This window comes from Kocuria rhizosphaericola (assembly GCF_044462205.1).
Lineage (GTDB): Bacteria > Actinomycetota > Actinomycetes > Actinomycetales > Micrococcaceae > Kocuria > Kocuria rhizosphaericola.
Window position 1 is genome coordinate 1 of sequence record NZ_JBISWK010000185.1, and the last position, 52,482, is coordinate 52,482.

At 68.3% G+C, this 52,482-nt stretch carries 66 protein-coding genes and 1 pseudogene (1 of these 67 only partly in view); 26 read left to right on the forward strand and 41 right to left on the reverse strand.

Annotation, left to right across the window (positions count from 1 at the left end; all coding sequences use genetic code 11):
- Window positions 1–47: 47 nt before the first annotated feature.
- The 3 genes from ACH9D2_RS18655 to ACH9D2_RS18665 all read left to right on the forward strand — a co-directional run bounded on the left by ACH9D2_RS18655 (window position 48) and on the right by ACH9D2_RS18665 (window position 4,467).
- Window positions 48–1,007 carry a helix-turn-helix domain-containing protein gene (locus tag ACH9D2_RS18655; protein ID WP_396361176.1) on the forward strand — a complete coding sequence of 320 codons (960 nt, stop codon included), beginning with the start codon at window positions 48–50 and terminating at the stop codon, window positions 1,005–1,007.
- A gap of 274 nt (window positions 1,008–1,281) precedes the next feature.
- Window positions 1,282–2,229, forward strand: a complete 948-nt coding sequence (locus ACH9D2_RS18660) for a helix-turn-helix domain-containing protein (RefSeq protein WP_396361177.1) — start codon at window positions 1,282–1,284, stop codon at window positions 2,227–2,229.
- An 843-nt stretch (window positions 2,230–3,072) separates the two neighbouring features.
- A complete protein-coding gene (locus ACH9D2_RS18665) occupies window positions 3,073–4,467 on the forward strand; it encodes an FAD-binding protein (RefSeq protein ID WP_396364324.1) in 1,395 nt (464 codons plus the stop codon).
- A 284-nt stretch (window positions 4,468–4,751) separates the two neighbouring features.
- On the opposite strand, the gene ACH9D2_RS18670 is transcribed toward ACH9D2_RS18665, so the two are convergent.
- The 4 genes from ACH9D2_RS18670 to ACH9D2_RS18685 form a co-directional block, all read right to left on the reverse strand.
- Window positions 4,752–6,308 (reverse strand): hypothetical protein, encoded by a 1,557-nt coding sequence (locus ACH9D2_RS18670; protein WP_396364325.1) that lies wholly within the window; start codon window positions 6,306–6,308, stop codon window positions 4,752–4,754.
- A complete protein-coding gene (locus ACH9D2_RS18675) occupies window positions 6,301–6,645 on the reverse strand; it encodes a helix-turn-helix domain-containing protein (RefSeq protein WP_396364326.1) in 345 nt (114 codons plus the stop codon). Before ACH9D2_RS18675 ends, ACH9D2_RS18670 begins: the two co-directional genes overlap by 8 nt.
- A complete protein-coding gene (locus ACH9D2_RS18680; RefSeq protein ID WP_396364327.1) occupies window positions 6,642–7,754 on the reverse strand; it encodes a tyrosine-type recombinase/integrase in 1,113 nt (370 codons plus the stop codon). Before ACH9D2_RS18680 ends, ACH9D2_RS18675 begins: the two co-directional genes overlap by 4 nt.
- Window positions 7,755–8,063: 309 nt before the next feature.
- Window positions 8,064–8,978: a LysR substrate-binding domain-containing protein gene (locus ACH9D2_RS18685; RefSeq protein WP_396364328.1), complete on the reverse strand. Its 915-nt coding sequence runs from the start codon at window positions 8,976–8,978 to the stop codon at window positions 8,064–8,066.
- 96 nt (window positions 8,979–9,074) lie between these two features.
- Between ACH9D2_RS18685 and ACH9D2_RS18690 the strand changes: the two genes are divergently transcribed.
- From ACH9D2_RS18690 to ACH9D2_RS18705, 4 genes are all read left to right on the forward strand, one after another.
- Window positions 9,075–10,091 carry a putative sulfate exporter family transporter gene (locus ACH9D2_RS18690; RefSeq protein ID WP_396364329.1) on the forward strand — a complete coding sequence of 339 codons (1,017 nt, stop codon included), beginning with the start codon at window positions 9,075–9,077 and terminating at the stop codon, window positions 10,089–10,091.
- A gap of 126 nt (window positions 10,092–10,217) precedes the next feature.
- Complete coding sequence (locus ACH9D2_RS18695) at window positions 10,218–10,397, forward strand: hypothetical protein (RefSeq protein WP_396364330.1); 180 nt, start codon at window positions 10,218–10,220, stop codon at window positions 10,395–10,397.
- A gap of 927 nt (window positions 10,398–11,324) precedes the next feature.
- The gene (locus ACH9D2_RS18700) at window positions 11,325–11,699 is read left to right on the forward strand and encodes a metalloregulator ArsR/SmtB family transcription factor (RefSeq protein WP_396364331.1); all 375 of its coding nucleotides are present in this window, start codon (window positions 11,325–11,327) and stop codon (window positions 11,697–11,699) included.
- Complete coding sequence (locus tag ACH9D2_RS18705; protein ID WP_396364332.1) at window positions 11,696–12,232, forward strand: SRPBCC domain-containing protein; 537 nt, start codon at window positions 11,696–11,698, stop codon at window positions 12,230–12,232. The genes ACH9D2_RS18700 and ACH9D2_RS18705 overlap by 4 nt, the downstream gene beginning before the upstream one ends.
- A 293-nt stretch (window positions 12,233–12,525) precedes the next feature.
- Here ACH9D2_RS18705 and ACH9D2_RS18710 read toward each other — a convergent pair whose 3' ends face one another.
- Window positions 12,526–13,482, reverse strand: a complete 957-nt coding sequence (locus ACH9D2_RS18710; protein ID WP_396364333.1) for an AraC family transcriptional regulator — start codon at window positions 13,480–13,482, stop codon at window positions 12,526–12,528.
- Window positions 13,483–14,784: 1,302 nt separating this feature from the next.
- On the reverse strand, window positions 14,785–15,033 hold the full coding sequence (locus tag ACH9D2_RS18715; protein ID WP_396364334.1) for a hypothetical protein: 249 nt from the start codon (window positions 15,031–15,033) through the stop codon (window positions 14,785–14,787).
- A gap of 1,932 nt (window positions 15,034–16,965) precedes the next feature.
- On the opposite strand from ACH9D2_RS18715, the gene ACH9D2_RS18720 reads away from it, so the two are divergent.
- The 3 genes from ACH9D2_RS18720 (at window position 16,966) to ACH9D2_RS18730 (ending at window position 18,309) form a co-directional block, all read left to right on the forward strand.
- On the forward strand, window positions 16,966–17,472 hold the full coding sequence (locus ACH9D2_RS18720) for a hypothetical protein (protein WP_396364335.1): 507 nt from the start codon (window positions 16,966–16,968) through the stop codon (window positions 17,470–17,472).
- A gap of 39 nt (window positions 17,473–17,511) precedes the next feature.
- Window positions 17,512–18,081, forward strand: coding sequence for a dihydrofolate reductase family protein (locus ACH9D2_RS18725; RefSeq protein ID WP_396364336.1), 570 nt, complete (start codon window positions 17,512–17,514; stop codon window positions 18,079–18,081).
- Window positions 18,082–18,162: 81 nt separating this feature from the next.
- Window positions 18,163–18,309 carry a hypothetical protein gene (locus ACH9D2_RS18730; protein WP_396364337.1) on the forward strand — a complete coding sequence of 49 codons (147 nt, stop codon included), beginning with the start codon at window positions 18,163–18,165 and terminating at the stop codon, window positions 18,307–18,309.
- Window positions 18,310–18,393: 84 nt separating this feature from the next.
- Here ACH9D2_RS18730 and ACH9D2_RS18735 read toward each other — a convergent pair whose 3' ends face one another.
- The 3 genes from ACH9D2_RS18735 to ACH9D2_RS18745 all read right to left on the reverse strand — a co-directional run bounded on the left by ACH9D2_RS18735 (window position 18,394) and on the right by ACH9D2_RS18745 (window position 20,014).
- Window positions 18,394–18,624: a hypothetical protein gene (locus ACH9D2_RS18735; protein ID WP_396364338.1), complete on the reverse strand. Its 231-nt coding sequence runs from the start codon at window positions 18,622–18,624 to the stop codon at window positions 18,394–18,396.
- A gap of 93 nt (window positions 18,625–18,717) precedes the next feature.
- Window positions 18,718–19,287 (reverse strand): dihydrofolate reductase family protein, encoded by a 570-nt coding sequence (locus tag ACH9D2_RS18740; protein WP_396364339.1) that lies wholly within the window; start codon window positions 19,285–19,287, stop codon window positions 18,718–18,720.
- A gap of 193 nt (window positions 19,288–19,480) precedes the next feature.
- Window positions 19,481–20,014 (reverse strand): hypothetical protein, encoded by a 534-nt coding sequence (locus ACH9D2_RS18745; protein ID WP_396364340.1) that lies wholly within the window; start codon window positions 20,012–20,014, stop codon window positions 19,481–19,483.
- Between the two features lie 113 nt (window positions 20,015–20,127).
- On the opposite strand from ACH9D2_RS18745, the gene ACH9D2_RS18750 reads away from it, so the two are divergent.
- Window positions 20,128–20,301, forward strand: a complete 174-nt coding sequence (locus ACH9D2_RS18750) for a hypothetical protein (protein ID WP_396364341.1) — start codon at window positions 20,128–20,130, stop codon at window positions 20,299–20,301.
- Window positions 20,302–20,375: 74 nt separating this feature from the next.
- The gene (locus tag ACH9D2_RS18755) at window positions 20,376–20,528 is read left to right on the forward strand and encodes a hypothetical protein (protein ID WP_396364342.1); all 153 of its coding nucleotides are present in this window, start codon (window positions 20,376–20,378) and stop codon (window positions 20,526–20,528) included.
- 364 nt (window positions 20,529–20,892) lie between these two features.
- On the opposite strand, the gene ACH9D2_RS18760 is transcribed toward ACH9D2_RS18755, so the two are convergent.
- Window positions 20,893–21,726: a hypothetical protein gene (locus tag ACH9D2_RS18760; RefSeq protein WP_396364343.1), complete on the reverse strand. Its 834-nt coding sequence runs from the start codon at window positions 21,724–21,726 to the stop codon at window positions 20,893–20,895.
- Between the two features lie 83 nt (window positions 21,727–21,809).
- Between ACH9D2_RS18760 and ACH9D2_RS18765 the strand changes: the two genes are divergently transcribed.
- Window positions 21,810–22,100, forward strand: coding sequence for a hypothetical protein (locus ACH9D2_RS18765; RefSeq protein WP_396364344.1), 291 nt, complete (start codon window positions 21,810–21,812; stop codon window positions 22,098–22,100).
- Between the two features lie 4 nt (window positions 22,101–22,104).
- Here the strand turns inward: ACH9D2_RS18765 and ACH9D2_RS18770 are convergent, their stop codons facing one another.
- From ACH9D2_RS18770 to ACH9D2_RS18785, 4 genes are all read right to left on the reverse strand, one after another.
- Window positions 22,105–22,521: an MmcQ/YjbR family DNA-binding protein gene (locus tag ACH9D2_RS18770; protein ID WP_396364345.1), complete on the reverse strand. Its 417-nt coding sequence runs from the start codon at window positions 22,519–22,521 to the stop codon at window positions 22,105–22,107.
- Window positions 22,522–22,606: 85 nt separating this feature from the next.
- Window positions 22,607–22,897: a hypothetical protein gene (locus ACH9D2_RS18775; protein WP_396364346.1), complete on the reverse strand. Its 291-nt coding sequence runs from the start codon at window positions 22,895–22,897 to the stop codon at window positions 22,607–22,609.
- A 15-nt stretch (window positions 22,898–22,912) separates the two neighbouring features.
- A complete protein-coding gene (locus ACH9D2_RS18780; RefSeq protein WP_396364347.1) occupies window positions 22,913–23,101 on the reverse strand; it encodes a hypothetical protein in 189 nt (62 codons plus the stop codon).
- A gap of 206 nt (window positions 23,102–23,307) precedes the next feature.
- Complete coding sequence (locus ACH9D2_RS18785; protein ID WP_396364348.1) at window positions 23,308–23,538, reverse strand: hypothetical protein; 231 nt, start codon at window positions 23,536–23,538, stop codon at window positions 23,308–23,310.
- 188 nt (window positions 23,539–23,726) lie between these two features.
- Here ACH9D2_RS18785 and ACH9D2_RS18790 point away from each other — a divergent pair, with 188 nt between their 5' ends.
- Window positions 23,727–24,203 (forward strand): hypothetical protein, encoded by a 477-nt coding sequence (locus tag ACH9D2_RS18790; protein WP_396364349.1) that lies wholly within the window; start codon window positions 23,727–23,729, stop codon window positions 24,201–24,203.
- 63 nt (window positions 24,204–24,266) lie between these two features.
- Here the strand turns inward: ACH9D2_RS18790 and ACH9D2_RS18795 are convergent, their stop codons facing one another.
- From ACH9D2_RS18795 to ACH9D2_RS18850, 12 genes are all read right to left on the reverse strand, one after another.
- Window positions 24,267–24,455 carry a hypothetical protein gene (locus ACH9D2_RS18795; RefSeq protein ID WP_396364350.1) on the reverse strand — a complete coding sequence of 63 codons (189 nt, stop codon included), beginning with the start codon at window positions 24,453–24,455 and terminating at the stop codon, window positions 24,267–24,269.
- Window positions 24,456–24,666: 211 nt separating this feature from the next.
- Window positions 24,667–25,185, reverse strand: coding sequence for a dihydrofolate reductase (locus ACH9D2_RS18800; RefSeq protein WP_396364351.1), 519 nt, complete (start codon window positions 25,183–25,185; stop codon window positions 24,667–24,669).
- Window positions 25,182–26,147: a GIY-YIG nuclease family protein gene (locus ACH9D2_RS18805; RefSeq protein WP_396364352.1), complete on the reverse strand. Its 966-nt coding sequence runs from the start codon at window positions 26,145–26,147 to the stop codon at window positions 25,182–25,184. Before ACH9D2_RS18805 ends, ACH9D2_RS18800 begins: the two co-directional genes overlap by 4 nt.
- A complete protein-coding gene (locus ACH9D2_RS18810; protein WP_396364353.1) occupies window positions 26,147–26,968 on the reverse strand; it encodes a thymidylate synthase in 822 nt (273 codons plus the stop codon). The genes ACH9D2_RS18805 and ACH9D2_RS18810 overlap by 1 nt, the downstream gene beginning before the upstream one ends.
- A gap of 105 nt (window positions 26,969–27,073) precedes the next feature.
- Complete coding sequence (locus ACH9D2_RS18815) at window positions 27,074–27,361, reverse strand: hypothetical protein (RefSeq protein WP_396364354.1); 288 nt, start codon at window positions 27,359–27,361, stop codon at window positions 27,074–27,076.
- A gap of 56 nt (window positions 27,362–27,417) precedes the next feature.
- Entirely contained in the window at window positions 27,418–27,738 is a 321-nt protein-coding gene (locus tag ACH9D2_RS18820) for a hypothetical protein (RefSeq protein WP_396364355.1), read from the reverse strand.
- A gap of 84 nt (window positions 27,739–27,822) precedes the next feature.
- Window positions 27,823–28,098: a hypothetical protein gene (locus tag ACH9D2_RS18825; RefSeq protein ID WP_396364356.1), complete on the reverse strand. Its 276-nt coding sequence runs from the start codon at window positions 28,096–28,098 to the stop codon at window positions 27,823–27,825.
- Window positions 28,099–28,156: 58 nt separating this feature from the next.
- Entirely contained in the window at window positions 28,157–28,513 is a 357-nt protein-coding gene (locus tag ACH9D2_RS18830) for a hypothetical protein (RefSeq protein ID WP_396364357.1), read from the reverse strand.
- A 312-nt stretch (window positions 28,514–28,825) separates the two neighbouring features.
- A complete protein-coding gene (locus ACH9D2_RS18835) occupies window positions 28,826–29,365 on the reverse strand; it encodes a hypothetical protein (protein WP_396364358.1) in 540 nt (179 codons plus the stop codon).
- Between the two features lie 504 nt (window positions 29,366–29,869).
- Window positions 29,870–30,004: a hypothetical protein gene (locus ACH9D2_RS18840; RefSeq protein ID WP_396364359.1), complete on the reverse strand. Its 135-nt coding sequence runs from the start codon at window positions 30,002–30,004 to the stop codon at window positions 29,870–29,872.
- Window positions 30,005–30,580: 576 nt separating this feature from the next.
- Window positions 30,581–30,790 carry a hypothetical protein gene (locus ACH9D2_RS18845; RefSeq protein ID WP_396364360.1) on the reverse strand — a complete coding sequence of 70 codons (210 nt, stop codon included), beginning with the start codon at window positions 30,788–30,790 and terminating at the stop codon, window positions 30,581–30,583.
- A 38-nt stretch (window positions 30,791–30,828) separates the two neighbouring features.
- On the reverse strand, window positions 30,829–31,425 hold the full coding sequence (locus ACH9D2_RS18850; protein WP_396364361.1) for a hypothetical protein: 597 nt from the start codon (window positions 31,423–31,425) through the stop codon (window positions 30,829–30,831).
- Between the two features lie 241 nt (window positions 31,426–31,666).
- Between ACH9D2_RS18850 and ACH9D2_RS18855 the strand changes: the two genes are divergently transcribed.
- On the forward strand, window positions 31,667–32,170 hold the full coding sequence (locus ACH9D2_RS18855; RefSeq protein ID WP_396364362.1) for a hypothetical protein: 504 nt from the start codon (window positions 31,667–31,669) through the stop codon (window positions 32,168–32,170).
- A gap of 105 nt (window positions 32,171–32,275) precedes the next feature.
- Here ACH9D2_RS18855 and ACH9D2_RS18860 read toward each other — a convergent pair whose 3' ends face one another.
- Entirely contained in the window at window positions 32,276–32,665 is a 390-nt protein-coding gene (locus ACH9D2_RS18860) for a hypothetical protein (RefSeq protein WP_396364363.1), read from the reverse strand.
- Between the two features lie 231 nt (window positions 32,666–32,896).
- Here ACH9D2_RS18860 and ACH9D2_RS18865 point away from each other — a divergent pair, with 231 nt between their 5' ends.
- Window positions 32,897–33,271 carry a hypothetical protein gene (locus ACH9D2_RS18865; RefSeq protein WP_396364364.1) on the forward strand — a complete coding sequence of 125 codons (375 nt, stop codon included), beginning with the start codon at window positions 32,897–32,899 and terminating at the stop codon, window positions 33,269–33,271.
- Window positions 33,272–33,339: 68 nt separating this feature from the next.
- Here ACH9D2_RS18865 and ACH9D2_RS18870 read toward each other — a convergent pair whose 3' ends face one another.
- From ACH9D2_RS18870 to ACH9D2_RS18895, 6 genes are all read right to left on the reverse strand, one after another.
- Window positions 33,340–33,747, reverse strand: coding sequence for a hypothetical protein (locus tag ACH9D2_RS18870; protein ID WP_396364365.1), 408 nt, complete (start codon window positions 33,745–33,747; stop codon window positions 33,340–33,342).
- Between the two features lie 5 nt (window positions 33,748–33,752).
- Window positions 33,753–34,277: a hypothetical protein gene (locus ACH9D2_RS18875; protein ID WP_396364366.1), complete on the reverse strand. Its 525-nt coding sequence runs from the start codon at window positions 34,275–34,277 to the stop codon at window positions 33,753–33,755.
- Between the two features lie 415 nt (window positions 34,278–34,692).
- The gene (locus ACH9D2_RS18880; RefSeq protein WP_396364367.1) at window positions 34,693–35,241 is read right to left on the reverse strand and encodes a hypothetical protein; all 549 of its coding nucleotides are present in this window, start codon (window positions 35,239–35,241) and stop codon (window positions 34,693–34,695) included.
- A 561-nt stretch (window positions 35,242–35,802) separates the two neighbouring features.
- Window positions 35,803–36,006 (reverse strand): hypothetical protein, encoded by a 204-nt coding sequence (locus ACH9D2_RS18885; RefSeq protein WP_396364368.1) that lies wholly within the window; start codon window positions 36,004–36,006, stop codon window positions 35,803–35,805.
- Between the two features lie 188 nt (window positions 36,007–36,194).
- Complete coding sequence (locus tag ACH9D2_RS18890; protein ID WP_396364369.1) at window positions 36,195–36,542, reverse strand: hypothetical protein; 348 nt, start codon at window positions 36,540–36,542, stop codon at window positions 36,195–36,197.
- 853 nt (window positions 36,543–37,395) lie between these two features.
- Window positions 37,396–37,803 (reverse strand): hypothetical protein, encoded by a 408-nt coding sequence (locus tag ACH9D2_RS18895; protein WP_396364370.1) that lies wholly within the window; start codon window positions 37,801–37,803, stop codon window positions 37,396–37,398.
- A gap of 511 nt (window positions 37,804–38,314) precedes the next feature.
- Here ACH9D2_RS18895 and ACH9D2_RS18900 point away from each other — a divergent pair.
- The 4 genes from ACH9D2_RS18900 to ACH9D2_RS18915 all read left to right on the forward strand — a co-directional run bounded on the left by ACH9D2_RS18900 (window position 38,315) and on the right by ACH9D2_RS18915 (window position 39,663).
- The gene (locus ACH9D2_RS18900; RefSeq protein WP_396364371.1) at window positions 38,315–38,698 is read left to right on the forward strand and encodes a hypothetical protein; all 384 of its coding nucleotides are present in this window, start codon (window positions 38,315–38,317) and stop codon (window positions 38,696–38,698) included.
- Window positions 38,695–38,934: a hypothetical protein gene (locus ACH9D2_RS18905; RefSeq protein WP_396364372.1), complete on the forward strand. Its 240-nt coding sequence runs from the start codon at window positions 38,695–38,697 to the stop codon at window positions 38,932–38,934. The genes ACH9D2_RS18900 and ACH9D2_RS18905 overlap by 4 nt, the downstream gene beginning before the upstream one ends.
- A 55-nt stretch (window positions 38,935–38,989) precedes the next feature.
- A complete protein-coding gene (locus ACH9D2_RS18910; protein ID WP_396364373.1) occupies window positions 38,990–39,400 on the forward strand; it encodes a hypothetical protein in 411 nt (136 codons plus the stop codon).
- A gap of 68 nt (window positions 39,401–39,468) precedes the next feature.
- Window positions 39,469–39,663 (forward strand): hypothetical protein, encoded by a 195-nt coding sequence (locus ACH9D2_RS18915; RefSeq protein ID WP_396364374.1) that lies wholly within the window; start codon window positions 39,469–39,471, stop codon window positions 39,661–39,663.
- A gap of 235 nt (window positions 39,664–39,898) precedes the next feature.
- Here the strand turns inward: ACH9D2_RS18915 and ACH9D2_RS18920 are convergent, their stop codons facing one another.
- The 3 genes from ACH9D2_RS18920 to ACH9D2_RS18930 all read right to left on the reverse strand — a co-directional run bounded on the left by ACH9D2_RS18920 (window position 39,899) and on the right by ACH9D2_RS18930 (window position 41,269).
- Window positions 39,899–40,351 carry a helix-turn-helix domain-containing protein gene (locus ACH9D2_RS18920; RefSeq protein ID WP_396364376.1) on the reverse strand — a complete coding sequence of 151 codons (453 nt, stop codon included), beginning with the start codon at window positions 40,349–40,351 and terminating at the stop codon, window positions 39,899–39,901.
- Window positions 40,348–40,917, reverse strand: coding sequence for a hypothetical protein (locus tag ACH9D2_RS18925; protein ID WP_396364377.1), 570 nt, complete (start codon window positions 40,915–40,917; stop codon window positions 40,348–40,350). The genes ACH9D2_RS18920 and ACH9D2_RS18925 overlap by 4 nt, the downstream gene beginning before the upstream one ends.
- Before the next feature lie 133 nt (window positions 40,918–41,050).
- Complete coding sequence (locus ACH9D2_RS18930) at window positions 41,051–41,269, reverse strand: DUF4113 domain-containing protein (protein ID WP_396364379.1); 219 nt, start codon at window positions 41,267–41,269, stop codon at window positions 41,051–41,053.
- A gap of 145 nt (window positions 41,270–41,414) precedes the next feature.
- Between ACH9D2_RS18930 and ACH9D2_RS18935 the strand changes: the two genes are divergently transcribed.
- The 4 genes from ACH9D2_RS18935 to ACH9D2_RS18950 all read left to right on the forward strand — a co-directional run bounded on the left by ACH9D2_RS18935 (window position 41,415) and on the right by ACH9D2_RS18950 (window position 42,843).
- On the forward strand, window positions 41,415–41,609 hold the full coding sequence (locus ACH9D2_RS18935) for an antitoxin Xre/MbcA/ParS toxin-binding domain-containing protein (protein WP_396364380.1): 195 nt from the start codon (window positions 41,415–41,417) through the stop codon (window positions 41,607–41,609).
- The gene (locus ACH9D2_RS18940) at window positions 41,602–42,009 is read left to right on the forward strand and encodes a hypothetical protein (protein WP_396364381.1); all 408 of its coding nucleotides are present in this window, start codon (window positions 41,602–41,604) and stop codon (window positions 42,007–42,009) included. Before ACH9D2_RS18935 ends, ACH9D2_RS18940 begins: the two co-directional genes overlap by 8 nt.
- Window positions 42,006–42,134 carry a hypothetical protein gene (locus tag ACH9D2_RS18945; protein ID WP_396364382.1) on the forward strand — a complete coding sequence of 43 codons (129 nt, stop codon included), beginning with the start codon at window positions 42,006–42,008 and terminating at the stop codon, window positions 42,132–42,134. The genes ACH9D2_RS18940 and ACH9D2_RS18945 overlap by 4 nt, the downstream gene beginning before the upstream one ends.
- Window positions 42,135–42,471: 337 nt before the next feature.
- Window positions 42,472–42,843, forward strand: a complete 372-nt coding sequence (locus tag ACH9D2_RS18950) for a hypothetical protein (RefSeq protein WP_396364383.1) — start codon at window positions 42,472–42,474, stop codon at window positions 42,841–42,843.
- Window positions 42,844–42,859: 16 nt separating this feature from the next.
- On the opposite strand, the gene ACH9D2_RS18955 is transcribed toward ACH9D2_RS18950, so the two are convergent.
- The 4 genes and pseudogenes from ACH9D2_RS18955 to ACH9D2_RS18970 form a co-directional block, all read right to left on the reverse strand.
- Entirely contained in the window at window positions 42,860–43,381 is a 522-nt protein-coding gene (locus ACH9D2_RS18955; protein WP_396364384.1) for a dihydrofolate reductase, read from the reverse strand.
- Entirely contained in the window at window positions 43,378–44,052 is a 675-nt protein-coding gene (locus tag ACH9D2_RS18960; protein WP_396364385.1) for a hypothetical protein, read from the reverse strand. Before ACH9D2_RS18960 ends, ACH9D2_RS18955 begins: the two co-directional genes overlap by 4 nt.
- A pseudogene (gene thyA, locus ACH9D2_RS18965) lies at window positions 44,052–44,369 on the reverse strand (thymidylate synthase); the annotation flags it as partial. The pseudogene thyA and the gene ACH9D2_RS18960, both read right to left, overlap by 1 nt.
- Window positions 44,370–44,591: 222 nt before the next feature.
- Window positions 44,592–44,855, reverse strand: coding sequence for a hypothetical protein (locus tag ACH9D2_RS18970; protein ID WP_396364386.1), 264 nt, complete (start codon window positions 44,853–44,855; stop codon window positions 44,592–44,594).
- A 362-nt stretch (window positions 44,856–45,217) separates the two neighbouring features.
- Between ACH9D2_RS18970 and ACH9D2_RS18975 the strand changes: the two genes are divergently transcribed.
- Window positions 45,218–46,396: a heparan-alpha-glucosaminide N-acetyltransferase domain-containing protein gene (locus ACH9D2_RS18975; RefSeq protein ID WP_396364387.1), complete on the forward strand. Its 1,179-nt coding sequence runs from the start codon at window positions 45,218–45,220 to the stop codon at window positions 46,394–46,396.
- Window positions 46,397–46,422: 26 nt separating this feature from the next.
- On the opposite strand, the gene ectB is transcribed toward ACH9D2_RS18975, so the two are convergent.
- A complete protein-coding gene (ectB, locus tag ACH9D2_RS18980) occupies window positions 46,423–47,742 on the reverse strand; it encodes a diaminobutyrate--2-oxoglutarate transaminase (RefSeq protein WP_396364388.1) in 1,320 nt (439 codons plus the stop codon).
- 601 nt (window positions 47,743–48,343) lie between these two features.
- On the opposite strand from ectB, the gene ACH9D2_RS18985 reads away from it, so the two are divergent.
- Window positions 48,344–52,482, forward strand: partial view of a Pls/PosA family non-ribosomal peptide synthetase gene (locus ACH9D2_RS18985; protein WP_396364389.1) — the 5' portion only. Its footprint extends 40 nt past the window's final position; the window shows 4,139 of its 4,179 coding nt (coding positions 1–4,139); it begins with the start codon at window positions 48,344–48,346; the stop codon falls past the right edge of the window.

Sequence of the window (52,482 nt, forward strand, 5' to 3'; positions counted from 1 at the left end):
GGGGCAGGGCGTCGACGGAACCGCTGGTGGGACGTAGCGTCTTGGGCATGGTGGAAAAGGTGCAGCGGTCGGCGTTTGACACCCGCGACCGGGCTGAGGGCCTGGCTGTGCTGGAGCAGGTCTATGCCGTCCAGGGGGCGCGCCGGGGATCGGACGAGGATTTCGCCATGCGCGTGTCCACGGCCGGGGTCGGGCCGGTGAGCCTGGAACGGGTGTGCTGGCAAGGGGCTCCGGCGGGCGGGGTCGGGGAGCATCCCGGGGTGCTGCGGGTCGGGCAGGTGCTGGGAGGGTCGGTCAACGTTTCCAGTGGCCGGGACGTCCTGGCGTGCCAGGGCCCGTTCTTGTTGCCCCGGGGTCCGTATCTGAGCTGGTGGGAGGGTCTGGACATCCTGTCGCTGTCCCTGGACGCTGCGGTGGTCCAGGACCAGGCCCGGGCCCTGTCGGGGTCCGAGACGTTGCGCCTGGAGTTCACCGGAGCCGGCCCGGTGAGTCCGGCCCTGGGCCGGTACTGGTCGGTCGGCGTCACCCATCTGTCCCGGAGCTTGCAGTCTGGTGACGAGGTCATGATCAACCCGTTGCTGCAAGCAGAGATGACCCGGTCTCTGGTCACCGCCCTGCTGCACACCTTCCCGAACTCGTTCGTGGAGCGCCACCGGGCCCCCGTCCCAGAGCCCCGGCCCGGTTCCCGGGGGGTGCGGCGGGCGGTGGCGTTCATCGAGGCCCACCTGGGCGAGCCGATCGGGATCGCTGAGATCGCCGCAGCCGCCCGGATGAGCCCCCGGGGGCTGCCAGCGGCCTTCCGGCGTGAGCAGGGGACCACGCCGCTGGGGTATCTGCGGATGAGGCGGCTGGAGGCCGCCCACGCCGATCTGGTGGCCGCCGATCCCACTGCGGGGGTGAGCGTGGCGGTGATCGCCGCCCGCTGGGGATTCGCCCATCCGGGGCGGTTCGCCGCCGCCTACCGCGACCGCTACGGGCAGGCGCCCTCGGCCACCCTGCACACCTGAACGCGCCTCCGCACCTGCCCCCGCCCTGAAGGGGGGCCCGGTTGGGCCTTGTCAGCGGGGCATCGGTGACGCTCCGCTGACTGCTGAGGCCCCTGCTGGGGGCTGGTGCGCGCCTAGACTGGCACGAACATATCCACCGGCGTGCTCCCGGAGGGGGTTCCCGGCGCAGTGGCCGTCACCGCTGCCGGTGATCACGGCCCGGGGGCGGGAGAGCACGCGCTGCCCGCGGGAAGACCGACAACACTGCGGGACGGGCCGAGGAGGGGGCAAGCCGATGAGCCGGCCGATCCACCACGAGGCCACCGCCAGCGAGCCGGAGGCCGTGACGGAGCTGTTCGCCCAGCTGGGGGTGCGGTTCTCCTTCGACCCGGCCGGGCCCGGTTTCTCCTACCGGGAGACCCGGGACGGGAACGAGCACGTGAGCGTGGCCCGGCTGTCCATGGGTGGTGAATTCTCCACCTGGGGCGACACCGAGGTCTTCGGGGTGGCCCAGGTGCGCGGGGCCCGCTACGACTGGTCGACCTCCGACGACCAGGGCTCCGGGCTGGGGCACCCGGTCCTGTTCCGTCCCGGACACCCGGCCCTGGTCGTGGCCAGGGCCTTGGAGGCCACCAACATCTACCTCACCGCGGCCGTACTGCAGGAGGTAGCCGACACGGTCTACGGCCTCGAGCACACCCCGGTGGCCTTCGTCTCCTCCCGCCCGGCCAGCCCGGCCCTGGGACACTACTGGTCCGGGCTGGTCGGCTGGGCCGCCGAGGCCGCGGCCGCCGCACTCCTGGAGGAACCGTTGGTGCGTACGGACCTCACCCGTCGTCTGGCGGTGGGCATGCTGGAGTGCTTCCCGCTGACCGGGGACCGTGAAACCCGGTCACTGTCGATGGCCGCCCAGGCCCGCCGCTACCGGATCGCCGTGGCGTTCCTCGACGACAACGCCCAACGGCCCATCACCGTCGAGGACGCCGCCCTCGCCGCGAACACCACCACGACCGCCCTGGTGCGGGCCTTCCGGGCCAACCACCCCCTGGGCCTCACCCCGGCCCAGTACCTCCGGCGGGTGCGGCTGGCCGGCGCCCACGAAGACCTCCTCCATGGTGATCCCACGACCGGGGACACGGTCAGAGCGATCGCGATCAGATGGGGCTTCCCCCACCCGGGCCGCTTCGCCGGCGCCTACCGCGAGGCCTACGGGGTTCCCCCGCGCTGGACCCTCGAGCGCTGAACCCCCGCCCGCCTCCACGGCTGCTGAAGGTCCTGCGCCGATACGGGACGAGGCCGTGGAGACACCTAGGATTCCTGTCGCACTGCCCCGAAAAGGAACGAATCACCAGGTGTCGACGACGGGCAAATACTGAGCAGATGCGACGTCGTTGACACCAGGGGACACGGCGGGACAGGCCGCGTCGACAAATGCGCCCCCGGATCTCCGGGGCGATGGTCGAGCGTGGCGGGACGGGCCCCGACCGGGAGGCAGAGGGAAAGACAAGCAAACCTAGCGATGCGTTACATATGGCCAGCTACCGGCCATCAAGTCACGGGGGCTGACGCACCAGCACGCCATGAGTGGCCTGGGCCGTGCCACACAGAACGAGGCATCCCTCTGACGGGAGTCACTTGGTGCCGGCTGCAATCAGGTTTCGGGCCGGCCGAGACATGCAACGTGTGGTACTCGGCGCCTCGATCTGTGGAAGGGGCCCAGTCAGCGCGCACTTTCATGGTCGGGCGCCGACCGAAAATGGTTTCAGCAGTTCTAATCAGGATCTGTGGCTCATGTCGACATTTCTGCCGTGGGAGCGGTGGCTCGTCACAGGTTGAGATCCGAGCACAGATGGGCCGCCCGCAAGTCGTTGCTCGTAGCCTGGACGGTGAGGGCGCCAAGACCATGCCATGGATCACCGGCTGAGCTGTTGTGTGACGCGCATCCCGGTCGACCTCTCAGGGCACTGGTTTCATCTCAGTGCGCACCGGCGCAGCAACGTGTCCCGGCGCTTCGGTCGTGTTGGGCCAGGGGATCGACCCGATCCGCTGCGCGAATTGCACACCACACGCATAAGGAGATGTCGTCATGACTGACGATTCCACTGCTGCCGGCACGCTCGCGCCCGAGGTTCTGGAGCGCTTGCGGAGCCAGGTGCGCGGACAGATGTATCAGTCCGGTGATCCCGGCTACGACGAGGCCCGCGCGGTGTACAACGCGATGATCGACAAACGACCGGCGCTGGTCCTCCAGTGCCACGACGTCGCCGACGTGATCGCCGGGGTCAACACCGCCCGGGACGCGGGGATGGATCTGGCCATCCGCGGCGGCGGGCACAACGGGCCCGGTCTGGGTACCGTCGAGGGCGGAATCGTGCTGGACCTCGCCCCCATGAACGGGGTGCGCGTTGACCCGGCCGCCGCCTACGCCGTGGTCGAGGGAGGGGCACGGTGGGGCGATGTCGACCACGCTGCGCACGCCTTCGGCCTGGCCTGCCCCTCCGGGATCATCTCCACGACCGGCGTCGGCGGACTGACCCTCGGTGGCGGCCTCGGCCACCTCAGTCGAAAGTTCGGCCTGACCATCGACAACCTGTTGGCGGCCGATGTGGTCCTCGCTGACGGCAGCTTCGTCACAGCGGACCCCGAAAACCACCCGGACCTGCTGTGGGCGTTGCGCGGCGGCGGCGGCAACTTCGGGGTGGTCACGTCGTTCACGTTCCGGCTGCACCCGCTTGACATGGTCGTAGCCGGCCCCATGCTCTGGCCGCTCGACCGGGCCGCCGAGCTGCTGCGCTGGTACCGCGACTTCCTGCCCTCGGCCCCGGAGGACCTCAATGGCTTCTTCGCCTTCCTCACGGTCCCGCCCGTCCCCCCGTTCCCCGAAGAGCTACACCTGCAGAAGATGTGCGGAGTGGTGTGGTGCTGGACCGGGCCGGCGGAGGACGCCGAGGCCGCGCTTTCCCCGGCCCGGGCGCTGCAACCGGCTCTGGACGGGGTGCAACCGATGCCTTACCCGGTGCTGCAGTCGGCCTTCGACGGTCTCTATCCACCGGGTGACCAGTGGTACTGGCGGGCCGACTTCATCCGCGAGATACCCGACGACGCGGTGGAACTGCACGCCCAGTACGGATCGTCGCTGCCGACGGCGCAGTCGACGATGCACCTGTATCCGATCGACGGTGCCGCTCACCGGCCCGACCGTACCGACACCGCGTTCAGCTACCGCGAGGCCACGTGGGGAATGGTGATCGCCGGGGTCGACTCCGACCCCGCCAAGGCCGCGGAGTTGCGCGAGTGGGCCGTCGACTACTGGGACGCCATCCACCCGCACTCACTCGGGGGCGCCTACGTGAACATGATGATGGAAGAAGGACAAGACCGGGTACGCGCCAGCTACCGCGAGAACTACGACCGGCTTCTGACGGTGAAACGCCGCTACGACCCCGACAACCTCTTCCGCATCAACCAGAACATCCACTGAGCCCGTCCATCACTTCCAGGGGGGACAGTCAGGGGCTCCGCGGGTAAGTAGGTCGTGGTCGGCAGGCCGGTCGGGTCCCCAGCGGTGGCTGATCCAGGCCGGTGTACTGACCCGCAGCGTCGTTGATGGGGTTGATCGTGCGGAAGTCCCGCCGCCGGAACAGATCCGTGACGTGACCCCATAGGCCGGATTTTTTGATATGTCATTCGCACCACTCCGGCGCATGACCAGAATGGGGTCGGTTGATGGGGAAGTGCGTTATCCGGTTCTTCGGTAATCGCAGGTCATTGGGGCTGTTGGCGCTTCAGGTCGATGTAGTCGGACATCGGTGTGGCGGCTCGAGCGGCGTGCTGGGCGATGACGCCGGGGCCGTAGCCGAGGAGGTCGATCAGGGTTCGTGCGTCGACTTCTTGGGTCAGGTCCCGCAGCGTGGCGTTGCGGGCCCGTTGGGCGTCGATGCCGAGGACTTTGAGCCTGCCGGAGAGAGTGTTCGGGTGCAGGTGCCGGCCTGCTCGGATGCCGGGGAACAGCCATTGCGTGCCGGTATTGACGGTGTTCTGGTTCTCGGGATTGTGCAGGTGCTGCCAGAACACCTCGGTGAGCGCTTCGGGAATGGCTGCCGGGGTGGTCCCCAGGGTGAGGAGCATGCCGTGCGGGGTGACCGTGAGGTGCTCCCGGCGGAGCAGGACGATCTTGTTCAGGGGGTGGGCCCACAGCAGCAGGATCAGCCCGGCCAGGCGGGTGGACCTGGTGACCTGGCGGTGTTCGAGGCAGTTCCGGAGGAGCTCGAGGCGCTGTGATTGGGTGATCATGGGCGTGGAGTGGGCGTTGCGGAAAGGCACCTGAAGTGCGCCGGTGCGGCGATCTTGGTCGTGGTCGAGCCAGCGGATGAAGGCGCGGATGTGCTTGCGGGTGCTGGGCCCGTCGCTGAGGTAGTCGTCGATGTGGAGTTGCCGCAGTTCTTGGGCGGTGGCGTGGTGGTGTGCGCGCAACCAGATGAGGAGCTTCCCGGCTTCGGTGATCTCCTGTTTGGCCGCGCCGGTGGCGGCCTCGAGATCGGTGTCGGGCTCGGCTGCCTTCGCGCGGATGCGCTGGAGGTGGTGCCAGGTGGCGAAGCGTTCGATGAGGTGGGCCGTGCCGTCCTCGGGCAGGGCGGCGATCCTGGCGGCGAGCCAGTGTTCGAACCGTGCGAGGGTCTCGTCGCCGCGGGTGGGCATCATGTGGTGGTGGACGAGCAGTGCCCGGAGGTGTTCGGCGGCGTTCGAGCGGGGGAGACGGTCGAAGGCTTCGTGGGTGAGCGCCAGTTCGCGGGCGCCAATGGCATCCAGCAGGGTCCTGGCCGGGGTGCCTGGGCGCATGTAGGTGTAGACGCTCTCGGGCCGTTGGGTTCCGGTGAGCACTTTGATGAGCCGGTGCAGACGGAGGTCGTCGCCGGGGGCGAGCACGGTGGTGAGATCGTCGGTGAGAGCGCAGCGGATGCAGAGCCCGGTGCGGAATCTCTCGGCTTCGCGGTGGCAGCGGGTGCAGGTCAGGGCGGTGGTGATGCCGGCGCAGTCACGGCAGATGGGCTCTCGGCCGGGGGAGCGGCCTGGGAGCATGCGGTGTTCCCGGCAGTGCGGGCAGGTGCCGTAGGTGTGGGTGGCGTCGGTGAAGCAGGCCCCGCAGATGGCTCCGTCGGGCCAGTGGAGGCGGATCTTGGCGACCTGCTGGTGGCAGCGGTCGCAGGCGTGGGGGCCGGTCGAGCGGGGTCGGCCGCGTTTGTTCGGGGTGGGGAGGCCGGTGAGCGTGGGTGGCCGGGCGGATCCGTTGCCGTCGGTGGCCGGGCGCCAGGGGTCAGTCATTGTCGTCGTCGATGATCCGGGCGCGCACGGGGCGGTAGTGGCGAAGGTCGGGGAGGTCTTCACCGGCGGCCGCATGGTGTTGCCGGATGGTCTTGGCGTCGGTGGCCGTGTAGGTGATCAGGTCGTTGGGCGTGACCTCGAGGGCGTCGCAGAGGGCGACGAGGACCTTGAAGGAGATCCGCTCGGGCTGCTGGGTCACGATGCGCCATACCGCGTTGGCGGTGAGGGTGATGCCGCGTTCGTGCAGTAGCTCGGTGAGGTCTTTGGCGGTGTGCACGCCGCGGCGTGCCATGATCTCGCGGACTCGCCAGGTGTAGGTGATCTCGCGTGTGCTCATGGGGTTCTCCTGGGTGCGGGCAGCCCGAGGGCTGCCTGGATGGTGCGGTCGTGGGCCCGTTCCAGGGCCAGGCGCTGGTAGTCGGGGGAGGGCAGGGAGTAGATCGAGGTCGTCGCGGCGTGTTCGTGGCCCAGCTGGAGTTGGACGAAGGTGACGTCGAAGCCGGCCCCGGTGATCAGCTGCGTCGCGTAGGAGCGGCGGAAGGAGTGCAGGTCGAGCCCGGGCGGGAAACCGAGTTCATCGATGAAGCCTCGCAGCCTCCCGAGCAGATGCGATTCGCCCACGATCGCCCCGGTGCTGGTGGGGAAGAAGTCGCTCACCGGCTGCCCGTAGCGGGGCAGCCCGTTGCGGATCCAGTCCTGGATCATCTCCGCGGACCAGGGCCACACGGTCAACACGGAGCGGACCTTCTTCGCCGAGCCACGGTGGGACTTTCCCCAGCGCACGCGCAGCACGCCGTGGCCGCCGAGATAGGGCGCCCGGTTGTTGGAGGAGAAGTCCACGACCTGCAGGTGCCGCAGTTCGTTGGAGCGCAGTCCCCAGCTGTAGGCCGTTTTGAACGCGATCGCGTCCCGCCAGGCGGCCAGCGCACCCTTGCGCCCGGAGGCCAGGATCCGCTCGACCTCCAGATCGGCCAGATCGAACAGCTCCTGCAGCTCGGCCTGGGTGAAGGGGCGTTTGGCCGGGCGCGCCTCGGTGGGCTGGGCGTGGGTGAGGCGGTTGAGCTCGGTCACGACCTGGGCGAAGACCTGCCCGAAGGACCTGGCGGATTGCTGGCACCAGTCGTAGTGCGGATCGCAGGCGTAGTCGCAGAACAGCTTGATCGCTCCCTGGTAGGAGCGCACGGTGCCGTGGGAGAGGTTGCGCACCGCCCGGGCGTGGGAGAAGAACTCGTCCGCATCTGCCAGCGTCCATTCCCACGGGTAGCGCCCGGAGAAGTCCACCAGACTCATCACGACACGGCGTCGGGTGCCGATCGTCGCCGGCGCGAAGTCCTTCGCCCGCTGCTGAGCGCCCCATCCATCCAGGACAGTGCTCAGGAAGGCGTCCGGATCGGGGGCTTGCCCGCCGAAAGGAACGAACCGCACGTTCTCGCCATCGTGGCCCATGGGTCATCCTCGGAGCTCAGAAGAGGATTGCGATCCTCGCACACAGATTGCGTGCAACGCAATCAGCACCGACAGAAACCCAGGTCGGAAGCCGAATCAGCCCAGTCGAACCCGGCAGCAACCACACCAGACACGCTACGTCGCCGTGCGGTACTTGAGCAGGGTCATCCCACGTCAGAGGGCAATCGGGGGAGCACCAAGGTCATCACCCGAAACCTCACGATATGCGCAGGACGCAGATAAAGTCTTTACTGCTTTACATATGGCCGGTTATTAGCCGCTCTACGAGAACGACATTGCAGTTGGGGTTCATGCCTGGGCCGTTGAAGTGGTCAGGGGGGAAGCGGGCACGGCGATAGCCACGAGATCTGCCGCCGGGCCGGAGGGTAGGGGTGGGCGCCACACCGCCTGCAGCCTGCGTTCGAGTTGACGGTCGTGTACGGGGACGGTGCGCAGCCGTCCGGATTCGACCTCTGCGCGCACCACCAGCTCGCTGAGCACCGCCGGACCCGCTCCGGCCCGGGCTGCCCCCAGTACTGCGGCGTTGCTGCTGAGTTCCATGGCCGGGGCCACCAGGGCGTGCCCGGCCAATGCTTGGTCGAGGGTGGAACGGGTTCCGGAGCCGCTCTCGCGCACTACGAGCGGTTCCGCGGCCAGCTCCGCGGCCTCGATCCCTCCGGGGCGGTCCGCCCAGGGGTGGTCGGCGGTGACCACGAGCAGCAGCCGGTCCACGGCCACGGTGGTCCCACCCAGTCCCGGTGGCAGCTGGGGTGTTTCCACGAATCCGACGTCGACCTCTCCGGCGGTAGTCCGGCGCAGCACCTCGGCCGAGTTGCACACCTGCAGCCGCAGTTCGACCTCGGGGTGGGTGAGGCGGAACTGCGCCAACCAGGCCGGGGCCAGGTACTCGGCCACCGTGATCGAGGCGGCTGCGGTCACGTGCCCGGCCGCGGCACCGCGCACCCGTTCCACTTCCTGCTGCAGTTGGCGGCAGCGGGCCAGCACGCGCTCGGCCGAGTTCGCCAGCTGCCGGCCGTCCGGGGTGAGGGTCGATCCCCGGGACGAGCGTTCCAGCAGGCGCACCCCCCAGCGCCGCTCCAGTCGTGCCACCGTCCGGCTGGCATTGGGTTGGGCGGTGCCGGTGCGGCGGGCAGCGGCGCTGAGACTGTCCAGCTCACCCACGGCGACGAGCAATTCCAAGGCGTGCAGATCCGGCCAGTCCATATCACTAATGATATGCCCCCAGGGCGAACTGGTGGCTGGTGGCCGTGCTGTACGCCGGGGAGGATGGAACCCATGGATTACCCAGCCCCGGCCAGCATGGTTTCCCCCGTCTCCATCACCGGCAGAGGGGCCCGTGGGCACTGGGTTCCCGGTCTGCTCTTCTGCGCTGTGGGCATGGGGGTTGCCACGGTGGTGGCCTCTGTCCTGCCGGGGCTCAGTGCGTTGCTGGTGGCGATCGTGTTAGGCGCGGTGGTGGCGAACACCATGGCGGTGCCGGCGGTGCTGGCCCCGGGTGTCGGGCTGGCCGCCAAACCGGTGCTGCGGGCGGGGATCGTGCTGCTGGGGTTGCAGGTCGGTCTGCAGGAGGTCCTCGGGCTGGGCGCGCCCATGGTGCTCACCGTGGTGGCGACGGTGGGGATCGGCATCCTGGCCACGCTCTGGGTCGGGAAGCGGTTGGGGGTGCCCCCGGCTCAGCGGCTGCTCATCGCCTGCGGTTTCTCCATCTGCGGGGCCGCGGCGGTGGCCGCCGTCGAGGGGGTGACCGACGCGGAGGAGGAGGACGTGGCCGTGGCGGTGGGCCTCGTTGTTCTCTTCGGCACCCTCATGATCCCTGCGGTCCCGCTGCTGGCGGGGCTGCTGAGCCTGGGGGAGAACCAGGCGGGACTGTGGGCGGGCGCGGCCACCCATGAGGTGGCCCAAGTGGTGGCCATCGGCAGCACTCTGGGTCCTGGGGCTCTGGCAGCAGCGGTGGTCGTCAAGCTCGCACGCGTGCTGATGCTCGCCCCCGTGATGGCCGTGCTGGCCTGGCAGGTTCGCCGCGCCGCCGGTGCCGCGGAGAAGCCCGCCGGCACCCTTCCCCCGCTGGTGCCGCTGTTCGTCGTGGGCTTCGTGGCGATGATGATGCTGGCCTCCACGGGACTGGTGCCCGTTGCGGTGTTGGAGGGCGCGCAGACCCTCGAGAGCATGTGCCTCGCCACGGCGATGTTCGCCCTGGGTCTGGGCGTGCGGGTGAGCTCACTCCGGAAGGTCGGCCCCCGCCCGGTGGTCCTGGGAGCGGCCTCCACCGCCATCGTGGCAGCTACGGCACTGACCGGGGTAATCCTGGCCTCCTGACCCCCAGGGACTTTCGGTTCCCGTCGCGGGGGGCGGGATCAGTCAACGTTGCCGATGGCCGGCCCGATCTCACCAACACCGTGGTGGTGCGTGTGGGGGTGTTGTTGCGGTAGGCAGCCTGGCGGCATGGACTTCCTGGTGCTCCCCACGCTTACCGGCTCTCTGGCCACGCTCGAGCCGCTGGTGCCGAAGCATGCCGGGGAACTGGCCGAAGCGGTCGCCGGGGGGGGGCTCTATCAGGTCTGGTACACCCGTCTGCCCTCTCCTGCTGGCATGGGCGCGGAGATCGAGCACCGCTTGGCGTGAAATACCCTCCCGTCAGGCGGACGCCCTGGTGTGCCCCCGGCAACGGCGGTGTGTCGTGAGCGATGACCATGATGCGGTGGAAGCTCCCGCAGGAGGCTCTGGTACTGCACCGGCGGACCGTCGAAGGCGCCGCTGAGCCGGCGCTTCAGGTGGGCTCGTGGCTGGTGAGCTCGTGTCCCTCATGGCCGGTGAACCCGTGTCCCTCGTGGAGCTGGTGGCTGTAGGGAGCCTGCAAGGGCGGGGTGCACGTGATGAGGGTGTTAGCGGCCTTCGCCAGCAGATCCCGTTACGCCCGGGGCAATCGCAAGCACCGGTGCAGATAGGCGTCGATCTCCAGACGGTGGGCGGTTCCCCCAGATGTAGGTAGTACAGCCACATCGACTCCACGGTGATCCCGGCCCGGACCAGTGCCTGACCCAGCCGGTGTCCTTGTTCTTCTCCCCACGGATCGTCCACCGTTTCCTCCTCCTTCCGCCGGTGCCGGCCGCGCTGTCCCGCTGCCGATCCTGCCCACCTGCGGTGATGTTCTCCCAACAGAGTCGCAAAACCCGCGCTCACCATGGGCCCTCCCACCACAAGGGTGCTCAATCGCACGGAATTTTCGATCGAGGCCCCGCAGGAGGACCACAGCCACTGCTTCGGAGGACACCGGGCGGAGAACGGGGGGTGCTTCCGTCTGCCGATGCACTTCCGGTTGGCTTGTGAAACACGCCTGCCGTCCGGTGTGCCAGGCGCACGAGTACAGCGTGTTGTCGACTCGGGCCGGAGCCGTGACGCCGTGCCGCAGGAGCCAGGGGGATCTCCGTCCCCGATCACCTACAAGGGCCCCGCCGCGGTCCCCGGTGCTGATACCGCCGTGAAGCATGCCCCGCGGCAGCCTTGCGCGACATCTGGCGGATTGGTAACTGGCTGGTTACCATAAGAGTCGTGGACGTGTTCATGGCTCTGGGGGACCCGGTGCGGCGGGCCCTGCTGCGGCGCCTGGCCGAGGGGCCCGCTCGGGTGGTCGACCTCGCGGCCGATCACGACATCAGCCGTCCCGCGGTCAGCAGACACCTGAAGGTGCTCGGCGACGCGGGCCTCGTCGCCGGGCTCACGCAGGGTCGGGAACGCCACTACAGGCTGCTGCCCGCCGCCCTGGAACCGGTCGCTGCCCTGCTCGGCGAGCTCAACGCCCGGACACCACGGGTCCCGGAGCACGTCCTGGACGGACTCGACCTCGAGGTCCGCCGCACCACCCGCGACCGGACCGCCGAGCGGCAGGCCCGGTCGGCCCGCACCGAGAGGAAGGACGCAGGATGACGACACCACAGGCCACCGGCCGGCCCGAGACCCGCCAGGACGGTGACTGGATCGTGCTCACCCGCCACTTCAAGGCCCCCATCGAGGACGTGTGGGCCGCCGTCACAGACCCTGAACGCCTCGGGCGCTGGATCGGCACCTGGAGCGGGGACCCGGCCTCCGGCAGCGTCACCTTCCGGATGACCGCCGAGGACGGCATGCCCGAGGAAGAACACCACATCGAGGCCTGCGAGCCCCCGCGGCTGCTGCGCACCCGCGCCCGCAGCGAGGGCCTGGACGGGCAGGACCACGACTGGAGGGTGGAGATCCGGCTCACCGAGGACGGTTCCGGCACGACACTGCACTTCGGCCAGATTCTGCCGAAACCGGAGTGGGCGCACAACATCGGGCCCGGCTGGGACTACTACCTGGACCGACTGGTGGCGGCCGAGACGGGCGGGGACGTCGCCGCGATCGACTTCGAGCGCGACTACTACCCCGCCCTGCTCCCGGCCTACCAGCAACGCTTCCCGGTCACCCCCGAGCAACTGTGACCAGCCAAGCTCGGCCACTGGTCCAGCAGCACGCCAAGGACTGCCCGAACAGCTGCTGATCTGTTCGTGACAATGGATACAGGAGCGGCTCGGCCCCTCCGCTCTACAAATGGCGGACTACCGGCCACTTTCCACCGGAATGACGTTGCACTAGGGGTTCGCCCACGGGAGTCTCTTGCCGGGGGTTGTGGCACGGCCGTCTCTCGATCGCGCCTTATGCGATGCGTTCAAGTGTTGTCCGCCTCCCCGGCGTGGCTCCAATGAATGGTGATCAATGGCGATCGGGGAGATCTCTAGGAGTGCAAAGTCTCGGTGGGGGTGCGTCCGTACTGTGTGCGGTAATCGGTGGCGAACCGGGCCAGGTTGGTGAAGCCGCACCGGTAGGCGATCGCTCCCACGGTGTCCCCGCGGGTCAGGTCCGCCTCGAGAAGGTCGTGGTGGGCGGCGTCCAGGCGGGCCGTGCGCAGATAACCTCCCGGAGTGGTGCCCAGGTGCTGGCGGAAGGCGATGACCAGCTGGTGGGTCGGGATGCGGGCGGCCGCGGCGAGGTGGGCCAGCTCGATTGGTTCGCCCAGGTGCTCGTCGATGTAGGTCACTGCTCGACGGACGGGGCCGGGCAGGCGGGTGCTGGTCTCGTTGGGCAGGGCGTGGTCGGTAAAGGTGCTGGGGAAGCAGCAGAGCAGCGCGGTGGCCACCCGGCGTTGAGCTTCAGCGACGATGAGGGGCACCTTGACCGCTTCGGCATCGTTGAGCACCTCGCGCAGGTAGCCCACAGCGTCGGCCCAGTAGGCGGCGGCGGCCTGGTGATGAGGGCTGGTGCCGGTGAGGCGAAGCCGGAAGTCCTCCAGTTGCAGCAGCTCGCCGGCGTAGTCCTGGACCCAGGCGTGGTCCACGGCCACGATGCTCAGATCGGTGGCCTCCATGGTGGAGGTGAACCGGTCCTGGGGCATCCGATACGGGCCGGGGCCGAGACGGTGGTGGTCGCCGCCGGCGCGCACCGTCATGGCCCCGTCGCTCACCTGGGCGATGTTGATCGTCTGCGGGGACTCCACGCCCATCCGCACCGTTGAGCCCCGCCCCACCTGAGCCCGCCTGCACATCACCGGACCGGCCACGGCCCAGGACAGGGCCAACTCGAAGCTGTCGTTGGCAGGTGCTTGGACCTGGGCGCGGCCGATGAGCCGACTCAAGGTCTCGGCAGCTTCTCCGGCGTCGGCGGTGGTGAAGCCACCACGGTGGGTATCGGTCATGACCTTGAAACCTTACGGCTCACACGGGTCGGAAGAAGAGCGATGCGTTCACAATGTCCCCGCAACAAGGGACAGCATGAACCATCATGTTCGCATCAGTGAATGGCGGGCGCGGCAGTGAGACCGCGAAGGTGGCGGCTCTGCACACCATGCTCGACACCGCGCCCTGCGGTGCTCCGGCCGAGTCAGACCAGGTCAGGAGCCGCTCGGGGGAGCGTTGGCACCGTTACCCGGATCCATACGATGTGCGCAGAGCGCAGATAAAGTCTTTATGACTTTACATAATAACAGTCATCGGCGCTTCAGGACGAGTAGAAACAGATGCGAGAACTCGTCCCACCTTGCCTACGGGCGTCTGCCCAGGCTGCGACAGGGTGCACGGCTCATCGACTCAGTCGTTGAGCTCGCGGCGTCGGCGTCGTCCGTGCAGACCAGCAAGGCGATCTCTCGTTTAGTGAGAGATTCGCGTGTACAGCTGGGCTATGGAACGGCTCCTGGGGTCTCCGTCGCCGAGGGCATCGCATGGTTGCGGGCTGAGACTCGGCCGCCTGGGGCGAACGGGCGGCCACCCCAGCGACGGGCCTGCCGGCGCAGCAGGAAACTACTCGTCCTCCCTCAACACGTCTCGCTACCGGTTGCCCCATGGGAGTTCTCGCATCTCGTGGAACACCATCCTGACGAAGAGTCCAAAATCCACATCCTGGATAAGGCGGTAGAACGGCATCGTGCGCAGATGCAGATCGGTTAAAAAGAAAGATCGAAGTTCCTTTGCTTCATCCAATGCGGTCACGGGACCCCAGTTGAACAAGCAAAGAACACAATTTTATTATCCTCCAAATCTACACTTACGAGTCCAACTTGACAGCAACAACGAAAACGAGCCCATTAAAGACTGGACTAACGCTTCCAAAAAAAGGGCCGGAATAGAATACGGTGCCGGTAAATCCAATACAAGAGGGTGGTCGGACGGAATGGAGGACCAATTCTCGGAAAGAATACCCCATAAGTACTTTCCACCACCGCCGGGGATAAGTCCCTTTGCTACTTGACGCCACATAGGCGCCAAAACTGGGTCCAGCACCGCCCATTTTCTAAGTTGATCCCCTGACAACCTACCTTCAATAACCCATTGAATAGAGGTGGCATGATTAAGGATTTGCGCCATATATTTTGACGCTTCGAATGTTTCTCCCAGTTCGGTCAAGGCGCATGCGCGTTGGTATCGTACCCGCCAAGGCAGGCATTCAAGTGTTTCGGTGGCCTTCTTGGCAGCAGAACCACCTAAGGAATTGCATGTGGAAGCTAAAAGTCGTGGACGGCAATCTCCACGGTTGGCTGGCGGCGCTTGTTCGCGTGCTTACGGATGACCGCGTGGTCCATGTCCAGGCCGGTGATCTCATCGCGGATCGTGCCGTCCTTCTTCGTCACCAGCAGGGTGAACGAAGTTTTATAGGAGGCGGTGGAGGTGAACAGAATGGACGTATTGCCGAACTGTGCGTCGTGCGTCTCGGCCGCGTCAACGCGGGGCAGCAGGAATGTCTCGTGTCTCATACCAACCAACATGCGTCGAACGCGGGTCCAGAAAACACCGGTTGCCTTTTAGCAGGCGTCGAAAGTTCAAATGGGCGGTGATGTCCGAATCTGTGTACGCGCCCCCTGCCAGCCCCACCCCCCAAAAACACTACGAGGTCTCCCGACCCCTACACTTGTGCGCGTCAGAACACATGTGTGCCAGCCTGATCCTGGTCCGCTACATCATTTCGGCTCGCTGACGGAAGACTCTTGGTTCTGGCCAGAACCTCTCCACGTCGGAGGCCGCTCCGAGTCGCAAACCTCAACAACTCCCGAGCCGCATCGACGCAAAGAGCTGCGTGCGCCGCAGGCGCAGGTCCTCGTGACGGGCCGACGTCATCAGGCGTGCAGATCGCGTGCAGAATCCGATAGGCGCTACGCGCCCGCTGGTCACCGAGACCATGACGCTCACCATGGGCAACGGCTACGCCGACCGTGGAGACTCCACGGAACGCGAACCACTAAGTCTCCCGATGCGCAGCCCCGTGCCGGATCCACGAGTCGTGGCGCGCAGTGCCGATGGACCACGAGACGCGCAGCGCCCCGTGAACCGCACCGGCCCCTGTGACGCCGGCCCCGTCCCGCGTAGCGTCCCGAACCCGTGCCAGACGCCGAGAAGACCGACGCGACCGACGAGCACTTAGCGCCTGCACTTGAAGACAGGCACCAACCTGGAGAAGTCGTCACGGAGCGCGTAGCGCCTACGAGTCAGCAACTGAGAAGACCGACAACAGGGCGGCGCGTAGCGCCAGAGATCGCCAGGACTCCGAGTCGGAGCAGACGGAGAGTCCATGCGCGGCAGCGAGCAATCCATCGCGGAGATCAGCCCGGCGGAGCCGGACACGAGACGTCACCCGATGCGCCTCCCGTGGCGCCTCACGGGTCGGAGACCATGGCGGCCAGGCGCGCAGCGCCGAGCAGAGACTCCACCACCGGAGCATGCACTCGATCCGCACCGGACCGGCGCCAGCCGGGACCCGAGACGACACTCGGACCGCGTAGCGGGACGCCCGATGCCCCGGACAACGTCACGCCGCCACGGGTCGCGTAGCGCCCACGGTCCGCAGCCGGAACGCCTCTGCTGCCGAGGAGCGCGTAGCGCAGATGGTCCGGCGGAGCCGGAGTTGGATCAGGGATCAGACCGGCGCCAGCCGGGCTGCGAGACGTGAACCGGGACGCCTCCCGTGACGCCTGCACGGTGCGCCTGACGTGACGCCCCGGAGGGGCTGGGGCGGAGCCCCAGGGAGTGTAGAGCATCGAGTCGGAGTGGTGGGAGTCGGCCCGCGCGCCAGCGCGGGGGAGCGCCGCATCGTCATCCGAGACGCCGCAGCGCAGGCGGCGGAGCCGCCAGACGAGCATCTGCACAGCGAGCACTGCGTGCCGGGATGGATCGCCCACGGAGTGGGCCCGCCACGTTCGTCGGCGAGACGGCGAGGACGCGCCAGCGGACGAGCCGGTGACGCCGGCTGTCCACCATGGCGTTCCTCGCCGCGTCGCCCGCACCGTGCCTCGATCCGCCCCTCCCGGTGGAGACTTCAGAGCAGAGACAGGTTCAGGAAGCAGAGAGTCGGAGGCCAGCAGAGACCCACGAGCGCGAGCGAGGAGGCGCGCCAGCGCCGAGTCGGGAAGCGCGAGAGTGATGCCCTACGGGCTGCCCCACACGTCGGTCTTTCCTCTCACCAACACCTTCTTCAGCGCGCCTCGCCCGCGCCCAACCTCCCCTCCCATCGTCATCGCCACCACACCTCGACCGCCATCACCGTCGTCCGTCACACCTCCGCTGCCGCGGCCGCTCGCACGACCTGACGGCCGCGCGCAGGGGAGCACTTCGTGCTCGACCATCGGGGTGCGGCACCTGCCCTACCGGGCGCCGGGTCTACCCCCGGCCAGCGTGGTCGGCGATCATGAGGCATGACCGATCGAGCGGAGCAGGGGACACCGGAGTTCACCCGGTTCATGCCGTGGCGCATCCGTATCCCGATCGCCGCCGTGATCTTCGCGGTGATGCCAGTGGCCCTCGCGTCGGTGCCGCTGGAGCCGGTCCTCCTGTGGCGGTTGCTTGTTGTCGCGGTCGGGGCCGTCGCGTTCAACCGGCTGGTGCTGAGATCGCTCAGCCTGCAGCTCGATGATCGGGCCGTGCGCATTCGGCTGGGTCGGTGCACCGTCGAGATCGCGTACGAGCAGATCACCGAGGTGACCGTCGGACCGCGCACCCCGTGGTGGCAGGTCGGCCGGCGCCGCCTGGACGACGGGTCCACCGGCTACCTGGTGGGCGGGCCGAGCGTGCGCATCAGCACCGGTACGGAGTCGGTGGTGGTCTCGGCCGCAGAGTCCTACCGTGTGGCCGGAGCGATCCAGCGCCAGCGCGAACACGCCGCCGACGAGCGGGCGACAGGCGCGGAGCAGGCCGGGCGCTGAGACATACGCGCCGGCGCCACATCAAGGGAGAACAACGAGATGAGACCACTTCGATACTCGATCAATGTCACGCTCGACGGTTGCTGTCATCACGTGGCAGGACTTCCCCCGGACGAGGAGTCGATGCGCTACTGGACCACTGAGATGGAGCGGGCCGATGCACTGCTCTTCGGCCGGGTGACCTACGAGATGATGGAGTCGGCGTGGCGGAAGCCGACCACGGGCACGTGGCCGGACTGGATGGAGGAGTGGGAGATCCCGTTCGCCGAGGCCATCGACCGGGTGAAGAAGTACGTCGTGTCGAGCACGCTGAGCGAGGTCGATTGGAATGCCGAGCTGGTGCGAGGCGACTTGGGGCCAGCGGTTCAGCGGCTGAAGCAGGAGTCAGGCGAGGGCCTGTGGGTGGGTGGCGTGACGCTCCCGACGGCGTTGGCGGATCTGGGACTGATCGACGAGTACGAGTTCGTGGTGCAGCCGGTTCTTGCCGGACACGGGCCGACGTTGCTCTCCGGTCTGCGCGAGCGCATCCAGCTCGAGCTCGTGGACCGCCATGAGTTGCGGTCGGGGGCGGTCGCCCAGCGATACCGACCCACGCGAGTTACGGCTTGACGCGATTCGTCCAGGCGCGTTGACCGCTCCCTCGCAAAGGAACGACGACTCGGAGTCTCGTTGCCCAGCAGCTAAGTTGCCGTGGGGCTCGCGGCGGTTCCCGGCGCCGGCACCCAGCTGCCGGGGTGCTCGGCGGAGCACCGGCTGCTGACCTACCGGGTGCGGCTGGCGGTCGCCGACGACGCGCAGCTGCCGGGCCACGTTCCAGGAGGGCCGGGCTGGGAGTAGGACCCGCCCGGTCAGAAGCGGTGGGTCGTCAGCCGGTGCGGTCGACGGGGTACAGGGCGAGGAGGGCCGGTTGCCGGCTGAGGACTACTGCTCTCCGCGCAGTCGCTGGTCCAGGCGTTCCATGCGCTGGCGGTACTCGCAGTCGCTAGCTTGAAAGCGGCGCCAGATGAGCATGGTGAGCACGAATGTCATCAGCGTGCTCGCCACCGTGAACCACGACAGCACGTCCATCAGCGCGAGGACCACTGCGGTAGCGAACAGCAGGCCGCAGGCGATAGCGATGGTCCCGCTGATCGGAGCTCGACCCATGGTCATCGCGCCTCCTGTAGGTGTGCGTTCGACGAGCGCGGAGCACGCTATCTGCCCGGACACCGGCGCCAACGATGATGCCGTGGCTGAGACCGAGGCCTAGCCGCGGGCGAGGTGGTACTCCGTGCGCACATGGCCATGGGGGAAGGAGAGGGCAGAGGCCAACTCCAGCGTGGTGTCACCGCGCACCGTGGGAGCCAAGGGGCGCCCGGCGCCGATCAGCACCGGAACGATCCGCAGACGCAGGACGTCCACGAGGCCGGCCGCGAACAAGGCGTCCGTGAGCATCAGACTGCCCCACACCACCAGGTCCCCGGTGTAGCGCCGGCTCAGCTCGGCCACGATCTGCGCCCCGTCGCCGCGCTCCACGATCGCCGGCGTAAACTTGCCCCAGGGCGCTTCTGCCAACGTGGTGGAGACGATGTGCTTGGGCAGAGCGTTGATCGGTCCCGCGATCCGTTCGGCTGAATCGTCGGCACCGGGCCAGTAGGCGGCGAACATGCGGTAGGTGGCGGCCCCGAGCACAATCGCCTCGACTCGGGTCAGCATCTGGAGTTGATCGTCCTCGGTCTCGGAGAAGTCCGCGTTCTCGAACCACGAGATGTCTCCGTCGGTGCGGGCGGTGTACCCATCGGCGCTGACAATCTGCTCTACGATCACCCGTCCCACGGGGCCTCCTCCGATCACGGGGCACGCGAATCGACCACGGGTTCCCCAACGCCAAGCCGGTCCCAGGCTACGTCCCAGGCGGTGCGTGCATTCCCTTGGGTCAGATTGTGGCGGGGCCGTCGCGCCCGGACAATCGACCGACCGGGTGCGGATGTGGAGCATGTAGAGCCCCGCGCTTCGATCCAGCGGGTCGTCAGCCGGTGCGCTCGGCGGTGTGCAGGGCGCGCAGGTAGACCCAGGAGCGGCGGACGCGGAAAACCGCCATCCCGGTGAGCACAGTCACCGGCACGAGAGTAGTCCACAGGTCCGGAAGGATCAGCGCGCAGAAGGCGATGGCCGCGAGCAGGGAGGCGGATCCGATCACCCCTTCGATGCCGACGCAGGCGGCAACCCCGACCGCGGTCCGCACCCCGGGGCAAGCAGGAAGCTCTCCGGTTCTCGCAGCGGTCGCGGTCGCCGATGCCCACTGCGCCTGGCCGATGCGCGGATCGAGTCGAGGACGTGGAGGACTCGTGCAGAGCTGGATGATCGCGGACAGTCCGACGGTGGCCGCCAGAATCACCAACCACCCCCACCACGGGCCGCCGTCACTGGTGGAATCCCGCAGCCACCATGTGGCCAGAGGGAGGCTGATCGCCAGGACGGCGGCCGCCGGCAGAGTGCGGACGAGGACCTGCCTGGCCGTCGGCACGGGCACCGCATCGGTGCGCTGGGCGGACTGGTCCATAGCGCCGACGCTACCGGCGGGCCGACGCGGCGTGGCAGATGCACATGAGGGGAACGACGATGCGGTGGCCGGCGTGCCAGGATGCGCGAAGGGGAGACGAGAAGGGAGCCGGGGTGACGAAGCAGATGCGCGGACTGGTGGTCGTCCTGGCTGTTGCTTTCCTGGCGCTCGGGATCGCCGAGGCCGCCGGCGGAGCTTGGTACGGATGGCCGATGATCGTGGTCGGGATTTTGATGGGGATGGCCGTGCACCGGGGTCTGCGCAACGGGCATGGCGGGCGGCCTTGAGTAAGAGAGCGCCGAGGCACCGGGGGCCGAAGTCGGTCAAGACGCGATGGAGGGAACGCGAAGCCCTCCTCGCCTTGATCGCGATCCCGCTCCTGATCTGGTTCGCCGTGCACACCGACAACGTGCTGCTGGTGACGTTCTCCACCATCGGCGCGCTCATCGGGACGTGGATGAGCGGGAAGTGGAGGGTCCGGCGCCCATCGCGGGGTCGCCGGGAGGTGGAGTGAGCGCCGACGGCCCCGCGGCACCGGGCGCCGCAGTCTGCTCAGGTGCGCCGGGCCGAGCGGCAGGGGCTGCTGGCGCTGATCGCGTTGCCGTTCCTGCTGGCGTTCCTGATCTGATTCGCCGTGCGCACCGACAACGTGGTACTGGCGATCGGGTTGGCCGTCGGCTTGTGGGGCGGGACGTGGCTGGACGGCAAGCGGAAGGCCCGGCGCCGGCGACGCGCCGAGGATGCTCAGCGGGCGCAGCCCTGACTGCGCCGCGGGGGAGTAGAAGTGGAGGCCCCGATGGGGCGCGGCCTCGGGGCGCTGGAGCGCACCGCCACGAGCACGGCGACGGAGACCACGGCACTGGAGATCAGCCGGCGGGTCATCGTAGCAGGGCCAGTTCCAGCCACAGGGTCATCCACAGCTTCAGCCGCGTCTCGTCCCACTCCGGGGCGTCGACGACCAGCACGTCGGGTCCGTAGCGGTAGACCGAGACGACGCCGTCGCGGTCGGTGAGCTCGGCGACCAACTTCTCCACCAGACCGGGGTGGTCCTGCGCGAGGTCGGGGCGCAGCCCGACGTCGAAGCACTCGACCTCGGCGACCACGGTCGCCAGCGGCTCTTCGGTGAGAACCGCACCTGGTCCTTCGCCGCGCAGGGCGGAGATCGTGTGGAGCATGTGGGCGAGCATCTCGGGCCCCTCCACCGGGGGGCGGCCGAGAGTGGTCTGGTAGGCGCTGTAGAGCGGCAGCGCTGGCAAGAAGATCTGATGGTGGTCGGTGCCCAGGACGGGGTAGTTGAGCATCGGGTAGCTGCCGATGCGGTGCATCCCGACGCGCCACCGTGCGTCGGGGACAGCGGTCATGATCAATGCGGCCAGGTAGGAGGTGAAGCCGTCCACCAGGGTCAGGGTCTGAGCCCGCGGATGCGGGTCCACCAGCATCCCGTGACGAGCCCAGCTGGGCCAGGCGTCCTGGGAGGGGTCCTCCTCCAGCGACCTCGGGTCCACCCCGAGCTCCTCCACCCGGGCAGAGATCCACTCCCACAGCGGGGCAACCGAGTCGGCCGACCCGGTGAGCATCTGGTGCGGGTCGAGGTTGCGACCGGTCAGCGCGTGGCGGAGCCGTTCCAGGGCCGGGCTACGTTCGGCCACGAACTCGGACAGAGCGTCCTTGGCTTGGGCAGGGAACATGTCCTCGTAGAGCTGATTCCCCATGGGGTGATTCTATGCCGGGGGTGCACCGGCGTCGCGGCCGCTGTGGTGTTCGCGTTAGCACGCAGTCCGCACACATGAGGTTCATGAGCAACCTACGCATGAGCGCCACCGAGCGCCTCGAGCAGCTGCGGGACTTCGTCGCAGCACACGACCGGGCCCCGTCGCGCCGCACCGGTCAGCAGGAAGAGCGGTCGCTGGGCGAGTGGGTCGCCAAGCACAAGAACGCCCAGACCCCCACCGGCGATGCCGTGCGCGAGCTGCTGGACAGCGGCACGATGACCGCTTCTGACGCATGTGTGCGGCTAATGACTGCTGCGGCCCCGCAGAGATCAGGAGGACCGGTTGTTGCTGGTTACTGTCCCGGCGCCGGCTAAGGAGTCAGCCTTGCTGCTCGTCCTCCTGGACCACGATCTCGCGGGCCCGCTGCAGCGACTCGAGGCCGAGCGGGCGCTTGGCTCGCGGCAGGTTCTCGGCCACGAGCAGGTAGGCGTTGAGCACCAGCTCTTCGACGAGGTTCGTCGTGACGCCGGGGCCGGTGATGATGGTGATCCAGTGCTTCTTGTTCAGGTGATAGCCGGGGGTGATCGTCTCGAACTCCTGGCGCAGCGCCTGGGCGTGGGCTGGTTCGCACTTGAGCGTCACGATCGGCTGCCCGGACAGGTGCGAGGTCAGCAGGAAGATCTTGCCGACGACCTTGAACACGTCGTGCTCGGGGCCGAACGGGAAGGTGTGGGTCACCGCCGGCAGCTCTCCGGCGACGCGCATCGCGGTCTCGTGCAGCGTCGTTCCATCCATGGGGGCCTCCTGGGCTTCGATGTGCCGTGCCGTCCGGTCCTCAGTGTGCGGTTGCCCGGTCGGCGGCCTCAAGGGGCCCGTGGGCTCAGGACATGGTCCCGATCTTGTAGATCGTGAAGGAGACGACCTGCTCGATCTCAGACTCGTCGTACATGTACTCGGCCTGCGAGACCTGCTCGCCGACGTAGTCGCCCCACTTGTGCCACCGCCAGCCGCCCACGGCGGGCTGGTCGGCCTTGCGGTGCACTCGGAACGTCACAGCGAAGCGCCGTGGATCGGTGGCCAGTCCGGGGTACTTCGCGAGAAGCTGCTCGGGGGAGTCGGCCACCCCGTAGGAGACGGTCGGCAGCCTGACCTCCTCGAAGCGGGCGATCACGGCGTCGACATCCTTCTACTCCAGGCTCTCGCCGCGGTCCCGGGCTTCCCAGAGCTGGTCGTAGGGGTCCTTGTACTGGCTGACGCCGTGCTTCTTAAGCCGGGGCATCCGCAGCCGGCCCCAGTAGGCGCCGGCGCTGATGGGGTAGATGTACTCGGCGTCGATCTGCGGACCGGCGAGGTTGGCGGGGAATTCGGTCAGCACGACAAGGGCTTCTCGTTCACTGTGGGGTGGGCACTCTGCCCTTTCTCTGGGCCCCATGTGTGCGGAGCGCTCGCTCAACGACGACAGAACCGGGGCTGGCCGCCCGTCATGAGCTTAGGGAGCGCCTGACGCCTCTCAGACCAGTTGCCGTGAGCAAATCCCTGTCGGGAGGCGCAGCCGGGCCCGTGGCGCCTGCGGGACGCGGTTCAGAGGGCGCGGAGCTCCCTGGTGGACAGTCGCAGCATCGTTCCGGGCTTGAAGCCGATTACCGCGGAGTCCGTGCAGTGGACGACGGCGGAGCCGAACTTCACCGACTCCATGATTCCCTGGCGAGCGAGCCGGCCGCCGCGCGGGGATGGCCAGTAGAACTCCACCAGTTGCCCGAGCCAAACCTCCGGGGCGATCAAGCGAGCGGGAACGGGAATCCAGGTGGTCATGACATCCATGTGTGAGGGTTCGAAAGCCCACCGCGCGCGAAGTCATCGGAATCAGAGGTCCAGCAGGACAAAAAACCTAGTGGCGCTCCATGAAAGCATCCCCCGATGAGTGGACCCCGGGGGCCGGCCGGCAGGCCTAATCTCGGAGTTGTCAGAAGCAAACGCATGCCGTCGAAAGCAGGTACCCCATGCCCATCTGGTTCGAGTCCCGACCGGAGAAGGACGTCCCCCTCGCCGAGGCCCTGCCGATCTGGGCTGCAGCTGCCGTGCCGATCCTCGTGAAGTACGCCTGCACGCCGTGGCGCTACGTCACGTACGCGGAGTTCGCCCAGGACCTGTTCAAGGCCACCGGGTTGATCACCGACCGGCCGCTGCAGCGGTGGCCCGGGGAGGTGCTGGGCATGGCGCTGAACTACTGCCACGAGCACAAGCTGCCAGCGCTGTCCTCGTTGGTCGTCAACGGCGAGACCGGGACGTGCGGAGTCGGGTTCGGCAAGTGGCACCGGAAGCTCGGCAAGGAGCCCATCGGTGAGGAGGCCAGGGAGAAGCTCGCGGCCGAACTGCGCACGCAGTGCTACCAGCGCTACGCCGGCGTGCCGGAGGATGCCCAGCCGTTCCACACCCCGATCTACCTGAACTACCGGATACGCGGAATGGGTGCCTAGCCTCACCCGGCGTGCCAACGCCCCGCCCTGATACATCCGGGGCGGGGCGTCGTCACAAAGGGCTCAGACAGTGACGGGGGTGCCGCCGAACATGTCCAGGTCCCGGTACAGCACGCGCAGACCCTTGGACGGGCAGTGCTCCACGTCGAAGTGGGCCTGCTCGGGCCCGGCCTGGGCGATGAGCTGGACGGCGTTGGAGACGTCCTGAGTGTTCGAGTCGTAACGGTGGGCGATCACCCAGAAGACGAGCACCGCAGCGTTCTCGAGCTGTCCCAGCAGCTCGCGCAGCGCGGCGGCGTCGGCCTCAGCAGGGACGTAGGAGGTGCGCTCGGTCCACTCCCGGGGCCTCCGCCCTTGATGATCTCGGTGGCCCCGTGGGTCTAGCCGCGAGCGGCCAGCAGGGTGGAGGCGGTCATGGGGGCGATGGTCGTGGTGTCCATGACCTCCATGTGTGCGGCGTGCATCACACACCCGGTCTGGCGTACCGGTCGATCCAGTAGTTGATCCCGCTGGACGAGCGCGTCGGCGCGACGACCTCCTCGGCGGCCCACGACCCGTTCAGCGCCGGGACATGCGCGTCGCCGGGCACTCGCAGGTCCACGGTGGTCACGTGCACCTCGGCCAGCCGCGGATCCTCGACCGCCTGCCGGTAGAGTGTGGCGCCGCCGATGATCCACACCTGCTCGGCCCCCGGGGAGTCCGCGGCGATGGTCAGCGCCTCGTCGAGGTCACAGGCCACCTCGGCAGCCGGGCCGATCAGCTCCGGGGTGGAGGTCAGCACGATGGACGTGCGTCCGGGCAGCGGCCGGTAGGCGGCCGGCAGGGAATCCCAAGTGCGCCGACCCATGATGACCGGGTGCCCGTGGGTGGCCGCCTTGAAGTAGGCCAGGTTCTCCGGCACGTGCCAGGGGATGGCGTTGTCGGCGCCGATGATCGCGTCGGCGGACTGGGCCCAGATCGCGCAGATCGTCGGGGTGGTCATGAGTGCTCCTTGATGGCGGCGGTGATGCGGGCATAGACAGCGTCGGCCAGACCCCGGTCGTGGCTTGAGGCTTTCATCGATGGTCCCTTACGCATCAGCCCCACCGCGGCGCGGCGGGCAGAGGTGCGGAACACCGGGTCCCCGGTCAGCGACTCGAGGACGACCTCGGGGTAGAGCCGGGCCTGCTGCATCGGCCCGTTGGAGGAGTAGTGATCGGTCTCCTGTGCTCCGTAGCCCGAGGGCAGCACCGGGCGCGGGGCGAGGTTCAGCGTGGCGTAGACACCCTGCACCGGGTCCTCGAGCACGTAGAGCGTCCCGACGTTCTGCACCGTCAGCCGCGCCAGCACCCACAGCCCGGAGCCGGCCAAGCGCATCGGGGCGCTCAGGTGCCAGAACTTCCCTTCCGTCGCCACCGGGGCCGGCAGCGCGTGCAGCAGGTAGACAGCGAGCACGTCCAGGACGATCCCGGCGTCCGCCCGGGCGAGCAACCGGGCCGATCCCGGCTTCATCGCCACCCCGCGGGGCGGGCGGGTCGCGGCCACCGGGTCCACCGAGGCCAGGTCCTCGGCGTCGGCCAGGAACGCCAGCTGCTCCGCCTCGTCGAACGTGGCGTTCAGCGGTGAGTCCCCGACCGGATTGCCAGTGAGCAGCTTGTTGCGCAGCTTCGCCTCCAGGTCCTCGTGGAAGGTGACGACCCGCTGCTCCAGCTGATCGAGGTCAGCCTTCGGCGCCGGGGCGAAGTGCACTGCGAGGATCCGCTCCCCGGGGGCGTGACCGGCCCGCCGGACGTGGTCAGCGCACCGGCGCACGATGTCGACGGCCTGACCGACGTACTGGGAGCCGTCCTCGTGGGTGAGCACGTAGATCCCGCACCGGTCCTGTCCAGAAGCGAAGTGCGCCGACAGGGACGTGCCTTCCGGCAGCGGGTACAGGGTGAACGGCAGGGGTGCGGAGCCGGCCATCACACGGCCACCGCGGCCTTGATCGCCGGGTGCGGATCGTAGTTGACGACGTGGAAGTCGGTGAGCTCGTAGTCGAAGATCGACGGCGCCGACTCCAGTACCAGCGTCGGGCAGGCCCGCGGCTCACGCGCCAGCTGTTCGCGCACCTGGTCGTGGTGGTTGTCGTAGACGTGGCAGTCCCCGCCGGTCCGCGCGAAGTGCCGGGCGGTCAGCCCGGTCTGGGCGGCGACCATCTCGGTCAGCGCGGCGTAGGAGGCGATGTTGAACGGCACCCCGAGGAACAGGTCCGCCGAGCGCTGGTACAGCTGGCAGTCCAGGAACGCCGGCTCTCCGTCCTCGTCAGGTCCGACGTTGAACTGGAACAGGGCGTGGCACGGCGGCAGGGCCATCTCGTCCAGCTCCCCGGGGTTCCAGGCGGTGACGATGTGGCGGCGGGAGAATGGGGTGTCCTGGATCGACTTCACCACCTGGGCGATCTGATCCAGGGACCCGCCGTTGGGCGTGGGCCAGGACCGCCACTGCGCCGAGTAACCACGGCCGATAGTGCCGTCCTCGAGCGCCCACTCGTCCCAGATGTGGACGTCCTGGTCTTGCAGCGTCTTGACTCGGGTGTCGCCGTCGAGGAACCACAGCAGCTCGGCGATGATCCCGCGGGTGTAGACCTTCTTCGTGGTCAGCAGCGGGAACCCGTCGCGCAGGTCGTAGCGCAGCTGGGCGCCGAAGATCTTCCGGGTGCCGGTGCCGGTGCGGTTCATGACGTGCTCGCCGTGGTCGAGCACGTGGGCCAGCAGGTCCTCGTACGGGGTGGGGATCCTAGTCATGGAGGGGTCGCCTGAAGTCAGGTTGGGCAGTCTCATCAGCATGGTTGCGGGCGTGTCCGTTCAGGCAGCGGCGCGGTCGGCGATCAGCAGCTTCTGCTCCGCCTCTTAGGCGGCGCGCAGGTGAGTCATCGCCGCGTCGCGGTGCAGCACGTCGGCGGTCTCGACCTCTTCGAGGCAGCCGAGGCGGATCTGGGACAGGCGGAGGGCGAGCACCGCGCGGTGGTCCGCGGACCAAGCTGCGATCTCGTCAACCGACGCCGCCCGCACGGTGGCGGGAGCCTTCTGCGTCAACTGGTGATCCCTGCGATCGAGGTGCCACACGATGAACAGGATTGGGCCGAACACTAGGGCGAAACAGCTCAGGATGAGAACGGCGTCGCTGAGGTATGTCACGAGCGCTCCTTGGTCGAATCGGGGGCTCTGGATCCCATGTGTGCGGACAGCGCCGGTCAGGCCGAGATCCGGCCGGCCTCGCGCATCCGGTTCAAGGCGAGCCCGATGTGTTCCTGCAGGGCGTAGCCGGCCTCGCGGGCCTCGACGCTGGTGTGCATCCCCTGGCGGTAGTCGGCGGACCGGCGCATCTGCTCGCGCACCAGCAGGCGGGACAGCTCGGCGCGGACAGTGGCAGGCCAGTTGGCCATGGCGACCGGTTCCGCGCCCTCGACGGCATCCAGCGCAACGTCCAGACGGACCGCTTGCTGGGCGCGGGTGCCGCGGCGCAGGAACACTGCCAGGACGATGAGGACAGCAAGAACGTACAACGTAATCATGGGGGAGGGCCTCTCGGTGACGTGGGGGCGTCGTCCCCTGAAGCCCGTGTGTACGGAGCCATGACCGGCATGAGCGTTGGAGGGTCAACCGGCGCGGGATCCCTTGGTGATCGCGGCGATGATCTTCACCTCGGCGGCGTCCACACGCTCCAGCGCACGGGACAGCTCGCGCGGGTCGGGGTCCTCCACGGTCCCGTCCTGGTGGACGTGGCGGTGAGAGTCCTCGATGGCCGCCCGCTGCGCGGCGAGCGTCCGGAACACGCGCTGGTAGCGGTCCGCACCCCACCCGATCATCTGGTCCAAGGTGGAGACCTCGATGCGCTCGAGCAAGGTCGGGCAGTCGTCAGTGGTCGCTGCCATGCTGCCCCGTCTCGATCACATACTCCTCCTGGGACGGGGAGGGAATAGCTTAACTGGATCAAGCGGCAGGTAACTGATTGGGCTTAGAAAACGCGTCGAGATTCTCCAGCCACTTCATCAACGGGGGCCGGCCCGCGACTGCGACTCGCCCGGTGACGTCGACGGTCAGGCGCAGAGTGGAGTACCTGCCGCAGGCCCACGTGAAGGGCACGACGAGGAGCCACATCCCAAGGGAGAGCAGGACGAGGAGAAGATCCAGAGCGATCTGCGTCTTCCGCCATTTCGGAATTACGACCATCATCGTCTGGCTCCTGGAGTGAATGTTGTAGCCAAAGTGCGGAAACCTCGCGGTGACATACTTCTGCGCGACGTGGTGAAGGTTGGCTTCGCGCTGCTCGATAGTTGGGTTGTTCACGGTGTTCCTCTGTTCGGGATTAGATGCTGGGAGATTGCGCTGCAGTGTTGGATTTTGAAGGCTCGAACGTTCGTACACGCACGGCTAGGCCAGGTCGCTGAGCTTGGTCAGCGAGGAACTGACAAGTAGCTGCGTCGGATCCAGACGGCGGTGAGCCAGAAGCTGGAGCAAGAGTACGTTTTAGGCGCTGTTCGGTGCCCAGAAAACGGCCAACAACCGCGTACGTTTGCATTTGTTACCTGACGGTGTGGCAGGCATCCGTGGGTTCGGAGCAACCGATGAGCATTGAAGCGCCCCTTAAGATCTACGCCATCAGTTCGCGTAATCTCGGCGGTCCTCGCCGACGTCGAGCGCCAGGCGCTGCAGCACCTGGTTCCACGGGCGCCCGGACTTCACTGAGTCCTCCAGCACTCCGGCGGTCATCGCGATCCGCTGCCAGTCCTTTTCGTTTCGGTTGAGGACCTGGGCGGCCGCGTAGCACCGGCCCATCAGGTTCCCGACGACCGGGCCACGGGTGGACTCCGGCAGATTCGGGTTTCGGACGATCCGCCCGGCCTGGGTGCCGGCCGCGAAGCCGTCGATGAGCTCGGCGTAGGAGGAGCGCACCGCGGCGTCGAGGTCGACCGGGGTCGGGGACTCTCGGCCGGCCAGGTCCCGGTGCAGGTGGGAGAGCTCGTGCCGATATCCGTCCTCAGCGTCCTCGATCGACCGGGACGCAGTCAGGTAGCGCTCCCGCTCGTAGTCCTTGTAGTCGTCGGTGTGGAACACCGCGTCGAAGCTCTCTCCGTCCAGCGGGTCGGCGCGGCGCCACGCGACGTCGGTGCCGGCCATCCGGTCGAGTGCTGCGAGCATGTTCGCCTCGGCCGCGAACCGGGTGGGCCGGGGAAGTTCACCGCCACGCGACCCGCCGCCTGGATTTTCAGCACCTGACGGTTCGGGCCCTCGAAGCCGTACTCCCCGTCCACCTCGGCGTCCGGGGCGGCGCCGAACTGGGTGCGGAACGCCGCGGCGGCGCGCTCGGTGGGGGTGTAGTTGTAGGTGGGTCGGGAGTCCATGTCGTGGAATCGCGGGCCCCAGTCACCGGTCGCCTCGGCCAGGGTGATGGCCGGTGCGCCGAGCTCGAGCTCGGCCTCGGGGTGGTCCTTGGTGGTGAAACGCCCGTCGGTGGCGCGCGGGTGCTGGCGGTCTAAGAAGGTCGTCATGACCGGAATGTGTGCGGCCGGGCCCGGCGGAGGACATGGCACCGCCCCGCTGCTCGGTTAGAGCTGCGGGGCGATGGTCGCGGAACTGTGGCGTCCAACGCCGTCTCGAGCCCGGATGGTTAGTCGACCTGACTGCGGCACCCCGACAGGGGCGTCATCCGAACTTGGGTGAGCCCATGAGGTTGAACCCGACGTTGACGGTGGTGTCTCCGCTGCCGGTGGAGATGGATCCCACCCCCGACTTCCCACGGGTCGAGGTCAGCTCGACGTGGTGGTTACCCGGCGCCACCGGCACGCTGACCTTCCCCCTTGCCTATAGTTTCCCGTAGGGCTGGCCATCGACGAACACCTCGACGCCGATAGCCCCTCCCGACAGGCTCGGGCGGACGAAGGTGAGAGTTCCGACCCCTGCCGGGGAGGACACTCCGCACCTGGGGCAAGTGGCCGCTGAATCTGAGATCTCTGAGCTGCATTCACGACACTGGACGAGCGCCATAGGACCATTCCTCCTCGGTTGCTGCCTGGCTTCTGGTGCACCTTGCTGAAGGGATCCGCCGCCGGCGCCGCACAGTCGGTTTCACCGCACCACTGCCCGCCCACTTCACCCCTGATGGTGGTCAACGTACCGGCCGGTGTTGCGAAAGGGAACGACTCGCCGGTCAGAGTCGGATCATGCGGGCATGTGACGCCCCGGCTGGGAACCGGCGGGCCCGACGCCTGTCATCTACCCAGCGTGGTCGCTCCACATCAGAAGGTGATCGCCGGACATGACACCGCCCCGTCTGCGCGGGGCGCGGAGACGGGGCGGTGGACAGTCTGATGAGCCCTGGACGGAAGCGCTCGCCCGTGCTTGGGCGGCGGACGCTCAGGCGGCCGTGACCGCCTTGAACGCCCGGTCGGAGAGCTTCAGCTCGCGGGCCTGCTGCTCGTCGAACACGTAGATCGGCTCCCCGTCCAGCAGCTCCAGCGGCACCTTCACGTGCCGGTCGCCGGACTCCTGGGTCAGCGCCATCAGTACCGCGGGCTTGATCTTCAGGGCCGCCGCGGCGGACCTGATCTTGTCGGCGTTCGCCATGATGTTGATCCTCCTCTCAGAGGTTCGTGTGTCCATTATCAGTCCACAGGGGTGGTGCGGTCCATGCCCGTCGTGCCCGCAGGGGTGTCATCGGGGCCGTCCTCGTCCAGCGCCCGGCGCAGAGCGGGGTCGCTCTGCGCGGCCCGGGCGGCGATGCCCTCCAGCTGGGAGCCGAACCGACCGGTCACCACGTCGGTGAACAGGTCGATGTCTCGCTTCGGCGCCTTGTTCTTGGCCAGCAGGTGAGTGATGGCGCGCTTGCCGAACTCGATCCGTTCGGGCTTGTCCTTGTCGGTTGCGGAGTCCATGGCCCACTGCGCGCGCTTCCACCAGTAGTCGGCGCTGTAGGTGCGGTATGCGACCCACGCGACGATGCCGGGGATCAAGGCGCCCACGATCAACGCGGCGAGCCGGGCGCGCTCGGCGGTGAAGTCGAACCCAGCCCAGAACCGGTCGAGCAGGCTGCGGTAGCCGTCCATCCACCCGACGAGGCCTCCCAGCAGGTACGCGAGAGTGAGCACGGCGACCACCGTGACAGCGCCGCGGATCCACCAGCGCAACGGGACACCTTTGAGCCAGCGCCACCCGTCCTTCTCCACATCGGAGAGCCTGTGGTCGAGAAAGCGAACCGCCATCCTCAATTTCTTGGGCTTGCGCTGCCGAGAGGGGTGCGCGCCTGCCGGTTGCCGGAACGACGGCGGGTCAGCCATGGGTCTCCTCCGTGGTCGGTGCCGGGTGATCCGTCGAGCGTACCGGCGGCCCGGGGAGCCCGACGTCGCGGCCACGCGGTGCGGCCCACACCTCACATGTGTGCGGACGGACACCACGACCGGCCGTGGCTACGCTGAGCCCATCAGCCTGGGACAGGGGTGACGGATGGGGACCGAGAACAGCGCCGAGGACGCTGCCGCGCCGAAGGGTTGCAGGAGGCTGCTGTGGTGGATCGCTGCGTGGGTGCTGTGGACCACCGTCGGTGACGATCTCATGATGGCGGTCCTGGACTGGATGGTCGCCGTCGGCGGCTACGGCTTCTCCAACGCCGTGCTCGGGTTGCTGACACTGGGGGTGTGCTTCATCGGAATCCAGCGCTCCCATGTCCGGCACGCAAGGCTGGAGGACCAGGGTGATCCGGAGCCGCTGCCGGCCGTCTACGACTACGCCACCCAGGCCCAGGCCGGGCTCTACCTGGGCTGGGGTGCCGCGGTGCTGGGCTGGGCGATCCCGGCGCTACTGCTCGTCTTCGTCGGGCCGCTCTCAGCTCTGACGCCGGCGCCGATCATCGGCACGACCGCGCTGATCTACGGGCGGATGGAGATGGCCCACGCCCAGGCGATGGACGCCCGCCGCCGGCAGCCGCCAGCCAGTGCTGGTCACCTTTGACGGGCCGAGGGGTCAGAACAGGGTGGGGTGGAGCGGGTCGACGTCGTGGACCAGCTGGCGCACGAGGTCTGGGTCCCACCCGTGCCTCTTGAGCTGATCGCGCAGCTACCGGGACCGGGCGGAGCGCTCTTCGCGGGACAGCTGGCGCCACCTGGCGGCATTGGGCGAGGGGGAGCGTCCCTTGCGGGAACGGTCCTTCATGTTCTCCGAGCGGGTGCCCAGCAGCAGGTGCGTGCTCGGGCCCAGCGAAGCGCGCACGCACAGCGGCACGTCGCACCAGTGCAGGGTCGTCTGGTCCTCGATAGCCTCCAGTCCGCCGTGGACGGTGGCGAGAGCGAAGCGGTGCGCGGAGACGACTTTCTGGCCCCCGGCAGTGGCGAACCAGAACCGGCCGTACCCGTCGTCGCTGATCGCTCCCATCCACAGCCAGCACGAGTCCGGATGCGGGCCCTTGAGCACGTGGGCGTAGAACCGCTCGATGTCGGCCGGATTCACCGCTACCTGCCCTGCGCCCAAGATCTGCCAGCGACCCAGCGACCCAGCGGCCCAGCGGCCGCGGGCCCGCCCTGGTGCCGAGTGTGACACGGGCTGGACGCCGGCGCACCACGAAACACCCACGAGTGGCGGCAGGGGCGCCGGCCGCCGGATCAGGAACAGGGCAGGGCGGTGCGCACACCGCCGACACCGCGCTGGGCGGTCTGTGCCTTAGTACATAGGATCGAGGTCATGGCTTCCTTCCCCCCGTTCGACCCGCCCGGCACCTCTCGTCTGCGCGTCGGTGTGTTCCTGCTGGCGCTGCCACTGGTCATCCTGCTCATCGCGGCGCTGTTCAGCGGCGCAGAGAACTTCATCATGGTCCTCGTCCTCAGCATCCCGTCGGCGGGTGTCCTACTGGTGACCTGGGGCTACGCCCGGCGGTTGCTGTACGCCGTCGAGCGCATCGCCTACCCGCAGCAGCCCGAGCCGGCTTCCGCTGCGCAGCCGGCTCAGGGCGCACCGCGGCCGCAGCAGCCGGCGGAGCACTACGTGGACCCCCGCTACGCCCAGCCCTCTGCCTCTGACCAGCACACCCAGCCGATGCCTCCGGCCCCCGGCCGCTGACCCACCACGCCGAACGCCCCGGGCTCCATCGTGGAGCACCGGGGCGTTCGTCGTCTCGGGCGGTCGGGTCAGGCGCCCTGGGCTTCGAGTTCGGCGAGCTCTTCCTCGTCGTAGCAGGTGGCCAGGGCCTCCTTGAGCTCGAAGGTCGCCTTCAGCAGCAGGGCGTTGTCCGGGCGCACGCCGACGACCTCGTAGCTCATCTGGACCGGGATGACGGACTCGGCGACCATCGCGGAGACGATGGCGTAGTCCTCCCCGGACTCCTCGTTCTCCTCGATTCGGGAGTCGATCAGGGACCAGAGTCCGACCGGCACGACCGCGGTCAGCCAGCCGTCGGAGTCCATCGACTTGATCGCCGTAGCGAGGCTCATCGGGTCCTCGAGCACGCTCAGGACGGAGTCCAGCAGGATCTCGGCGGGGGCCTCGACGGCGGTCGTGGCGGCGGTGTCAACGGTGGTGTTCGCAGTGGTTTCCATACCCCTCATGTGTGCGGAGGGAGCTCCTGGGGCTGCGCGCCTGTCGCCCAGGGAGGGCGGCGACGGGAACGCCGTGAACGGCGAATCCAGCGCTTCGCCAGCGGACCTAACAGGAAGCGCATAAGTTCCACGAAGAAGAGAACGAATCCCATGATGATCGCCATCACCGCAAAAAATCTCAAGAAATCAAGCGCGCCATCAAGGTACGGCAGAGCATCCCTGCCGTGAAGAACGGTGTCCGCCAACAGTACGGTGAACAGCAGGACGACGGGGATGATAGCCATCATCCCCGTAACCGCGAGATCTCGGCCGGTGCTGACCTTCCTCCATCGCTCAGTCCGCTGGGCGAGGATCCAGATGAGGCCTTGAACCGCCGGGGCGTCAGCAGGGAGCACGGACTTCAGCTTGACCAGCACCTCGGCTTCATCGAGAGCCTTCTTCCGGTCGTCCCGGTTGACGGCCAGTGACACCACTGCGGCGATCAAGGCTGCGGCCATAGCTGCCAGTGCGGCGATCAGCTCGGGTGACATGGGCTGATACTGCTCCGGAGCTGGGCTTCAGGGATGCGCAGGCCCGGTTGTGACAAGCATCGCTCTAGAGCTTCGGCTTCACCCGCACCGCGGAAGTGGGGCTGCCGCCTACCGCGGGGCACATGGCAGGATGCGGGAACCACGCCGGCGACTGGGGGAGGGCCATGCTGCGGCCGAGAGTTCTCCAGCAAGCATCGGTGGACCGAGCTGCGGTCGTGGCTGCGGTGCTCACGCTCGGGCAGACCTTCTGGTGGCACAACGACGAGCCGCACCGGTCCGTGTTCAGCTTCGTGATGACGATCCTGTGGCTGACGGCAGTGACCGTGGTGATGACCCGTCCCCTCCAGCGCGCCTGGCGGGAAGCCGACGAGGTCGACCGGAGCAGACGCGCGGAGAAGACCGCGGCCCGCTCCGCTCAGCCCCAGTCGGCCCCGGCCGGTAAGTCTGCCGGCGTGCCGAGCACACCGACGGCGACCACGCGGACGAGAAGCACCAGCAGCGGCGGGAAGATCGCCAGCCCGACGACCCACGCCCGCTCCCGGTAGGCGCGGGCGAACAGCTCCGCGGTCTCACCATCAGGCCCGCCGACCCACTGGCGGTGGGAGAGCCGCCCCGAGTGCTCACTGAAGTGGCGAGCCGAGACGTAGCCGACGGTGAAGAAGGCCGCCCCGACGGCCGGGACGACGACCGTCTCGGTGTCCGTGACGCCGTAGAGGACCTGGGTCCCCACGGCGATCATCAGAAACAGGCTCATCGCCAGCATCGCGACGTGGAACAGCGTCACCGCCAACCGGGCGGAGACCACCGGGATCTCCTCGGGTGTCCCGGCGATCCGCGCCGCGATGGGCGCACGGGCCAGCGTGGCGATGATGACCACGAAGAAAAGCACGAACACGACAGCGAACGAGCCGATGATCACGAGGGGCTGCCTTTCCACGTTGGGCCGGCGGTCGATACTGGGCACCTTCAGCGTAAAAGTTGCAGGCGCGAACCGCTGTCCGCTCTGTTGGGAGGCAGCTACCTCAGCCGACGTAGAAGCCGACCGCCTGAAGCCAACCTCAACCTAGTGGATCGCTAGGGTGAGAGGAGGCTCAATGAGCACAAAGCGGAAGATGCCGTTTTAGATGATTGCGGCCGCGCAGAAGAAGGTCGCCTTCTCAAAGGGCTCGACCGCGGAGTCGATTGACATGGCTGCGGAGCGGCGCAAGGCCACCCGGGACATGGCCAGGTCCACCGGGGCCATCAACTCCGGGACCACCTACGCCTCAGGCTGGCGTGGCGGACGTCAGGCCGCACCGTCCAGGTCGGATAGCCAGCGGAACGGCTGAACGCCCCGTATACACGCGAAAGCCCCTCGGAAGACAAACTCCCGAGGGGCCTCCTGCGAAGGACACGTTCCGGGCGAGCAGGCAGAACGCTTCGAACTCGGTCAGCTGCTCCGCCACGATCGCCGGGACGCCTGATGCGGTGTCCGGGTTCACCGGCGCCACGACGGGGCGAGCGCTCCCGTCCAGGTCTGGGCCCGTCAGAGCGGCGCTCGACGGGCACCGGTCCTCGAGCGCTGCCAGCTGCTGCAGTGGAGCAGGACCGCCCACGTCGCCGCCAGCACCATCCAGGTGTAGGACACCGCCTCGACAGGTGCGGCCGGGAGCGCGCCGGTGGCGATGGCCCCCTCGCCGCCGTCGAAGGAGACGAGCAGTGCCGCGGCCGCGAGGCCGGAGGCGACCATGTGTGCGGCCCAGCCTGCGAGCTCGGACGGCCTCCCCGTAGTGCTCGCCCACCACCTGGGTCACCGCAGCCAACACCAGCTCGGCGTCCACGACCGGCGGAGCCGGCGCCGGATCGATGCCGCCGATGACGCGCACGGTGAGCGGCTCGAGACCCGACACGGCGCCAGTGTGCTCTCGCCCGGCACGATCAGCAGCGCGGAGGATCCCTACGAGGTCGGGGCCGGTGAACCCGCCGTTCAGGCGGAGGTTCCGCGAGGCCTGCCGGGAGACGGCCTGAGCGAAGACCTTGGCGATCCGCTCTGCGATCGCGGGCTTGCTGGTTGCGCACGGGGTTCAGGCGCCCGTGCAGGTTGGTCCGCGGGTCGTCGGTCAGCGTCAGGGTCACCGCCGCCCCGAGGGCGTCGGCGGCGTTGGTTCCCAGCAGGGCCACCCCGTACTCCTGACGCGACCGCTGCTTGTCGCGGGGCACGCCCTCGGGCCAGACGTCGGTGGCGTTGTTGAACCGGGCGTCCCGGACACCGGGGACGGACAGCATGGCTTCGTGGTAGTTGTCGCCGGCCCAGAGGCCGAACAGCCCAGGCCGGCGCCGTCGTCGATGATCTGGACCCGGAAGTCGTGGGGGCGACGGCAGGAGGAGGATCCCGAGCCCGGCTGCTCCGCCGGCGAGTCCATGCAGGAGGCACGGAACGGAGACATCCGCCCCGCGCCCCGGTCGGCATCGTCCGGATCGTTGCGCGCGCCCTGGTCGATGCGGTGGCCCATGAGGCCGGCGATCGCCGCCGCTTCCGGCTCCAACCGGCGTGCGTGGGCGGCCGCGCGGACCTGGTCGGCGAGGACCAGCACGTCAGGGCGATCGGTACGGTATCCGCAGGGGACTGCGATGCTCATGGTGAGCTCCTGGTGCTTGCAGGTGCGTCATCTGGAGACCATGTGTGCGGAGCCTGGCGGGACGGTGCCAGAATGGAAGTGTCGTCCGGCCAGGGACGACATCACGTACCGAGCGCCGGCTCGCCCTTCACTGTGGGGGCGGCCCGGCGCTCGTTCTGTGTCCGACGGAGACGACGTCGCCCTCGCAGAGCGAACCCNGCGAGGGCGACGGCCAGCCACTCTCATCCGTCCCACGACGTACCGGAGGGTGTCGAACCCTCGCTGTCGGCATCTCCGCGAAGGATGCGCCGTGGTGAGTCCGGCGCCGAACTCTGACCCCTGTCCGCCAGGCGTGCGCTTCCCGGAACTCGACCTCCGGCATCCGTGAAGGGTGGACCATTCTCTGCGCGGGTGGCCCGGTGGCACCGGGCGTCCCAGGGCTCTCCGCGGGTGTCTCGACTGGGGGGCCGCGTTGTGCTCCATGACCCATGTGGGCGGAGTCTCGCTGGAACCGTGCGGGGTCAGGGGGTCGCGGAGACCTCCCCGCCCAGCTCGCCCTGCAGCTGCTGCAGGCGGGATTCGTCCGACGAGAGAATGACCCAGTTGCCCCCGTGCAGGAAGGGGACTCTTCCTCTGTCGCCGAGGGTGTTCACGAAGCCCTCCATGCTCTCCTCGGAGCCGGCAACAGCCATCCCCATGAGGCCGTTGCCGCAGTCCAGGAAGGTGGTCTGCGGGTCGTCCGGCGCGGACAGCTGGTCCGTGGCTGGGCACTCGACGCCGGCGTCGACGACGGCCTCGCGCAGCGCCACGGCGTCGTCGTAGGTCTCGGCGGGGCCGCTCACCATCGCCTGGATGTCGTCGGCGGTCGGCCCGCAGCCGGTCAGGACCAGGGTGGTGAGGGCGAGCAGGGCGGTGGTGGAGCGGCGCATGAGGTGTGTCCTGACGTCGGTGGAGTCGGCGAGCACAGGGGTGGCCGCAAGGCGAGCGCCGGTAAGAGCGTCACTGCGGATCCTATGTGCTCGGCCCCGGCGGGGAAGACGCCGAACGCCGGTCCGCGCCCTCGGGGAGAGGAGTGGACCGGCGTCCGGGTCGGTGGAGAGCGGCCAGTTCACCGCGGCCATGCGGTAGAGGAACGCAGCCCTCGGGTCGGGGTGGATCTTGCTGTTGGCCTGGCAGGTCGTGGTGCCGACGGCAGCCGTCCAGCCGTTGGAGACGCCGGTCTCGGCCCGCCACGACATCCCCTCGTGGAACGACTCGAGCGCAACGAGGTATCCGTCACCGCGCGAGAGGAGCGTCCCTCACCATTCGACCCTGGAACTGCGCGGGGAGTCACGACCGATGTGTGCACTACTGGCCAGTAGGAATCAGGTGCTGACTGGGGCGGATCGGATGCCGCACACATGGGAGCCAGACCACCACCGCACTTCAGGAGCGACACCCGTGACCATCCCGGACACCGAGCGGGCCGTCGCCGTGCTCACCGTCACCCGCGGCGACGGGACGACCTGCACCACCCAGGTCGCCGACAGCGAGGTCGCCACCGACCCGCTGGCTCAGGCTGCCGCCATGGCCTCCGCACTGGTCAGGCTGCGCCCGGAGATGACGGTCTCCATCACCGGCAACGACCCTGCCCGGCACCAGCACGCCCGCCGGCGGGACATGTTCTGGTTCCCCGGGCAGAAGCCGTGCACCTGCCCGAAGAACTACCGGCTCATCAACTCCTCCTACCGCTCGGATGAGCAGGGGCGCCCGTTCGTCCAGGACATCACCGGCCCGCAGCGCGACTGCCCGCGCTGCGGCTACTACCCGGGCCCGACGCGATGACGACGACCGGGCGGAGCGCCCCGGCGACGCGGACGGCGACCTTCTTCGATGGCGAGCCGGACAAGACCGTGGACTGGTGGGACCACCGCGGACGCCAGTGGAGATACCGGGAGGGCCTCTGGTCCTCCGGCTGGAAGGTCGGCAACCAGCTGATGCGCCGGAAGGAAGCGCGACTGCGGTTCCACGCCGACTTCCTGCTGACGGAGGTGACCGGCGCGTCGCCGATCACCCGGTAGGCCGGGCACCATGTCGTCGTCGATCTTGCACTGTCCCCGTGGCTACGCTGGCGGCATGGCTGAGACTGGCACCCCCGAGGTCGAGACGATCGGCAGGCTGGTGATGAAGACCCGGTCACGGATGCGCCGGCTGCCCGACGAGATCGAGGAGCAGCGGATTCACCTGCACGACGTCATTCCGCTGGGCCCTGGGCTGGCGAATGCCACCGAGAATCTCCTCGGGCGTGACGGGCACAGCTCGGACAAGAGCGTCGCCATCTACGGGCTCGTCTCCTGGAACAGGGTGCTTGGCAGCATCGACGAGATGCACCGCTTCCATGCCAAGCAGCAGACCGACTCCGGCAGGCCTCGGATTCCACCCGCGCCGCGTGGGACTACGTCCCGGTCCACGCTGTTTGGGTGGGACGATCGGCCCACCCCGCTGGCCGACGAACTGCCCGATGGAGTCGATGGCCTCTCTCCGTAGGCGCGGCGGACCGTGCTCGACCTGTAGCGCGTGCTGGCGGTCGCCGAGACCAGCGGCAAGGACCGCTGATGCCGACGTCGTTGAACCTCAACTTCATAGCCCTGGGGTTCCTGTTCGCGGGGTCGCTGTTCATGGCCCGCGGCCTGGTCGACGGGAAGGGCACGATGCCCAAGGGTCGGGACCGCCGGGCCGCTGCCGGGCTGTTCGTCGTAGCGTCCGTGCTGTTCCTGACCGCCGGCGGCTTCCTGATGTCCGGGGACTGACCGACGGAGGCCGGAAATGGCTCCGTGGCGGCCCAGGCTGGGAAGCAGGGCCGCCACGGGCGACGCGCGCCGGCAGGGGCGCTGCGTGTGGCGAGACCACGCCCCCCGACGGGCCTCGCGCTGTCGGGCCGCTTGCAGGCGGCTCGCCGACAGCTTCAGCCTAGAGAACCCGTCGGCGCACCGGCAGCCCCACTTCTGTGCACAAACATGGGTTCAGCGGCACAGGTTGCCTGAGCTACTTCGGCGCCTCGACGATCCGCAGCCCCGGCACGTCCTCGGCCACCCGGTAGGCGACCGCCCGCCACCACCGGGCGGTGGGCGGCAGCGGTGCGGCCGGAAGGTCGAGGCCCGGCATGTCGGCGTCGCGGTCGTAGACCTCGAAGACCGGGTCGGCGCCGGCGTGCTCGAGCAGGTGGGCGGCCAGCTGGTCGGCGACCTCGGCGGTGTACGCCTCGATCCGCTCGACGTCGTCGCGGACACCGTCGGGGACGGGCCTGCGACCGGACTCCCAGTCGTCGACCGAGCGCAGACCGACGTTCAGGGCCGCGGCGAGCTGCTCGCGCGACAGGCCCAGCGCCTCGCGCACGACCTTCAGCTCGATCGGCGCCATCCGCCCGTCGGCCGGCACCTGGACCACAGGGAGGGGCTGCGGGCGGGACTGCGCCCAGGCGGCCAGGCCCTCGCTCACGAGCCCTGCACCGTCTCCCCGGTGTCGTCGTCGGGGTGGGCAGCACCGAAGGCCCAGTTCCACGGGGTGGTCAGGAAGTCGTAGGCCTCCTGCGGGAAGCCGTCGGCGTCGATCAGGTCCCTGGCGGCGAGGGCGATCAAAGCGTGACCCACCGGCATCTCGAAGCTGGTGGCCGTGGCCGAGGCGGCGCGCTCCAAGGCGTCCCCGGACGGCGGTGTGGAGTCGGGGCGGGTGTGCCGGTGCATCTGCAGGAACAGGTCCGTGGCGATCGCCTGGGACAGGCTCCGCCACGACCCGAGGACCTGGTCCAGGGCGTCCTGACGGCCGGCGGCGGCCGCGGCGCTGACCGCCAGCTTCACGGCGGCGAGACCGAGCGCGTCGTAGTCGACCTCGGTGGGGGTGTTGTCGGCGACGAACTTCTGGTGGAGCTCGGAGGCCTTGCGCAGCGCCTGCGACTCGTCGAGGCCGATGTCGGCGGCCCTCTCGAAGACGGCCTGGACCTGCGGACCCTGGGGGCCGGCCGCGACGGCGAGGATCTCGGGGTTCTGCCAGACGGGGGTGCTCATCGCACGGTGCTCCTCGGGGAGTCGGAGGCGGTGAGCGACGTGTTCGCCCGGTGCCTGCTGGTCGCACGGTAGCAGTCGCCAGAGAACCGACGACATGGGCGATGAGTGCTCAGGTGCTTCGTCCGGCACCCGCTCAGGAGACGGTGCGCAGCTCGGCCCACTCGGTGGTGTACCGCGGGGACAGGTCCTTCTGCTGGTTGCGCCACGGCGCCGGCGCGTTCGCGCCCACCCCGCCCGGGGCCAGGGTGCCGGTCCCGAAGCGGCGGTTCACCGCGTCGATCAGCTTGCCCCGCGGGGCAAGGGTCTCGAGCAGGCCCGTTGCATCCGCCCAATAGTGTCCCGTCGTCGACACGAGCCCGGTGACCTCCGGACGCAAACTGTCCAAACCACGTGTGACTTGAGCGTGGCCTCACCGAATTGTCAGACCGATGAGCGTTGCGTTCTATCAGAGGCTGAAGACCGTAGCGGTCGACTCGGCCACCGGTCACACTGGTTCCATGGACACCGAGGCCAGCAAGCAGGAGCGGGTGCAGGTCGTGCTGGTACGCGTTCGTGAGGTATGGCCGAATGAGGCGGCGGAGGAGTGGATGCACGGGTCCAACGGTGCCCTGGACGGTGCTCGACCCATCGACCTGGTCCGGCTCGGCCGAATTCACGAAGGGTTGGCAGCGCTAGAGGTTGCTCGTGCCTGACACCGAAACTTCCGGCTCTGAGGGAACGAGTCCCCAGTACGGGCGGGCGGTCGAAGCGGAGCGCTGCTGGTGGCGTCGCATCGAGTCCGAACATGCTTTCGCCGATGCCACGGAGACTGAGGTCGACCTCATCCGCGCAGGTCGGCTCCTCGGCCATCACCACGGTGACACCTACCGCCGCCCCGCCTTCCAGTTCGACGCCGGCACCGGTGAGATCCTGCCGGTGACCACGGCGCTGCTGGACGTTGCCGGACACTATCAGGTGCCGGTGCATGACGTGGTCATGTGGTTGTGCACCCGTTCGGCTCACTTCGCGGAGCAGGACGAATCCGTGTCTCACCTGCATGATCCTGAGGTGCTGCCGGCCGCGGCACGTGACGAGTTCGGAGCCCGGTCGTGAGCACTGGGGACCTTCTCGGCGACGACCTGGAACAGCAGGACCCGGATGAGGCCCGCGTGCAGCAGCTCATCATCAAGACCCTCGAGCGCTACGAGCGGCAACGACGACGCCTGACCCAGGAGTAGACCGGGCCGCACCGTCAGGGCCGGAGTATCAAGTTCAGCGCTACCAGTCGTTCGGCCTCGGTGAGGATGCTGCCCACGGGGAGATCTCCTGCATCTCCATCCCGTCCACCTCGACCGAGACAAGTGCGGCACGGATTCCTTCGATGTCCCCCATCTCGATCAGGCGTCGGTACCGGGCGGGTTCTGCAGATGCAGACGCCTCTGCACCCTGATCTCCAGCCGGTCCAGGTTCGCCAGGATCCGCGGAGTCCACAAGGTCATGGTGCGTGCAGGAAAGGTGCGCGAGCTCGGTGCGGTTGTGACGCTCACGTGTGCGGCGCGAGGACCGGGAGCAGGCGTGCCACCGTACCTCTTCGCGACGACCGGCATCACGACGGACTGGAAGAGTCGCTCCCGGCCCGGCCAGGTCCTCGGTATGGCCCTCAACATCTTCAAGCAGGAGGGGAAACCGGCGCTGACGGCCGCGGTCGTGAACCAGGAGACCGGGCTGTGTAGCTCCGGGTTGGGCAAGTGGCGTGCCGAGGCCGGCCTCCCAACGCACGGCGAGGTCGACCAGGACGAGCTGGCCGCCCGGCGGCGGGTTCAGTGCTACCGCCGCTACGCTCCGAAGGTGCCCGAAGACGCGGTGAAGTTCCACACCCCCATCTACTTCGAGGACCAGGAGCGGCGGCGCCGGCGGGTTGAGCGGGAGGCGCAGCAGGTCGCGTGAGCGGCTGGGCCCGCTCTCAGCGGATGTGCCGGTCGATCCGGTAGCTGACCCTGCTGTTCGAGCGGGTCGGTCCGACGACCTCCTGAGTGGTCCACGAGTCGTCCAGCGCCGGGGCGAGCGTGTCGCCGTCCACCCGGACGTCCACGGTGGTCACGTGCACCTCGGCCAGCCGCGGGTCGGCGATCGCCGCCGCGTAGAGCTGCCCGCCACCGATCACCCACACCTGCTCGGCGCCCGGGGCGTCGGCGGCGATCGCGAGAGCCTCGTCGAGATCGCAGGCCACCTCGGCGGCCGGGCCGATCAGCTCCGGGGTGGAGGTCAGCACGATCGAGGTGCGTCCCGGCAGCGGCCGGAACGCCGCCGGCAGGGACTCCCAGGTGCGCCGGCCCATGATGACCGGGTGCCCGTGGGTGGCCTCCTTGAAGTAGGCCAGAACCTCGGGGACGTGCCAGGGGATCGTGTTGTCGGCGCCGATGACGCCGTCGGCGGACTGGGCCCAGATCGCGGCGATCGTCGGGGTGGTCTGAATGTCGGTCATCGGGTGATCTCCAGAAATTCGTCGATGTGGGCATAGACCGCATCTGCCGGCGCCCAGTCGTGGTGGCGGCGCTGAGCGGTCGGCCCCTTGCGCATCCGGCCCACGGCCGCGCGGCGGGCCGCGGTGCGGAACACGGGGTCGTGGTACAGCGCGGAAGCGGTGCCGTCGGCGCAGGGGTCGACCGTCTGCATGGGCCCGTTGGAGGTGTAGTGCTCGGTCACCACCGAGCCGTAGTCTGCCGGCAGCACGGGGTAGGGGACGAGGTTGGTCTTCACGATGGTGCCGACCGACGGATCGTGGAACACCACGAGGGTCTCCACGTCCTGCACGGTCAACCGTGCCAGAGCCACCGAGCCGTCGTCCACCCGCTGGAACGGAGCGGTGGGCATCCAGAAGCGCCCCTCGGTGCGGGCAGGGTCCGGCAGCGCGTAGCAGAGGTAGAACGCCAGCGCGGTCAGGGCGTCGGCAGCGTCGGGGTGCTCGAGCAGCCGGTAGGTGTACGCCTCACCGGCCCGCCCCGAGCGTCCACGTAACCACTCCTCGGGCAGCCGCGACGGCTCCTCTTCGGTCAGGAACGCCTGCTGGATCGCCGTCTTGACCGTGGTGTTGAGCGGGGAGTCCCCGACCGGCAACGGGTACTGCGTGAACGCCAGCGGAGCCAGCGCGGTCATCAGGCGGAGACCTCCGCCTTGATCGCCGGGTGCGGGTCGTAGTTGACGACGTGGAAGTCGGTGAGCTCGTAGTCGAAGATCGACGGGGCGGGATCGAGCACCTGCGTCGGGCAGGGCCGCGGGTCGCGGGCCGGCTGCTCGGCCACCTGGTCGAGGTGGTTGTCGTAGACGTGGCAGTCCCCGCCGGTCCACACGAAGTGGCGTGCGGTCAGACCGGTCTGGGCGGCGACCATCTCGGTGAGTGCCGCGTAGGAGGCGATGTTGAACGGCACCCCGAGGAACAGGTCGGGCGAGCGCTGGTAGAGCTGGCAGTCCAGGAAGGCCGGCTCACCGCCGTCGCCGACACCGGAAGCGAGGTGAACCCCGACCCCCTGGCCGCCCTCACCGCTTGACCCCTACGAAGGATCGCTACACCACTCCAGGGGGCTTGACCGGTTCGAGTCCAGTCGGGGGAGCCGGCAGGAGGCCCCCACCGGCGTCGGACGCCGGTGGGGGCCTTCGTCGTGCCACGAAAGGTCGTGCCGGCACAGGCGCGCGCCTCATCCCGCGATGCTGATCCGGACCCCTTCCGTGGGAGTGGGCACGTCGAAGACGGCCGTGTAGTTGAGGACGGCGGTCCAGACCGCCACGCGGACCTCGGTCTCCGACATCCCCGGGGGGCGGGAGGACACGGTCACGGCCCACTCCTGGCCGTCGAACAGCATCTCGACGGACGTGACGGCGACGCCCCGGGCGCCGAGCGCTGCGACGACATTGGTGCGCACGAGGGACTCGACGGGATGGGCGTGGGGGATGGTGGTCATGGTGGTCGTCCTTCCGGCGGGGAGCTCGGATCAAGCTCCCTTCCATTGACTCGCATCCGGTCGCAAAAGTGATGTCCGCTCTTTGACGGACAGTCCGCGCTGGCGTAGGACTGATGGAATCCTCAGGGTCCTCCTGGCGGGGTCGGACGTTCGGGCCGCATCCTGGGGTCAGGGCGGCCCCGGAGGCGCCGGAGTCCCGGGTATGCCCGGATCCTGCACCTGTCCGGCTACTCGGTCGGACGGGCTGCCGGGCGGGGTCCGGTACACCAGGGGGAACCATGCGTTGGAGGGCCAGGTCAGCCGAACGTGCCGCTCGGCGGGACCGAGGAACCGCCCAGAAGCCATCCGGACGCTTGACGGGCGTGGACGCGGCGCGCGGACTGGCGCTCATCGGTCTGATGTCCGTGCACGTCCTGCCCTCCCACGACGACGAGACATCAGAACCGTCCTGGTCCTTCATCATCTTCTCCGGGGACTCGGCGGCGCTGTTCGCCCTGCTGGCCGGCGTCGGTCTGGCCTTGGCCTCCGGCGGTACGCGTCCGCACGGGGGCAGGGAGTTGACCGCGGACCGAGCGGCGCTCGTGGTGCGGGCCGTGCTGATCGCCGTGCTGGGGCTGGGAAGCGGATCCTTGCTGTCCGAGGACCTACCGGCTGACAACATCCTGATCTACTACGGCGTGTTCTTCCTGCTGGCCGCCCCCTTCCTGCGCTCAGGTCCGACGGCGCTGTTCGGCTCAGCGGCGTTCTTCCTGGTCACGGCTCCAGTCCTCATGCAGCTGCTGCGCGATGAACTGCCAGGGTTCGTCTCCGGCAACCCCACGTTCGGGGATCTGCTGACGCAGCCCGGGGCGACGGCCGCCCAGTTGTTGCTGACCGGCACGTATCCGGCACTGGCGTATCTCGCCTACCTGCTGGTCGGGATGGGACTGGGCCGGCTCGACCTCAGGAGGAAAGCGATCCAGGTCCGCCTGCTGGTGATCGGCGTGGGGGTGTCGGTCTGCGCCGAGGCCCTCTCGTACGTCCTGCTCCACGGAGCCGGCGGCTACGACCGGCTGCTGGCCTCCGTGTCGGGAGACGAGGAAGAACTGGCTGACGTGCTGGTCTGGGGATCGGACTGGCTGCCCACCGACACCTGGTGGTCACTGGCGATCGCCACGCCGCACACCAACGCCCCGCTGGCCATCGCGGTGAGCCTCGGCACGGGCCTGGCGGTACTGAGCCTCTTCCTGCTGGTCTCCGGCGCGGTCGGCTCCTGGTTGCTGCCGTTGTCGGCGATGGGCTCGATGACCCTGTCCCTGTACACCGCCCACCTGGTCGCGCTGTCCTTCGAGGTCCACTACCACCGGCCCTACCTGTGGTTCACGATCCAGCTGATGACGGCGGTCCTGTTCGCCGTGGCGTGGCAACGAACACTGGGGCAGGGGCCGCTGGAGCGGGTGGTCGGAGCCGTGGCGAAGAGCGCACGCCGATGGTCTCTGGCCGCATCCTCCGGAACGGGGCACGGCCAGGGACCGGGGCTGCATCCCGACCGGCGCTCCTGACGCGGCACCACGGTGCAGCCCGCACCTCAGTAGCCGCTGGCGCTGGACATCCTCTCCCGGCTCTCCACACGAGCGGAGGCGTGCGAACAGCGGCCGGCGAGCACGGCGCGCGTGGCGTCCAGCAGGATCTCGAGACCCTCGTGGAGCTCCTCTGGAGGGATGTTCAGGGCGGGCATGGCCTTGAGGACCTCGGACTGCGGGCCCGAGGTCTCGACGAGCAGGTTTCGCTCGTAGGCGGCGCCGGCGATCCTCTCCGCCAGGTCCGGGTCGGGGAAGTGGACCCCGGCCAGCAGGCCCCGTCCGCGACAGGTGGCTCCCTCCACCAGCGCCGCGACCCTCGCGAGGCCCTCGCTGAGCAGCCTCCCGCGCTCGACGACGGATCGTTCGAAGGTGCCGCCGTCGGCCCAGTACTTCTCGAGTGCGGCGGTGCCGGTGACGAAGGCCGCGTTGTTGCCGCGGAACGTCCCGTTGTGCTGGCCGGGCTGCCAGACGTCCAGCTCAGGGCGCAGGAGGACCAGCGCCATGGGCAGCCCGTAGCCCGAGATGGACTTCGACAGGCACACGATGTCCGGCGTGATGCCGGCCTCCTCGAAGCTGAAGAAGGTGCCGGTGCGCCCACAGCCGGCCTGGACGTCGTCGACGATCAGCAGGACGCCGTGCCCCCGGCAGAGCGTCTCGAGTTCCCGCAACCACTCGGCACGGGCGGCGTTCAGTCCGCCCTCGCCCTGGACGGTCTCGACGATGACGGCGGCAGGACGTTCCATGCCGGAGCTGGAGTCCGCCCATGTCCTGGCCAGCCAGGAGAAGCCCCAGGACGGGTCCTCCAGGTAGCCGTCGTACGGTGCGGTGGTGACGAACGGGAGCGGCACACCTGCTCCGTTGCGCTTCATGGCGTTGCCGGTGACGGACAAGGACCCCAGGGTCATGCCGTGGAAGGCGTTCGTGAAGGCCACGACGCCGGTGCGGCCGGTGTTCAGTCGTGCCAGCTTCAGGGCGGCCTCCACGCTGTTCGTGCCCGTGGGCCCGGTGAACTGGACCTTGTGGTCGAGGCCGCGTGGTCGGAGGACATGCTCCTCGAAGGCGGAGAGGAAGCGGCGCTTGGCCGTGGTGTAGGTGTCCAGGGAGTGGACCACGCCGTCGGCGGCCAGGTACTCGATCAGCGCACGCTTCAGGTCCGGCTCGTTGTGCCCGTAGTTCAGCGCCCCGGCCCCGGAGAAGAAGTCCAGATACCCCTGGCCGTCCTCGGCGTGCAACCGGGAGCCACGAGCGGTCTCGAAGACCGCCGGCCAGCTGCGGCAGTAGCTGCGGACGTTGGACTCGAGGCTCTCGAAGATGGTGGTGGACATGGTGATGACTCCCGATGGATGAGAAGTGAGCGAGACGGTCAGCAGGTCGACCGGTGTTCCGCCCCGGCGCTCGTCGGTCGCGTGGTGCCGGGTGCCCATCCGGGCGGACGCCGCGACGGGCGGACGTGTCCGGTCGGGGAGGGAGCTGGGCGATCGGCCACCGCCGATGGACGTGGCGTCCCGGTGGAGCGCGTGATGTCAGAACATATTTACACGCAATTACCGGCCGGTTGTTGCAGTCGTTCAACATGGCTCAGACCCTAGTCACTCGCAAACGTACTACCCAGGAATGTTCGAAGATTACCGAGGCTTTTCAGCACGCCTCGAGATTACTGCACGTGGTGAAACCATTTGTGTTGGCATCCAGCTGACCTGCAGAAACATCGCGACCAACTCTCGGGTGTTTGCATCTGCGGCGTTACGCTGAATTCCGTGCTACCCCTCCGGTAAGGGGATTCCGGAGGCTTCAGAAGACTTATCGAAGTCTTGGTGCTCGAGCATTGTCATGTCTGCACCACGGCTTTCTTTGCAGTGCATCGGGGGTCACATGAGGTCGAATGTTGACAGCAAGTCACAACGGCATGACGTCGCGGGGTCGAACGTGCTGTCAAGGAACGACGGGGCGGTCCTCACGTCCCTCGGGGGAGCCGGGGACCTCCTCGGTCGATGTGAGACTCGGCTGGAGCAGCTCTTCGAGGCCGTCTGCGATCGTTCCGGTGGCGACGGCCGGGACGACTGCCTGGCCGTGGACGCGGACGAGACGCGTCTGAGCTACCCTGAGCTCGACGCCCGGGCGAACCGTCTGGCCCACCACCTCCTCGAGCTCGGTGCGGGTCCGGGCGACCGTATCGCCCTGCTCTTCGACCACGCCGTGCCCGCCTACACGGCCATGCTCGCGGTCCTGAAGATCCACGCGGCGTACGTGCCCCTCGACCCGGGATTCCCCTCGGACCGGATCGCCTACATCATCGAGGACGCCGATGTCTCGCGAGTGCTCACGCTGGCGAGCCTCGAAGCCACCGTGCCCGATGGCACGGCCCCTCTTCTGTGCCTCGACCGCGAGGAGACGAGGATCCACACCAGGGATTCCTCGCGCGTGCAGCTCGAACGGAACACAGCGGGCCTGGACGACCTGGCCTACATCATCTACACCTCCGGCTCCACCGGCCGCCCCAAGGGGGTTGCCATCGAGCACGCCAGCATCTGCAATTTCGTCCGCGTTGCCGCTGACGTTTACGGGATCCGGCCCCAGCACCGCGTCTACCAGGGCATGACCATCGCCTTCGACTTCTCCGTCGAGGAGATCTGGGTCCCGTGGATGGCCGGGGCGACGCTCGTGCCGAAGCCCCGTGGCACCGCGCTGCTCGGTGCCGAGCTGGCCGAGTTCCTGGCCCAGAAGCGGGTGACGGCGATGTGCTGCGTCCCGACGCTGCTGTCCACCATCGAGGACGACATTCCCGACCTGAGCTTCCTCCTGGTCTCCGGAGAGGCCTGCCCCCGGGACCTGATCGCCCGGTGGCACCGGCCCGGCCGTCGCTTCCTCAATGTCTACGGCCCCACGGAGGCGACGGTCACGGCCACCATGGCCGTGGCCCATCCCGATCGGCCGGTCACCCTCGGGGAACCCCTGCCGACCTACTCCGCGGTCATCCTGGACCCGGACGGGGCCCAGGTCCTTCCCCATGGTGAGCTCGGGGAGATCGGCCTGGCAGGCATCGGCCTCGCCAGAGGATATGTCAACAGGGACGATCTCACGGACAAGGCGTTCATCCCCGACTTCCTCGGCATCCCCGACAACCCCTCCGGCCGGATCTACCGGACGGGTGACCTGGGCAGGTTCAACGAGGACGGGGACATCGAGTACCACGGCCGCATCGACACCCAGGTCAAGGTGCGGGGCTACCGCATCGAGCTGAGTGAGATCGAGTCCGTCCTCCTCCGGATTCCGGGGATTGCCCAAGCCGTGGTCAACACCTATGAACCGGAACCCGGGTTCGTGGAGCTCGTGGGGTACTACACGCTCCGTCACGACGGCGAGGACCTCCACGACCAGGAGATCCGCGAACGACTGCGCGAGCGACTGCCCGGTTACATGGTGCCGGCGTACCTCGAGCGGCTCGACCGCATTCCTACGCTGCCCAGCGACAAGGCGGACCGGAAAAGCCTCCCGGCCCCCCGCGGGAACCGCACGACAGGCGGCGAGGACGAGTACGTCGCCCCTTCATCCAGGACGGAGGAAGCCCTCGCTGAAGCCCTCGCCTCAGTCCTGCGCCTCGAGAAGGTGTCGACAGCTGCGAACTTCTTCACGGATCTCGGTGCCAACTCGATGCTGATGGCCCAGTTCGCCGGGCGCCTGCGCAAAGATGCTCGAGTTCCGGTGCCGGCGATGCGTGATCTCTACACCGCCCCGACCATCTCTGCGCTCGCCGAAAGACTCGAAGCCGTTCCCGTCCAGGCGCCGGCAGCGGTCCAGCCGGGCCGGACCGTGCGTCCTGGACCCCTTGGAGCCGCGCAGCACGTGCTGTGCGGCACGTTGCAGGCCTTGGTCTTCGTCCTGACCACGTTCGTGGCCAGCTTCGTGCTCCTGGAGGGCTACCTTTTCGCCAGCAAGGGACAGGGACTGCCGGACGTGCTCTGGCGCGCCTTCGTCTTCGGGACCCTGTCCTTCATCGGCTGGAGCCTGTTCCCGATCGCGGCCAAGTGGGTGCTCATCGGGCGCTGGACCGTCCAGGAGTTCCCTATCTGGAGTCTCGCCTATTTCAGGTTCTGGCTCGTCAAGAACATCATCCGCGCCACTCCGATGCGGATGTTCATCGGCACTCCCATCTATCCCCTCTATCTAAAGGCACTGGGTGCCAAGATCGGCAGGCGCACGGCGATCTTCTCCCGGTTCGTGCCGGTGTGCACGGACCTGCTCACGATCGGCGATGACGCCGTGGTGCGGAAGGACGCGCTGATCAGTTGCTACCGGGCTCACGACGGCACCGTCCAGACCGGCACCGTCCGCCTCGGCCAGGAGGCCCTCGTCGGCGAGGGCTCCGTCCTGGACATCCACACCGCTCTCGGCGACGGTGCTCAGCTGGGTCACGCCTCGTCCCTGCACGCACTCCAGTCGGTGCCCTCAGGGCAGCGGTGGCACGGGTCGCCCGCTCAGGCCACCGACACGGACTTCCGGACTGTCGCCCCGACGGACTGCGGTCTGCGCCGGCGCGTCGTCTACAGCACCATCGCGATTCTCTACCGGCTCGTGCTGACGCCCGGTCTCGGCCTCGGCGTGCTGGCACTGCTCATTCCGTTCTATCTCGAGCTCGAGCACCTCGACCACGGGAGTCCGTGGTTCTACGTCGACCTCGTGGGGCTCACGCTCCTCCTGCTCCTGGTCGGCATCCTGCTCGCCCTGTGCGCACTCGCCGTCATTCCGCGGGCACTGCACCTGTGCCTGGTCCCGGGGCGGATCTATCCTCTGTACAGCTGGCGCTACGCAGTGCAACGAGCGATCGATCGGATGACCAACGTGCAGTTCTTCATGCGGTTGACGGGGGACAGCTCGCTGGTCGTCCACTACGTACGCCTGCTGGGGTACAAGCAGCCGAACCTCGTGCAGACAGGCTCCAACTTCGGATTGGCCACGAAGCAGGACGATCCCTACCTGGTCACCACGGGGAGCGGGACGATGGTCGCCGACGGACTGGCCATCATGAACGTGGACTACTCCGGCAGCTCGTTCATGGTCTCGCCTGTGACCATCGGCGCACGGAGCTTCCTGGGCAACAACATCTACTATCCGTCCACCGCCACGACCGGCGACAACTGCCTGTTCGCCACCAAGGTCATGGTCCCCGTGGACGGCCCACCCCGCGAGGGAGTCGGGCTGCTGGGCTCGCCTGCCTTCGAGATCCCCCGCACGGTCCGTCGGGACGTCGACTTCAGGGAGCAGGCGACCGGACCCGAGCTGCAGGGGCTCCTGCGAGCAAAGAACCGGCACAATGCCGTGTCGATCCTGTTCTTCCTGCTGCGCGGATGGATCTACGCATCGGCTGGCTTGCTGCTCGTCTCTTACGCGGTCGCCTGGCACAGCATCTACGACGTGTTCGCGGTCGCCGCGGCATTCCTGGGGATGCTGCTCTTCAGCGTCGCCTACTTCGTGCTGGTCGAACGAGCGTCGCTCGGTTTCCGCCGGCTCCGGCCGCTGTTCTGCTCGATCTACGAGGAGCCTTTCTGGCGCACGGAGCGCTTCTGGAAGCTCAGCGCGAGGGCTTACCTGGAGGCGTTCAACGGCACGCCGTTCAAACCGCTCATCTGGCGTCTGCTGGGTGTACGGATGGGCCGGCGTGTGCTGGACGACGGCTGCTACATTCCCGAACGGACTCTCGTCAGCATCGGTGACGACTGCACACTGAACGTCTTGTCGATCGTGCAGTGCCATTCCATGGAGGACGGGGCCTTCAAGGTCGAGGGGACGACGGTCGGCGCACGCTGCACCCTCGGAGCCAACTCCTTCGTCCACTACGGCGCCACGATCGGGGACGGCGCGCTGGTCGAAGTGGACACGTTCGTCATGAAAGGCACGGAGATACCCCCGACCTCGACGTTCGGCGGCAATCCGGCCCGCGAGCTGACAGCCACCGCGCTCCTGGTCCCCGTGTCCTCCGGCAGGCACGCCGCTCCCCGGGGAACGGAACCCCGTCGCCTCCGCGTCGGGGGTCCGCGGAAGCGGGGACGGCACCGACCCGTCGGCCG

Excerpts from the sequence above, each read along its gene's own strand:
- ACH9D2_RS18655 (WP_396361176.1), top strand. The coding sequence starts at position 48 with ATGGTGGAAAAGGTGCAGCGGTCGGCGTTTGACACCCGCGACCGGGCT.
- ACH9D2_RS18660 (WP_396361177.1), top strand. The coding sequence starts at position 1,282 with ATGAGCCGGCCGATCCACCACGAGGCCACCGCCAGCGAGCCGGAGGCC.
- ACH9D2_RS18665 (WP_396364324.1), top strand. The coding sequence starts at position 3,073 with ATGACTGACGATTCCACTGCTGCCGGCACGCTCGCGCCCGAGGTTCTG.
- ACH9D2_RS18670 (WP_396364325.1), bottom strand. The coding sequence starts at position 6,308 with ATGACTGACCCCTGGCGCCCGGCCACCGACGGCAACGGATCCGCCCGG.
- ACH9D2_RS18675 (WP_396364326.1), bottom strand. The coding sequence starts at position 6,645 with ATGAGCACACGCGAGATCACCTACACCTGGCGAGTCCGCGAGATCATG.
- ACH9D2_RS18680 (WP_396364327.1), bottom strand. The coding sequence starts at position 7,754 with ATGGGCCACGATGGCGAGAACGTGCGGTTCGTTCCTTTCGGCGGGCAA.
- ACH9D2_RS18685 (WP_396364328.1), bottom strand. The coding sequence starts at position 8,978 with ATGGACTGGCCGGATCTGCACGCCTTGGAATTGCTCGTCGCCGTGGGT.
- ACH9D2_RS18690 (WP_396364329.1), top strand. The coding sequence starts at position 9,075 with ATGGTTTCCCCCGTCTCCATCACCGGCAGAGGGGCCCGTGGGCACTGG.
- ACH9D2_RS18695 (WP_396364330.1), top strand. The coding sequence starts at position 10,218 with ATGGACTTCCTGGTGCTCCCCACGCTTACCGGCTCTCTGGCCACGCTC.
- ACH9D2_RS18705 (WP_396364332.1), top strand. The coding sequence starts at position 11,696 with ATGACGACACCACAGGCCACCGGCCGGCCCGAGACCCGCCAGGACGGT.
- ACH9D2_RS18710 (WP_396364333.1), bottom strand. The coding sequence starts at position 13,482 with ATGACCGATACCCACCGTGGTGGCTTCACCACCGCCGACGCCGGAGAA.
- ACH9D2_RS18715 (WP_396364334.1), bottom strand. The coding sequence starts at position 15,033 with ATGAGACACGAGACATTCCTGCTGCCCCGCGTTGACGCGGCCGAGACG.
- ACH9D2_RS18720 (WP_396364335.1), top strand. The coding sequence starts at position 16,966 with ATGACCGATCGAGCGGAGCAGGGGACACCGGAGTTCACCCGGTTCATG.
- ACH9D2_RS18725 (WP_396364336.1), top strand. The coding sequence starts at position 17,512 with ATGAGACCACTTCGATACTCGATCAATGTCACGCTCGACGGTTGCTGT.
- ACH9D2_RS18735 (WP_396364338.1), bottom strand. The coding sequence starts at position 18,624 with ATGACCATGGGTCGAGCTCCGATCAGCGGGACCATCGCTATCGCCTGC.
- ACH9D2_RS18745 (WP_396364340.1), bottom strand. The coding sequence starts at position 20,014 with ATGGACCAGTCCGCCCAGCGCACCGATGCGGTGCCCGTGCCGACGGCC.
- ACH9D2_RS18760 (WP_396364343.1), bottom strand. The coding sequence starts at position 21,726 with ATGGGGAATCAGCTCTACGAGGACATGTTCCCTGCCCAAGCCAAGGAC.
- ACH9D2_RS18765 (WP_396364344.1), top strand. The coding sequence starts at position 21,810 with ATGAGCAACCTACGCATGAGCGCCACCGAGCGCCTCGAGCAGCTGCGG.
- ACH9D2_RS18770 (WP_396364345.1), bottom strand. The coding sequence starts at position 22,521 with ATGGATGGAACGACGCTGCACGAGACCGCGATGCGCGTCGCCGGAGAG.
- ACH9D2_RS18785 (WP_396364348.1), bottom strand. The coding sequence starts at position 23,538 with ATGACCACCTGGATTCCCGTTCCCGCTCGCTTGATCGCCCCGGAGGTT.
- ACH9D2_RS18790 (WP_396364349.1), top strand. The coding sequence starts at position 23,727 with ATGCCCATCTGGTTCGAGTCCCGACCGGAGAAGGACGTCCCCCTCGCC.
- ACH9D2_RS18800 (WP_396364351.1), bottom strand. The coding sequence starts at position 25,185 with ATGACCACCCCGACGATCTGCGCGATCTGGGCCCAGTCCGCCGACGCG.
- ACH9D2_RS18805 (WP_396364352.1), bottom strand. The coding sequence starts at position 26,147 with ATGGCCGGCTCCGCACCCCTGCCGTTCACCCTGTACCCGCTGCCGGAA.
- ACH9D2_RS18810 (WP_396364353.1), bottom strand. The coding sequence starts at position 26,968 with ATGACTAGGATCCCCACCCCGTACGAGGACCTGCTGGCCCACGTGCTC.
- ACH9D2_RS18820 (WP_396364355.1), bottom strand. The coding sequence starts at position 27,738 with ATGATTACGTTGTACGTTCTTGCTGTCCTCATCGTCCTGGCAGTGTTC.
- ACH9D2_RS18825 (WP_396364356.1), bottom strand. The coding sequence starts at position 28,098 with ATGGCAGCGACCACTGACGACTGCCCGACCTTGCTCGAGCGCATCGAG.
- ACH9D2_RS18835 (WP_396364358.1), bottom strand. The coding sequence starts at position 29,365 with ATGCTCGCAGCACTCGACCGGATGGCCGGCACCGACGTCGCGTGGCGC.
- ACH9D2_RS18845 (WP_396364360.1), bottom strand. The coding sequence starts at position 30,790 with ATGGCGAACGCCGACAAGATCAGGTCCGCCGCGGCGGCCCTGAAGATC.
- ACH9D2_RS18850 (WP_396364361.1), bottom strand. The coding sequence starts at position 31,425 with ATGGCGGTTCGCTTTCTCGACCACAGGCTCTCCGATGTGGAGAAGGAC.
- ACH9D2_RS18855 (WP_396364362.1), top strand. The coding sequence starts at position 31,667 with ATGGGGACCGAGAACAGCGCCGAGGACGCTGCCGCGCCGAAGGGTTGC.
- ACH9D2_RS18865 (WP_396364364.1), top strand. The coding sequence starts at position 32,897 with ATGGCTTCCTTCCCCCCGTTCGACCCGCCCGGCACCTCTCGTCTGCGC.
- ACH9D2_RS18870 (WP_396364365.1), bottom strand. The coding sequence starts at position 33,747 with ATGGAAACCACTGCGAACACCACCGTTGACACCGCCGCCACGACCGCC.
- ACH9D2_RS18875 (WP_396364366.1), bottom strand. The coding sequence starts at position 34,277 with ATGTCACCCGAGCTGATCGCCGCACTGGCAGCTATGGCCGCAGCCTTG.
- ACH9D2_RS18885 (WP_396364368.1), bottom strand. The coding sequence starts at position 36,006 with ATGGTCGCCTCCGGCCTCGCGGCCGCGGCACTGCTCGTCTCCTTCGAC.
- ACH9D2_RS18890 (WP_396364369.1), bottom strand. The coding sequence starts at position 36,542 with ATGCTGTCCGTCCCCGGTGTCCGGGACGCCCGGTTCAACAACGCCACC.
- ACH9D2_RS18895 (WP_396364370.1), bottom strand. The coding sequence starts at position 37,803 with ATGCGCCGCTCCACCACCGCCCTGCTCGCCCTCACCACCCTGGTCCTG.
- ACH9D2_RS18905 (WP_396364372.1), top strand. The coding sequence starts at position 38,695 with ATGACGACGACCGGGCGGAGCGCCCCGGCGACGCGGACGGCGACCTTC.
- ACH9D2_RS18910 (WP_396364373.1), top strand. The coding sequence starts at position 38,990 with ATGGCTGAGACTGGCACCCCCGAGGTCGAGACGATCGGCAGGCTGGTG.
- ACH9D2_RS18915 (WP_396364374.1), top strand. The coding sequence starts at position 39,469 with ATGCCGACGTCGTTGAACCTCAACTTCATAGCCCTGGGGTTCCTGTTC.
- ACH9D2_RS18925 (WP_396364377.1), bottom strand. The coding sequence starts at position 40,917 with ATGAGCACCCCCGTCTGGCAGAACCCCGAGATCCTCGCCGTCGCGGCC.
- ACH9D2_RS18935 (WP_396364380.1), top strand. The coding sequence starts at position 41,415 with ATGGACACCGAGGCCAGCAAGCAGGAGCGGGTGCAGGTCGTGCTGGTA.
- ACH9D2_RS18955 (WP_396364384.1), bottom strand. The coding sequence starts at position 43,381 with ATGACCGACATTCAGACCACCCCGACGATCGCCGCGATCTGGGCCCAG.
- ACH9D2_RS18960 (WP_396364385.1), bottom strand. The coding sequence starts at position 44,052 with ATGACCGCGCTGGCTCCGCTGGCGTTCACGCAGTACCCGTTGCCGGTC.
- ACH9D2_RS18970 (WP_396364386.1), bottom strand. The coding sequence starts at position 44,855 with ATGACCACCATCCCCCACGCCCATCCCGTCGAGTCCCTCGTGCGCACC.
- ectB (WP_396364388.1), bottom strand. The coding sequence starts at position 47,742 with ATGTCCACCACCATCTTCGAGAGCCTCGAGTCCAACGTCCGCAGCTAC.